Genomic DNA, 55,661 nt, shown 5'->3' with positions numbered 1-55,661 from the left:
GGTCTGGAGCATCTCCAGGCGGCCGCCGTCCGCCTCGGCCAGGTCCCGGGCGACCGCGAGGCCGATGCCCGTCGAGTTGCGGCCGCTGATGGTGCGCTCGAAGATCCGCGCGCCGAGGTCGGCGGGGACGCCCGGCCCCTCGTCGGTGATCTCGATGACCGTCTGGGTGCCCGTGACGCGGGTCCGCAGGGCGACGGTGCCGCCGCCGTGCATGAGCGAGTTCTCGATGAGCGCGGCGAGGACCTGCGCGACCGCCCCCGGAGTGCCCACGGCCCGCAGATGCCGCTTGCCCGAGCTGACGATGGCGCGGCCCGCGCTGCGGTAGGCCGGGCGCCACTCCTCAAGCTGCTGCTTGATGACCTCGTCCAGGTCGAAGGAGACGGCGGAGCCGGTGCGCGGGTCACGTGAGTTCGTGAGCAGCCGCTGCACGACGTCGGTGAGGCGCTCGACCTGCGCGAGCGCGATCGTGGCCTCCTCCTTCACCGTGTCCAGGTCCTCGGTGACGGTGATCTCCTCCAGGCGCATGGAGAGGGCCGTCAGAGGCGTACGCAGCTGGTGCGAGGCATCAGCCGCGAGCCTGCGCTCGGCGGTCAGCATCCGGGCGATCCGCTCCGCGCTGCCGTCCAGGACGTCCGCGACGCGGTCGAGCTCCGGCACCCCGTAGCGCTTGTGGCGGGGCCTCGGGTCGCCCGAGCCGAGGCGCTCGGCGGTCTCCGCGAGGTCGGTGAGCGGCGAGGCCAGGCGGTTGGCCTGGCGTACGGCGAGGAGTACGGCGGCGATGATCGCGAGCAGGGCCACGGCGCCGATGATCAGCAGGGTGCGGCCGACCTCCTGGGTGACCCTGGTGCGCGGCTCCTCGACGGTGACCTTCTCGCCCTCCTCGCCCTTGGCCGTGTCGTGGATGACGTCGCCGGTGGGGCGGCTGCCGATCTCGATGGGGGCGCGGCCGGGGATCTCGATGAGGGCGTAGCGGTCGGTGTCGACCGCGGCCACGTCCCGCAGGATCTCGGCGCTGATCCGCTCGTCGCTGATGAGCCTGCTGTCGACGATGCTGGCCAGGCGGTACGCCTCGCTCGTCACTCGCTCCTGGGCGCTGCTGCTGATCGTCCTCGTCTCGACGATCACCAGACTCACGCCGAACACCGCGATGACCACGAGGACGACGGCGAGGGTGCTGTTGATCAGTCTGCGGCGCATTCACTCAGTGTCGCCGATCGAAGCCGCCCTCAGGGGCGCGGGGAACTGCGCGAGCAACCCAAGAAGACCCGCACCCGCGAGGCGCCCGACGTGGGCAGACGCGTCTGCGGGTCCGTCGTGGCTGGCCGCGCAGTTCCCCGCGCCCCTGACGGGGCCGACCTCAGCTTTTTTCGAAGCGGAAGCCGACGCCCCGCACAGTGGCGATGTACCGCGGGTTCGCCGCGTCGTCGCCCAGCTTCTTGCGCAGCCAGGAGATGTGCATGTCCAGGGTCTTGGTGGACGACCACCACGTCGTGTCCCAGACCTCGCGCATCAGCTGGTCCCGGGTGACCACCCGGCCCGCGTCCCGGACCAGGACCCGGAGCAGGTCGAACTCCTTGGCCGTGAGCTGGAGCTCCTCCTCGCCCATCCAGGCGCGGTGCGACTCGACGTCGATCCGCACGCCGTGCGTGGCGGGAGCCTGCTGCGGTTCGGCCGCGCCGCGCCGGAGCAGGGCCCGGACCCGGGCGAGCAGTTCGGCGAGGCGGAAGGGCTTGGTGACGTAGTCGTCGGCGCCCGCGTCGAGGCCGACGACGGTGTCCACCTCGTCGGCGCGGGCGGTCAGGATGAGGATCGGCGCCGTGTGCCCCTCCGCACGGAGGCGGCGGGCCACCTCCAGGCCGTCCATGCCGGGCAGCCCCAGGTCGAGTACGACGAGGTCGACGCTGCTCTGCAGCCCGGCGTCGAGGGCGGTCGGGCCGTCCTCACGCACTTCGACCTCGTACCCCTCCCTGCGCAGGGCACGGGCCAGCGGCTCCGAGATGGACGCGTCGTCCTCGGCGAGCAGTACACGGGTCATGGGGTGATGGTAGTCCGCACCGGAGGACCGTCGTGGGGTGATCGCCCGCTGACGGTCGACCCCTGCGGCTATGGGGTGCGATCCTGAGGATCACCTTTAAATGTGGGCCGCTGGTTCCGCCGTAACCTGTGATCCATCTCTCAAGTCCTTCCATATGCCGCACTGTCGTGGCGTATGGTGACCCAACGCCTGATGCACTATGCAAGGACCTTTGGCCCACTGTGCGGCCTTAGGTCTCTTTTATGTGCGGGCCGGCTTCTGCCAGCCTTGAAAGGAATGACCTGTGGTCGGGCCCTGCGCGTGAAGATGCGCCCAGGGCGTGGATCTCGGAGTCGCCGTACCAGCGCCTTCCTCGAAACGGATCGCGATTCTCCCCCCGGGCGTGGGGGTGTGGACGGTACGACCCCGGTGCCGACCGCCCCCCACCGGGCGCGCACACGCTCTTGCCGCGCGTCCCGAACTCACGAGGATCGACCCATGGCGTCCAGCCTGACGAAGGACTCCGCCGGTACCCCTGGCTCCGAGAAGACCTTCTTCGGCCACCCCCGCGGACTGGCCACACTCTTCATGACCGAGATGTGGGAGCGCTTCTCCTACTACGGCATGCGCGCTCTGCTCGTGCTCTACCTGGTCTCCGGCGGCGCAGACGCGGCCACCGGCAGCCAGGGCGGCGGCCTCGCCTACACCGCGGCGGCCGCCACGGCCATCTACTCCGTCTACGTGGCCATGGTCTACCTCATGGCCATGCCCGGCGGCTGGATCGGCGACCGCGTCTGGGGCGCCCGCAAGACCGTGGCGATCGCGAGCATCGTGATCGTCGCCGGTCACCTGTGCCTGGCCCTGCCGAGCTCGGCGATGTTCTTCGTCGGTCTGGCCCTGGTCGCGGTCGGCTCGGGTCTGCTGAAGGCCAACATCTCGACGATGGTCGGCCAGCTCTACAGCGACCCGAAGGACCTCCGCCGCGACGGTGGCTTCACCATCTTCTACATGGGCATCAACCTCGGTGCCTTCGCGGCGCCCTTCGCCATCGGCATTCTCGGCGAGAAGGTCAACTGGCACCTGGGCTTCGGCCTGGCCGCGGTCGGCATGGCGCTCGGCGCGATCCAGTTCATGGTCGGCTCCCGCCACCTGTCCGCGGAGAGCAGCAAGGTCCCGAACCCGCTGTCCGCCGAGGAGAAGCGCGGCGTCATCGTCAAGACGCTGGGAGCCGTCGCCGTGATCGCGGCGTTCTACCTCCTGGTGGCCTTCACCGACGTCTACCGGCTCACCCTCAACTGGGCGCTGCTCCCGATCACCGTGGCCGGTCTGCTGATCCCGATCGCGGTGCTTGTCAAGATCAAGCGGGACAAGGAGCTCAACACCGAAGAGCAGACCAAGATGACGGCGTTCATCTGGTTCTTCGTGGCCGCCGCGATCTTCTGGATGATCTTCGACCAGGGCGCGTCGACGCTGTCCCTCTTCGGTGACTCCCACACCTCCCGGGACATCTTCGGCTGGGAGATGCCGAACACCCTGTTCCAGTCGCTGAACCCGGGCTTCATCATGCTGCTCGCCCCGGTCTTCGCCGCCCTGTGGATCAAGATGGCCCGCAGCAACCGCGAGCCCAGCACCATCGTGAAGTTCTCCTTCGCCCTGGTGATGGCCGGCGCCTCGTTCTTCGTGTTCCTCGTCCCGATGGGCATGGCCACGGGCGACACGAAGGTCACCATGTGGTGGCTGGTGCTGATCTTCCTGATGCACACGGTCGCCGAGCTGTGCCTGTCCCCGGTGGGTCTCTCCCTGACCACGAAGATGGCGCCCGCGAAGTACGCCTCCCAGATGATGGGTGTCTTCTTCCTCGCCGTCACCGCCGGTGACAGCGTGACCGGCATGCTCGCCATCGCCGGTGTCGACCTCAACGGCCGGGGCATGGTCGCCCTGGAGGCCGCGGCCGCGGTGCTCGCCGGCGTCTCGGTCTACATGGCCCGCAAGAAGGTCAGCGCGCTCATGGGCGACGTGCGCTGACCCGCACCTCCCCACGCTCGAACTGAGGGCCGCCGCACCACCCGGTGCGGCGGCCTTTGGTGTTTCTGCGGGTCCCTGGCCGCGGGACAGTGCAGCATCTGGCCATGCGACGTACGTTGCCGACCTTCGCCCTGTGTGTGGCGTTGCTGTCGTCCAGTGCCGCCGTCGAGGCCGCACCCAGACCATTGCCGGGCCGGACCTTCTCGTACGGGGAGCACCCGCGGCAGAACATCACCGTGTACGGCGACCGGTCCGGGCACCCCGCCCTGATGATCCTGCACGGCGGATCCTGGGTGCGGGACACCGACTGGAGCCGGCGGGCGCGGTGGTTCGCGGACCGCGGGTTCACCGTGTACGACACCGACTACCGGCTCGCCTCCGACGCCGCCTGGCCCGCGCAGCGCGACGACGTGCTCGCGGCCCTGCGGTGGATCAAGCGGCGCGGCGGTGGCACACCCGTGGTGCTCGGGTCCTCCGCCGGCGGGCATCTCGCCGTCAGTGCCGGGGCGTACGGCGCCGGACGCAAGCGGATGCGGGGCGTGGTGGCGCTCTCCCCCGTGGCCTCGCCCTTCCGCGCCTGGCAGGACGGCGGGATGCTCGCCGCCTCGCCACCGCAGCGCAAGCTACGGCTGACGGCGGAGCTGCTCGCGGGGTGCGTGCCGGACCGGGCCTCCGGGCGGTGCTGGAACAAGTGGGTCGACCTGAGGGCCAAGTCGCACGCCTCCGGCAAGGACGACGCGCCCATGTACCTCACGCACTCGGCGGCGGACTTCGTGCCGGTCGCCCACTCGACGGACCTCGCGCACGCGCAGAGGTCTGCGGGCCTGCGGGACGTTGCGGTGCGCATTGAGCCGGGCACCGCGCACGGGGGCGAGCTCCTGAGGGACCCGGCGGTCGCGCAGACCGTGCTGCGGTGGCTGCGGCAGCGCGTTTGAGGGGGGCGCCCACTTCAGGGGCGCGGGGAACTGCGCGAGCGGCCCACGGCGACTCGCACCCGCCGGACGGACCGCCGTAGGCAGACGCGTCTGCGAAGTCCGGACCGTTGGCCACCGCGGGTCGTCTTTGGCTGGTCGCGCAGTTCCCCGCGCCCCTTCGGGCGCTATCGCAAGCCGCTCCTCCGCCTCGGGAGGAACGTGAAGACCGCGCCGCCAAGGAGGATCACCGTGCCCGCGACCAGGCCGAGCGCGCGCAGGGCGCCGTTGTCGTCCGCGCCGGTCTCGGCGAGGCCGCCGCCGGACGCCGAGCCGCCCCCGGTGGCCGCACCGCCCCCGGTGTCGGAGCCCCCGGCAGACCCTGAACCGCCGGCCGCGCCACCTGGCTGCGCCGCCGTGTCGATCTCCAGGGAGACCTCCGCCTTGGACGGCGTGCAAGTCGTCGTCGTACCGAGCGCCTTGACCGTGAGAACACCCGGCGAGAGCGTCGACTTGCCGTCGGCTCCCGGCTTGTACGTGCCGGTCAGGTCAGGGATGGTCATCGGGTCGCCGGACTTGATGGGCTCCTTGTTGGTGGGGCCCTCGACATGCACCGTGCCCTTGTCCGCGCCGCCCAGCTTGACCTCCATCGACGGCTTCACCGAGTCCGCGGGGATGTCGGCGGGGCTGTCCATGACGGACTTCTTGAACTCGACGGTGAGGCCGTAATTCCCGCCGTCCTTCTTGGCGTTGATCTGGACGGGGGACGTGGCGTCCTTGTCGCCGATGGGCGTCTTGCACTTGTAGGGGGTCTGGACCTCCTTGCCGGGGAAGTCGGTCTTGCCCCCGTCGTCGCCACCGCCACCGGTGTCGCCGCCACCCGTATCGCCGCCGGACGTGGACCCGCCCGCCGTGGACCCGCCCGACGTACTGCCACCGGAAGTGCTGCCGCCCGAGGCCGTGCCGCCGCCCGAACCGCCGCCGCCCTCCGTCACCTTGATGGTCGCGCCCGCCTTGACCTCTTCCTTCGGCGTGCACTTGGTGTCGGTCGACATCGGCTTGCTGACGTTGATGTTGTACGCGCCCGGGGTGAGCGTGACGTCGCCCGCCTTGGTCAGCTTCAGCTTGCCCTTCATGTCGGACAGGACCATCGGGCTGTTCTTCTTGATCGGCGGATTGACCCGCTCGCCCGCCACCGCCAGGTCACCGGTCTGGCCGCCGCCCAGCTTGATGGTGCCGGACGGCTTCACCGTGTCCTTCTCCAGGTCGAGGACGTCCGGGTTCTTGGACGCGGCCTGCGTCGTCTTCCATACGACCTCGACCTCGTCGCCCACCTTCGCGGTGGCCGGCGCGGTGATCTCGACCTTCGTGGTGCCCTGCACGGGTGGAAGGCCCGAGATCGACGGGGGTATGCACTCCGTCTTGTACGCCACCTCGGCCGCCTGCGCGGGACCCGCGCCCAGCAGGATGCCCGCCCCGCCGAGCAGCAGCGAGACCGAGGCCGCGCCCGCTCTCCGTCGTGTGCTGATCACGTGTTTCCCTTCGTCGTCGGGCTGTTCTCTGACGGTGCGGAGAGCTGTCCGGCTGCGGGTGCGGTCCCGGCGCCGGGGTCTGTGTCAGGGGTGAACCACGGGAGGGTGCCCGTGTTCGTGGCGGTGTCGGTGCCCTTGCCGGGCTCACGGGACGGTTTCGTACGTGGCGTACGGGCCGCCTCGTCCGCCGCGACCGCCCCCTGGGGCAGCCGCAACTTCGGTAGCCGGTCGGTGAGTTCGGCGATCCTGCCGGTGCGGTGGCGTCCGGCCGGGCGGGAGCCGCGGCCGCCCCGGCGGCGGCCCGGGTTGAGCTTGTCCACCACCGCCATGCCGATGCGGAAGACGGCGGCCGGCACGACGACGCAGAGCAGGATCCAGAAGACGGTGACGCCCCACGGGCGGCCGACGCCCCAGGGCTGCTCGGCGAGAACCTTGCCACCGAACTTCAGGGAGACGAGGTAATCGCCGTGCGCCCCGGCCGAGAGCTCGACCGGCAACTTGATCTGGGCCTTCTTGCCCGGGGCTATGGTGCCGCGCCACTGCTGTTCCTCCCACTGCGGGGCGAACACGCCGTGGGAGGTGCCCACTTGGAAGACCGGGTCCTTGACCGGGGCCGCGCCGACGTTGCCCACGGTGAAGACGAACTTGCGGGACGGCGGGGCACCGAACCAGGTCAGTACGCCGCTGGAGCCTTCCAGCTGGGTGTCGGTGAGGACGGACAGCTTGCCGCCGCCCTGCTGCTCGGGCAGGGGCTTCACGGGGTGGCCCGCGACCTTGAAGGCGGCGTCCGCCTGCGCCTTGTCCCCCGTCACCGTGGCCACGTGGACCACGCAGGGGCAGGGCTTGGGGGGCTCGGCCACGGGGAGCTTCTTGCTGAAGGCGCCCTTGCCGTCCGTGGTGACGGCGCGGCCCGAGTCGTTGGCGCAGGAGTTCGTGCCGCCGGGCACGCCCTTGCCCGGGGTGGACTGGCCGCAGATCAGCATCATCAGCAGGGCGTTCTTTCGCCACCCCTCGCCCTTGACGGTGATGTCGCCGCCCTTGCCCGCCTCGGCCTTGGAGAGGGTGACGGTCGGCTTCTCGGCGGCGGTGGCCCCCGCCGCCGGGAGCAGCGAGAAGGCCAGGGCCGCCAGCACGGCGGCCCCGGCGATGTACCGCTTGACTGCCCACAACGCGGGCCGCTCGACGTTCACAGTTGCTCGCCCCTTCCCGTGCCCGCTCCCGCCAACTCCGGTTCCGTACCGCTCTGTTCAGGCTCGTCCCGTGGCGGGTCCCCGATGGCCCTGCGTCTGCGTACGAACCAGACGCCCGCCGCCACGAGCCCGAGCACCCCGGCCCCTGCCCCCGCCACCGCTCCCCACGGCACGAAGCGGGCCGATGCCGTCGCCTTGTCGTGGGCTCCGCCCGCCGCCGTCACCGTGAGCGCGACCTCGACGGAGTCGAGCGCGGGGGCGTCCGTCCACGGTTCCGTCAGGGTGACCCTGCGGCCGGGCAGGAGTTCCACCGGAAGCGTGCGGGGCCCCCGGTCGAGCAGCGGGCCGAAGAGACCCTCCGCGTGGACCTTGAGCCTGGGGGTCAGGACCGTGTTGCCGCGGTTGACGACGTCGTACGAGATGCGCTCGCCCTCGGCCTTCACGCGCTCGACCGTGAGCGCGGACAGCGTCGGACCGCTCACCCGCAGATGCACGCGGACCCCGGCGTCCCGGCCGCCCTCAGGGCCGCCCTCACGGCCGCTCTCCCGCGCGACGATCGCCCCGGGGTGGTCGCCCGGCACCGCGCTCTCGGGGACGCTCACGCTGAACGGCACCTCGGCGCGGGTGCGCGGCGGCACCTTCACCTTGCGCTCGGCGAACGTGATCCAGGAGCCGGTGTCCTTCGGCCTGCCCCGCTCCAGCGTGAACGCGCCGCCCTTGGTGTTGTCCGCGTCCGCGCCGCTCAGCTCCACCGTGCGCGGCTTCGACCCCGGATTGGTGACCGTCACCGTGTCCTCCAGGACGGAGCCGGGCGTGCCCTCCACGTAGAAGTAGGGCCGCCCGTCCTTCGCCGGCCGTGTCCCTCCTCCCGCGGAGGGCGCGACGGACCACGCTCCGGAGTCGTCGGCGAACACCGGAGTCGCCGGTGCCACGCCCGTCACCAGTAAGGCCACGACCACGGTGAGAGCACGGGCAACGGACAGCAGCGACGGCATCGGCGGCTCCTGGATCTTCGTACGCTCGGCACGCGCCGAACGCGTCGTACGCGGCGGTCGGACGGGGCGCGCGCGGTCACCGCGTCCCCGCGACGCCGCACACCGCGCCTAGCGCGACCGGGCCGCCTGGTTCCTGCGGGTCAGCCAGAGCGCGCCTGCCGCGCCCGCGAGCAGCACCGTGCCGCCGAGGGTGCCGAGCGCGATCGCGGAGTCCGCGGGTCCGGTCTGCGGGAGCTCCTCGCCGCCCGAGGGGGCGCTGGCCGAACCGCCCGAGCCGCTGTCGTCACTGGATCCGCCGGAGCCGCCGCCCGTCGTTCCTCCGCCGCCGGAGCCCTTCACGTCCAGCGAGAGCGAGGGCTTGGGGCTGTTGGACGGCGTGCACGTCGTCGTCGTGCCGAGCGCCTTGATGGTCAGGACATCCGCGGTGAAGGTGACCTTGCCGCTCTTCTTCGGCGTGTACGTCCCCGACAGGTCGCTGATCTTGATGGGGGTGTTGGCGGGGATCGCCTTGTCGTTGGGCGCCCCGGACACCGGCACCGTGCCGCTCTCCGCTCCGCCCAGTTTGATGAGCGCGCTCGGCTTCATCGCGCCCTTGCCAAGCTCCACGGGGCTGGACGAGACGCCCTTCTGGAAGGACATGGTGAGTTTGTAGCCGCTGCCGCTCTTGACGCTCTTGATATCGATCGGCGAGACCGCGCCCTTGTTCCCGATGGGCGTCTTGCACTGGTAGTTGACGTCCTGGACCTCGGCCTGCGCGGCGGGGGCGGCCATCAGCACCGCCGAGCCGCCGGCCAAGGCCGTGGCAAGCGCGAGCGCGGCCCTTCGTTTCTGGTACGACACCTCGAGTTCCCCTCATGCCGGTCGTGGCGTGCCGCGGTGCGGATTTACTGACGGCACATCAGATTGGGCGCTCAAGGTACGCCCGGGGCCTTGCCGAGGGAAGACAAAGAACGCGCCGGATCTTCAGTGATCCGGCGCGCGTACGAACCGTGGGTAACCCAAGGGGGAGCTGAGCGGGCCCTACACGGGCGCGCTCAGCTCGGCCCACACCGTCTTGCCCGACACCCCGGGGGTGCGGACGACCCCCCAGTCCAGGCAGAGCCGCTGGACTATGAACATCCCGTGCCCGCCGGGCCTGCCGACGCGGTGCGGGGTACGGGGCGCGGGCTGACCGGCGCCGCGGTCGGACACCTCTATCCGCAGCACCTTGCTGTCGGAGGAGATCCAGAGCTCGTCGGGGCCCTCGGCGTGCAGGCAGGCGTTGGTCACCAGCTCGGACACGACGAGGAGGACGTCCTCAGCGGCCGCCCGCTGATCGGCGCCCGCCGCGGGCAGCCAGCCCCACGCCTGCAACGCCTGGCGCGCGAAGTCGCGGGCGAGGGGCACGATGCCGCTGGCGCCGTCCAGGCTCAGCCTGCGGACCTGGCGCCCCTGACGGCCGGTGGCAGCCGGGGCGGCCTGGTCCGCGGGAGCGGCCGCGGCAACGGCCTCGTACTCCGGGCCGCGGTCGCCCGGCGAGCAAGGCCGGGTGGTGCTCATCAGCGCTTCACCTCACCGACAAGAGGACTCTGGACAAGGAACTGGACAAGTAGCGGGGCTCCAAGAGGGATCATCGGCTGCTCGGCCGTTCCTGCTGTTGATTTGGCAACGTTTGATTCACGGACCGCTGTCGACGGATCCAGGGTGTCTCCTGCCCGGCCGAACCGTGAGAACACCCACTTATTCGACGCGACCCGTGTGACGCTGGTAACGCGATGATCACACAGAGACAACTGACGCGTAACTCTTGAGTACGCTCCGTCAGCGGGCCGCCCGGTCAGTCGGCCAGCGCCGCCGCGAGCGTGTCGTGAACAGTGAAGACCGCGTCGGCTCCGGTGATCTCGAAGACCCGGGCCACCACCGGCAGCATCCCTGCCAGATGCACCCCACCTCCCGCGGCCTCGGCCTTGAGCCGGGCCCCCAGTAGGACATTGAGTCCGGTGGAGTCCATGAACTCCAGTCGCGAACAGTCGACGACCAGTCGCGAGAAGCCGTCGTCGAGGCAGGCCTCAAGTGGCTCACGCAACAAATCGGCGGTGTGGTGATCCAACTCACCCGCCGGAGTCACGACGACGCTCGGGCCCTCGGCCCGGACTTCGACCAGAAGTCGGCCCCGATGCGCGCTACCGACTGTCCCGCGGTCCATTCCGTCACTCACTTCCGACCGTCGTGGCTGTTGATGACGCCCCTGAACATTACGCCTTCCACACGCCCTCGGGTACCCGAACATCCCCCCGAATTCGGACATTTAGCCACACAACGCACTTGCGACCGGCCTGTGGAAACGGGTAGGGGTAGAAGAGACAGTAATCAACACGGACGGCTTTGGAGGCGCCGCACACCGCAGTGCACGTATTGGCATCGGCAGCCATATGCCGAGAACGATGGAGGACACCATGTCACCCCGGCTCGACGAATCGCGCACTGACCGAGCGACGTCGACACTCTCACCTCACCGTATCGAGACCGAGATCCCGGGTCCCCGCACGGAATCCGCGCCCGAAGGACTTCCGGCCCTGACGGCCGTGGCGGAGGCCGTGACGGAGGCCGTGACGGAGACGGAAGCCCTCGAAGGGCTCTCCGATCTGCCCGAGATCCCGCCGTTCGACGAGGTGGGCCCGCTGGATGCGAGGGCCCTGTCCAAGACCCTCTTCGAACGCCTCGAGTCGCTCGAGGAAGGCACGCACGAGTACGCGTACGTCCGCAACACCCTCGTCGAACTCAACCTCGCCCTGGTCAAGTTCGCCGCCTCCCGGTTCCGCTCCCGCAGCGAGCCCATGGAGGACATCATCCAGGTCGGCACCATCGGCCTGATCAAGGCGATCGACCGCTTCGAGCTCAGCCGAGGCGTCGAGTTCCCCACCTTCGCGATGCCGACCATCGTCGGCGAGATCAAGCGCTTCTTCCGCGACACGAGTTGGTCGGTGCGCGTCCCGCGCCGCCTTCAGGAACTCCGACTGGACCTCGCCAAGGCGGGCGACGAACTCGCCCAGCAATTCGATCGCGCCCCCACGGTGGGCGAGCTCGCCGAGCGCCTGGGCATCTCCAACGACGAGGTCGTCGAAGGCATGGCGGCGTCCAACGCCTACACGGCGAGCTCGCTGGACGCCCAGCCCGAGGAGGACGACTCCGAGGGCGCGCTGGCCGACCGGATCGGTTACGAGGACCACGGACTCGAAGGCATCGAGTACGTCGAGTCGTTGAAGCCGCTGATCGCCGAACTGCCGCCGCGCGACCGGAAGATCCTCTCGCTCCGCTTCGTCGCCAACATGACGCAGTCGGAGATAGGCGAGGAGCTGGGCATCTCGCAGATGCACGTCTCGCGACTGCTGTCGCGCACTCTCGTCAAGCTCCGCAAGGGATTGACCGTCGAGGAGTGAGGGGGCTCGCCGCTCGGCGTTCGTGCCGGTTCCTGGACCGCCGCTTCGCGACGGACGACTCCCACCCACCCACCCGTTTACCCCGCGTCTTGGGGTAGGCGGGTGGGTTGCTCTTGTTCTGGTCTCAAGGTGCGCCTTCTGGTCTCAAGGTGCGCTCAGTGCCGCCGCCACCGCCGCCTCCGCGTGCAGCCTCGTCGTCGGGAAGACCGGCACCGGGCTGTGCTCCTGCCCGACGAGCAGCTCGATCTCGGTGCAGCCGAGAATCACTCCCTCGGCTCCTTCCCGTACGAGATCGCCGATGACCCTCTGGTACCCAGCGCGAGACTCCTCACGCACCACCCCGAGGCACAACTCCTCGTAGATCACCCGGTGCACGAGCGCGCGCCCCTCCGCGTCCGGGATCAGGACATCGAGCCCGCGCGCCGCGAGCCGCTCCCGGTAGAAGTCCTGCTCCATGGTGAACGCGGTCCCGAGCAGCCCCACGCGCCGTACGCCGCCCCGCAGCACCGCGTCGGCGGTCGCGTCCGCGAGATGCAGGAGCGGCACGGAGAGGGCCTCCTGGACCTGTTCAGCGACCTTGTGCATGGTGTTGGTGCAGATCAGCACGAGGCCGGCACCGGCCGCCTCGACCCCCTTGGCGGCACGGGCGAGCACCTCGCCCGCCTGCTCCCACTCCCCCGCGACCTGCAACTCCTCGATCTCGGCGAAGTCGACGGAGTACAGCACGCAACGGGCGGAGTGCAGCCCGCCGAGACGCTCCCGTACGAGTTCGTTGAGCAGCCGGTAGTACTCGGCGCTGGACTCCCAGCTCATGCCGCCGATGAGGCCGATGGTCTTCATGGAGCCAGGGTCGCAGGCAGTGGCACGGGACGCCGCTGACGTCGCAGGAGACGGCGCAGCACCTATCCCTCCCCCAACTCGCACCAGACGGTCTTGCTGTCCGGCCCCTGCTCCACGCCCCAGCGCAGCGAGACCGCGTCGAGCAGGGCCAGGCCGCGGCCCGTCTCGTCGTCGCTGCCCGCCTGCCTGAGCAGGGGCCAGGCGCACGGGTCGGGGTCGGTGACCGCCACCCGGATCCGGCCGGGGGCTCCGGTGAGGCGGACGGTTACGGGGGTTCCCTCGCCGAGGTGCCGGATCACGTTGCTGAGCAGTTCGCTGACGCAGAGCTGTACGTCGGGGTGGGGGCCGTAGGGGTGCCTGCTGAGGGTGTGACGGAGTTCGGGCACCGCCTTGGGGACGGCGAGCAGGGCGAGTTCGAAGTCCGGGGCGGGGTCTCTCATGGGGGGTACGCCTTCCGTGCGCTCTGTGACGATGTGCTCACACAGTGGCGTCGGAGCGGCGTAGCGTGACAGGGGTTTGGGTTGCGCAGGGCAACCGGCAAATGGCGGTGGTGAGTTGTGCCTCCTCGTAAGGATCCCGACGCGTCGGCGAATGTTCCAGCCTTCTATGGCGCCGAGTTGCGCTTCAAAAGAGAGGCCGCGGGCCTCACCCTCGAACAGCTGGCCGACGGCAGCTATCGGGGCATCTCCTTCCTCAGCCAGATCGAGCGCGGCGAGCGGCGCATGCCGCGCGATCTGGCCCAGCACGTCGACGAGAAACTCCGGACGGACGGCTTTTTCCAACGCCGTTGTGAAGATGCGCGCAAGGCCCGCCAGGGCGGTCACGCCGAGTACTTCGCGGATGTCGCGGAGATGGAGCGGTATGCGGAGTCCATCGAGGACTGGGCTCCGATGATTGTCCCTGGGCTGCTGCAGACACGGGCGTACGCAGAGAGAGTGGTGCGGATCAGCCTGCCCTGGCTGCGGCCGGGCACCGTAGAGAAGCAGGTCACCGCGCGTATGGAGCGCGCGTCGCTATGGGAGCGGGAAGAGCCTCCGGCCTTCTGGGCGATTCTGCATGAGTCCTTGATCCGCAGGCCGCTTCTGCCGCCGGGGCAGATGTCGAACCTGCTGGAGCACATCCTCACGGTGATCCAGTCCGCGCAGGGCGTTCTGCAAATCCTTCCGGGAACGTCGACGGCCCACCCCTTCATGATGGGCATGACCAGGACCATGACCTTCCCGGATGCTCCCCCCGTGGTGTACACGGAGGGCCTCCACAGCGGCCAACTCATCGACTATCCAAGCCTCGTGAAGGACTACCGCAAGTCGTACGATCTGCTCAGGGCCGCCGCACTGTCACCCGAGGCGTCCCTGGCCATGATCGAGGCAGCGGCAGAGGACTACCGAAATGGCAAGCAGCCAGATTGACTTGAGCTCGGCGCATTGGCGCAAGAGCAGCTACAGCAACGGCTCGGGCGGCGAGTGCGTCGAAGTCGCCGACGGCTTCCCTGGCATCGTGCCCGTCCGGGACTCCAAGGTCACGGACGGTCCGACCCTCACGCTCCCCGCTACCGCTTGGGTCCCCTTCGTCACCGCCCTGGCGAAGGGCGAATTGGCCCTCTAAGGGGGGCGCAGTGATTACCCGTTGCAGGAAAGTCCCGGCCCGCACCACGGCGCACGGCGCATCAGCGGGACTTTCCTGCAACGGCCAGCTTCAGGACCTCCGGGATTACGGTGAACGTCGCGTCCATGTGGGCCACCAGGGCCGTTCGGTCCTGGCTTCCGCCGGGGGTGGACCACTCCGTCAGCGCGGCGCGCCACGCCGAGAGCATCAGCTCCAGGAGGAGCCGCACCCGTAGCGGATCCGGGGCCGGGCCCGTGCCGAGGCCGGCGACTGTCAGGGTGACCACCTCCTCGGTCACCTCCGCGCAGTGGCGCAGGCTGTGCGCGTTCAGCGCGGGCGTCGCGTCGGCCAAGGCGCGGCTCGACAGGAAGCGCCGCTCCCAGTCCTCCTCCATGCCCGCCACGGCCGCGTACAGCGAACGCTCGAAGACGGCGAGCAGGGGCTGATCGGTGAACGGACGCTCCTTGATGTCGTCGACGTAGGCCCGCCAGAGCTCCCGCTCCGGGGCGAGCGCGACGTCCTCCTTCGAGGCGAACGTACGGAAGAAAGTGCGCTTGGAGACCTCGACGGCCTCCACCAGCTCGTCGAGTGTGGCCGCGGCGAAGCCCTTCTCCGTGAAGAGTTCGAGCGCCGTCTCGACGAGCGCACGCCGCGTACGCAGCTTCTTGCGCTCCCGAAGGGGCAGTTCGCTCAGGCTGCCATCGCCCTTGGTCGTCTCCGTGGCCATGAACGCCATCCTAGACGCGTCGCCCCCTGGACGCCTTTGCCCCTTGATGGCTTTTGCCACTCAGTGGCATTATGCGCTGCATGCGAGCACTCACGATCGATCACTCCGCTCCCGGCCACCTCTCCCTGCGCGAGGTCCCCGACCCGGAGCCCGCGCCTCACCAGGCGCTTGTCCGCGTCCACTCGTTCTCCGTCAACCACGGGGAAGCCGCCCACGTCGTCCCGAGCGCCCCGGACGGGGCCGTTCCGGGATGGGATGCCGCCGGGGTCGTCGTGCGGGCCGCCGCTGACGGGTCGGGGCCCACCGCCGGAACGTCTGTCGTCACGCTCGGGCCCGAGGGCGCGTGGGCCGAACTGCGGGCCGTCGATACGCAGTTGATGGGGCGGGTACCCGCGGGCGCCGACCTCGGCGCGGCCGGGGCGCTGCCGGTTGCCGCCGGGTCGGCTCTGCGGGGACTGCGGAGGCTGGGGCCGATTCTGGGGCGCCGGGTGCTCGTGACGGGGGCGAGCGGTGGCGTCGGCCGGTTCGCGGTGCAGCTCGCGGCGCGTGGGGGCGCGCACGTCGTGGCGGCGACCAGCGACCCGGCCAACGCCGAGGCACTCACCCGCCTGGGCGCCCACGAGATCGTGCCGAGCGATGAACTGAAGCTCGCGGCTCCGGTGCACGGTGTGATCGATGTGGTGGGCGGTCCCCAACTCGTCGACGCCTACGGCGCGTTGGCTCCCCGCGGGACGCTGGTCGCCATGGGGCACAGCTCAGGTGCCGGGGAGAACTTCCCGTTCGGCGCACTCTTCGGGGACGGCGGTCGCCACGACCGCTCGCTCACCACGTTCTTCCTGATGGACGACGCGGACGGCCTCGCCGCCGACCTCGAATGGCTCGCCTCGCTCGTCGCGCGCGGCGAACTCGACCCGCAGATCGGGTGGCGCGGGGACTGGGGCCGCACCGAGGACGCCCTGGCCGCGCTGCTCGCCCGCGAGGTCGCGGGCAAGGCGGTCCTGGACGTCCCCCAGTAGTGCCGCAGTAGTTCCCCAGTAGCGCCTCCTTTCAGAGCCGGACGCCCCGCTGCCACACCTCGCTGACCAGCGGAACCCCCGGCCGGTACGCCAGGTGGACATGGCTCGGGGCGTCGAGCAGGGCCAGGTCGGCGCGGGCCCCTTCGCGTACGAAACCGACGTCCGTGCGGCGCAGGGCCGCCGCGCCGCCCGCCGTTGCCGACCAGATGGCCTCGTCCGGGGTCATGCCCATGTCCCGTACGGCGAGGGCGATGCAGAAGGGGACGGAGGAAGTGAAAGAGCTGCCCGGGTTGCAGTCCGTGGAAAGGGCGACGGTTGCGCCCGCGTCGAGGATGCGGCGGGCGTCGGGCCACTCGGCTCGGGTGGAGAACTCGGCGCCGGGGAGGAGGGTGGCCACCGTGTTGCTGTTCGCGAGGGCGTCCACGTCCGCGTCCGTGAGGTGCGTGCAGTGGTCCGCCGATGCCGCGTCCAGTTCCACGGCGAGCTGTACGCCGGGGCCGTACGAGAGCTGGTTCGCGTGGATGCGGGGGTGGAGGCCGCGTGCCTTGCCCGCCGTGAGGATCGCGCGGGCCTGGTCGCCGTCGAAGGCGCCCTTCTCGCAGAAGACGTCGATCCAGCGGGCGTGGGGGGCGCAGGCCTCCAGCATGGGGCCCGTGACCAGGTCGACGTAGGCCGCCGGGTCCTCGGCGTAGTCGGGGGAGACGATGTGGGCGCCCATGAACGTGACTTCGTCCGTGTGGCGGGCCGCGATCTTCAGTGCGCGGGCCTCGTCCTCGGTGTTGAGGCCGTAGCCCGACTTCGTCTCGAAGGTGGTGGTGCCCTGGCGGAGGGCCTCGCGGAGGTAGTGCGTGAGGTTCGCTTCGAGCGTCGTGTCGGTGGCGGCTCGGGTTGCGGCGACCGTGGTGCGGATGCCGCCGGCGGAGTAGGCGCGGCCCGACATGCGGGCGTTGAACTCCTGGGTGCGGTCGCCTGCGAAGACAAGGTGGGAGTGGGAGTCGACGAAGCCGGGGATGGCCGCGCGGCCCTGTGCGTCGTGGGTCTCGTCCGCTGCGGGGGCCTTGGCGGCGGGGCCTACCCAGGCGATGGTCCCGGTCTCGCCGTCCAGGACGACGGCGGCGTTCGTGAGGAGGCCGAGGGGGGTTCCGTCCCCCTGGGAGGGGTCGTTCGTGACGAGGCTGGCGATGTTGGTGATGAGGGTGGTGGGCATGAGGGCTCCGTGGTGGGCTGAGGTTTTGACGGGTTCCTTTTCCCCAACCCCGCCCCTTCCCGAAAACCCGCTCTGGCGCGGGGGCCTTGGTGACCGTCATCACCGGCTCCGCCGAGCTCGTCCTCAAACGCCGGACAGGCTGGAATTTTCAGCTGCGGGGCAATCGGGCGGGCGGGCGGGAAAAGCTCGTTCGGTGCGGGCGAGACTGCCGGGTGATCGGGTGGGTGGGTGGGAGAGGCTCGTTCGGGGCGGGCGAAGCTGCCGGGTGATCCGGTGGTTGGGCGGGAAGCTCCGCGGCGGTGCAGGACCGCCGGCTCAATCTCGCAGCGCCGCGATCGCCTCCGTCAGGGCTGACGGGACGTCGGGGATCGAGGCATGGACCCCGTCCCGTACGACGTGGCGGCCCCCCACCACCGTGTGCCGCACGTCCGCCGACGTCGCCGCGAACACCGCCGTCTCCGCCGCGAGGCGCGGCAGCGGGCCCGCCGTGCGGACCGAGTCCAGGGCCACGGTGGCGAAGTCGGCCAGCGCCCCCGCCTCGATCACGCCCGCGTCCGCCCAGCCCAGCGCCGCATGCCCGTCCGCCGAAGCCGCCCGCAGCAGCGCCGCCGCCGTCCAGTGGCCCCGCGTGTGCGAGCGCAGGCGCTCGTTCAGTTCCATCGCCCGCGCCTCTTCGAGGATGTCGATCACCGCGTGGCTGTCGCTGCCCAGGGACAGCGGGCTGCCCGCCTGCTGGAGGCGTACCGCCGGGCCGATGCCGTCCGCCAGGTCCCGCTCCGTCGTGGGGCACATGCACGTGCCCGTCCCAGTACGGCCGAGCAGGGCGATGTCCTCGTCCGTGAGGTGCGTGTTGTGCACGCCCGTCGTGCGGGGCCCCAGCACCCCGTGGTCCGCCAAGAGGCGCGTAGGCGTGCGTCCGTGCACCGCCTGGCACGCCTCGTTCTCCGCCGTCTGCTCGGAGAGGTGTACGTGCAGCGGTGCCCGACGAGCTGAAGCCCACTCCGCCACCACGCCCAACTGCCGCGCGGGCACCGCCCGTACGGAGTGGATCGCCGCGCCCACGCGTGCGTGCTCGCGGTCCTTCAGGGCCGACGCCCTCTCCGCCCACGCCTCCGTCGTACCGTCGGAGAAGCGCAGCTGGTGGCGGTTCGGGGGCTCGCCCCGTGACTCCGTCAGGAGCCCGGACGCCACGTACGCCGTGTCCAGGAGGGTGATGCGGATGCCCGCTTCCGACGCCGCCTCGATCAGCGCCTCGCCCATCGCGTTCGGGTCGGCATAAGCGACACCGCCCGGCGCGTGGTGCAAGTAGTGGAACTCGCCGACCGCGGTGATGCCCGCGAGGGCCATCTCCGCGTACACCGCGCGGGCCAGCGCGTGGTACGTCTCGGGCGTCAGCCGGTCCGCCACCGAGTACATGACCTCGCGCCACGTCCAGAACGTGCCGGAGCCGACCTGGACCGTGCCGCGCAGGGCACGGTGGAAGGCGTGCGAGTGGGCGTTCGCCAGGCCGGGGAGCGTCAGGCCGCGCAGCACCGTCGCGCCGGGCGGCGGCGCTTCGACGCCCTTGCGGACGGCCGTGATCCGGTCGCCCGTCACATCGACCGCGACCCCCGGCTCGACATTCGTGTCCAGCCAGGCATGCTCAAGCCAGTAAGTCTCCGTCGTCACCTGCACGCCAGCCCTTCCAGTACGTCGGCCAGTGCGGTCACCCCGGCCACGCAGTCGTCCTCGGCGGCGAACTCGGCCGGGGAGTGCGAGATGCCCGTGGGGTTCCGTACGAACAGCATGGCGGTGGGGATCGACTCGGACAAAATACCCGCGTCGTGTCCGGCGCCCGTTCCCAGGACGGGGACGCTCCTGCCCGTGCCGCCGCTGAGGATCGTGCCCAGTTCGTCCCGCAGGGCGTGCTCGAACTCGACCACCGGCGTGAAGGACTCACGTACGACGTCGAGGTCGATGCCGTGCCGGTCCGCGTACTCACGGGCCGCCTTCTCGATGCCCGTCACGACCGTGTCGAGGGTGGACTGGTCGGCCGCACGGGAGTCCAGCCAGCCCCGCACCAGGGACGGGATCGCGTTGACGCCGTTCGGCTCCACCGAGATCTTGCCGAACGTGGCCACCGCGCCCGCCAGTTCGGCTTCCCTGCGTGCGGCGAGGACCGTCTCCGCGTACGTGAGCATCGGGTCGCGGCGGTCCACCAGGCGGGTCGTGCCCGCGTGGTTGGCCTCGCCCCTGAAGTCGAAGCGCCAGCGGCCGTGCGGCCAGATGGCGGACGCGATGCCCACCGGGTCGCCGGAGAGGTCGAGGGCGCGGCCCTGCTCCACGTGGAGCTCCACGAACGCCCCGACGCGGGCGAGGCGTTCGGGGTCGGGGCCGATGGCCGCAGGGTCGTACCCCGCCGCCTCCATCGCCTGCGGCAGCGTGATCCCGTCCGCATCCGTCAGCTCGTACGCCTTCTCGCGCGTGAGCTTCCCCGCGGTCAGGCGTGAGCCCACGCAGGCCAGGCCGAAGCGGGCGCCCTCTTCGTCGCCGAAGTTGGTGATGGCGAGGGGCCTGGTGAACTGCACGCGCCTGGAGCGGAGTTCGTCCAGCGCCGCGAAGGCGGAGACGACCCCGAGCGGGCCGTCGAAGGCGCCGCCGTCCGGGACGGAGTCCAGGTGGGAGCCGGTGACGACCGCGTCACCGCGGGACGGGTCGCCGAGCCAGGCCCACTGGTTGCCGTTGCGGTCCAGTTCGTAGGTCAGGCCCCGGCTTTCCGCCTGGGCCTTGAACCAGGCTCGGCAGTCGGTGTCCGCGCCGGTCCAGGCGTAACGGCGGTAGCCGCCGGAGTCGCCGTTCCGCCCGATAGGGCGCAACTCCCGCCACATCTCCTGGAAGGACGGGGCCTGTCCGGTGGGCTGTGCGGGCGCGTTCCCGTCCGCGGGTGCGCCTGTGCCCACCCGTGCCGCCCCAGCGGCACGACTGCCCACAGGCTGGGCGGCCTGATCGCTCACGCCTCGCCACCCTCGCGCATCGGGATCCGTACGCCCTTGGCGTCGGCGACCGACTCCGCGATGTCGTAGCCCGCGTCCACGTGCCGGATGACGCCCATTCCGGGGTCGTTGGTCAGGACGCGGCGGATCTTCTCGCCCGCCAGCTCCGTGCCGTCGGCGACCGAGACCTGGCCCGCGTGGAGGGAGCGGCCCATGCCGACGCCGCCGCCGTGGTGGATGGAGACCCAGGAGGCGCCCGACGCGACGTTCACCATGGCGTTCAGGAGCGGCCAGTCGGCGATCGCGTCCGAGCCGTCCAGCATGGCTTCCGTCTCGCGGTACGGGGATGCCACCGAGCCGCAGTCGAGGTGGTCGCGGCCGATCGCGAGCGGGGCGGCGAGGGTGCCGTTGCCGACCATGTCGTTGAACATGTCGCCGGCCTTGTCGCGCTCGCCCTGACCGAGCCAGCAGATGCGCGCCGGGAGGCCCTGGAAGTGGACCCGCTCCCCCGCCATCTTGATCCAGCGGTGCAGGGACTCGTTCTCCGGGAAGAGGTCGAGGAGCGCCTTGTCCGTCTTGTGGATGTCCGAGGCCTCACCCGAGAGCGCCGCCCAGCGGAACGGGCCCTTGCCCTCGCAGAAGAGGGGGCGGATGTAGGCGGGGACGAAGCCAGGGAATGCGAACGCGCGGTCGTAGCCCGCGAGTTGGGCCTCGCCACGGATGGAGTTCCCGTAGTCGAAGACCTCCGCGCCCGCGTCCATGAAGCCGACCATCGCCTCGACGTGCTTGGCCATGGACTCACGCGCGCGGGTGGTGAAGCCCGCCGGGTCCTTGGCCGCGTACGACGCCATGTCGTCGAAGTCGACGCCGGTCGGGAGGTACGCGAGCGGGTCGTGGGCCGAGGTCTGGTCGGTGACGATGTCGATGGGGGCGCCCTCGGCGAGCATGCGCGGCAGCAGGTCGGCGGCGTTGCCGAGCAGGCCGATGGAGAGGGGCTTGCGCTGGTCGCGCGCCTCGACCGCGAGCTGGAGCGCGTGCTCCAGCGAGTCGGCCTTCACGTCCAGGTACCGGTGCTCGATGCGGCGCTCGATGGCGCGCGGGTCGACGTCGATACAGATCGCGACGCCGTCGTTCATGGTGACGGCGAGCGGCTGGGCGCCGCCCATGCCGCCGAGGCCGGCGGTGAGGGTGATCGTGCCGGCGAGGGTCCCGTTGAACTTCTTGGCGGCGACGGCGGCGAAGGTCTCGTACGTGCCCTGGAGGATGCCCTGCGTGCCGATGTAGATCCAGGAGCCGGCCGTCATCTGGCCGTACATCGTGAGGCCGAGGGCCTCAAGGCGGCGGAACTCCTCCCAGTTCGCCCAGTCGCCCACGAGGTTTGAGTTGGCGATCAGGACGCGCGGGGCCCACTCGTGGGTCTGCATGACGCCGACGGGGCGGCCGGACTGGACGAGCATCGTCTCGTCCTGCTTGAGGGTCTTGAGCGTGCGCACCATCGCGTCGAAGGAGCGCCAGTCGCGGGCGGCCTTGCCGGTGCCGCCGTAGACGACGAGCTTGTCGGGGTGCTCGGCGACCTCGGGGTCGAGGTTGTTCTGCAGCATGCGGAGGGCGGCTTCCTGCTGCCATCCCAGGGCGCTCAGTTCCGTACCGCGCGGTGCCCGTACGGGGCGGGGTCCTGACATGGCGATGCCTCCTCGCGTAAAGCTCTGCTGGTGGTCTGCTCGTGGTGCGCTGCTGTGACCTTGTTATTCACATCCTGCGATGTTGAATAGAGCTAGTCAATACATGGAGAGGGCAGCGATACCGCGTCGCGGATGATTGGCTGGAACGCATGAGCGATCAGGGCATGGAGACCGCACACGCATCCGACGCGGGCCAAGAGGCACCCACTGACCCGGCCGCACGGCGTGACCAGGCCGTCCGCGCCGCCGTGGAACAGGGCCTCCTCGACCCCGCGTCCCCCCTCGTCGGCCTCCTTGACGTCACCGGCATCCGCACGTCAGCCGCCGCCCTGCGCGCCGCCTTCGAGGCGGTCACACCGCCCGGCACGCCCGTCCTGCACGCCTTCGCGGTGAAGGCGTCGCCCCTGGTCCCGGTCCTGCGGCTGCTTCGCGACGCGGGCATCGGCGCCGAGGTGGCGAGCCCCGGCGAGCTGGCCCTGGCGCGGGCCGCCGGGGTGCCGCCCACGCACACCGTCCTGGACTCTCCCGCGAAGACCCCCGCCGAGCTGCGCGAGGCCCTCGCACTCGGCATCGCAGTGAACGCGGACAACCCGCAGGAACTCGCCCGCATCGACGCGATGACGCGGTCGGCGCCCACCGTCTCCCCCATCGGCCTGCGCGTGAACCCGCAGATCGGCGGCGGCTCCATCGGCGCCCTTTCCACCGCGACCGCGACCTCCAAGTTCGGCGTCGCGCTGCACGACGAGGGCGCACGCGAGTGGATCGTCCAGGCGTATCTCGACCGCCCGTGGATGACGCGGCTGCACGCCCACTCGGGGTCACAGGGAATGCCCCTGGAACTGATGGTGCGGGGTGTGTCGGCGACGTACGAACTGGCCGAGGAGATCAACGAACGGGCCGGCCGGCAGCAGATCGACACCATCGACATCGGCGGCGGCCTGCCCGTCAACTTCGGCTCGGACGAGGAGACCCCGACGCACGCGCAGTACGCGCGCCGCCTGAAGTCCCGCGTGCCGGGGCTGCTCGACGGGCGCTACGGCCTGGTCACCGAGTTCGGCCGCTCGCTGCTCGCCAAGCACGGCACGATCCTGGCCCGCGTCGAGTACGCCAAGTCGGCCGGCTCACGGCCCGTCGCGGTGACGCACGCGGGCGTCCAGGTGGCGGCGCGCACGGTGTACGCGCCCGCGACCTGGCCGCTGCGGATCGCCGCGTACGACGCGAAGGGCCGCCCCAAGAGCGGCCCGCCCGTCGGCCAGGACATCGCGGGCCCCGCCTGCTTCGCGGGCGACCTGCTCGCCGAGAACCGCCCGCTGCCGCTGCTCGAACAGGGCGACTATGCGGCGGTGCTCGACACGGGCGCGTATTACTTCGCGCACCACTACTCGTACAACAGCCTGGCCCGGCCCGGCATTTACGGCTTCTCCGGGGGCCCGGGCGAAGAGGTCACCTTCGCCACCGTGCGGGAGCCGCAGACCCTGGAGGAGATCGTCGCCGAGTCGGGAGGCGGACAGCGGGACGCGCTGCGCGACCTCTGAGGTTGCTCAACTCCCGCATTCCTGAGGTACTTCCGGGGCAGATGCTCCCTCCAGGCACACCCTCGGGGGAGATGATCCTGTGACGACGTCCGGCACACCCGCCACCACGCCACCACCCGCCGAAGAACCCGCGCTGCACCGCGCGATCGGCCCCAAGCTCCTGATCCTCTTCGTGATCGGCGACATCCTCGGCACCGGCATCTACGCCACCACCGGCAAGGTCGCGGGGAAGGTCGGCGGCGCACTGTGGCTGCCGTTCGCGATCGGCTTCGTCGTGGCGATCCTGACGGCGGCGTCGTACGTGGAGCTGGTCGGCAAGTATCCGAAGGCGGCGGGCGCCGCCCTCTACACGCAGAAGGCCTTCAAGGTCCCCTTCCTCACCTTCATCGTCGCGTTCATGGTGATGGCATCGGGGCTCTCGTCGGCGAGCGCGGCGGCGCGCGCCTTCAGCGGCGACTACCTGAGCGAGCTGACGAGCGACGCGCTCCCGCCGACGCTGATCGCGATCCTCTTCATCCTCGCGCTCGCGGCGCTGAACCTGCGGGGCGTCGCCGAGTCGGTGAAGACGAACGTGGTCCTCACGCTCGTCGAGCTGACGGGCCTGGTCATCATCCTCGCGATCGGCGCGTACGCGGTCCTGAGCGGGGACGGGGATCCCGGGCGCCTCACAGACTTCGAATCCCCGGGAGGCGGCACGGGCTACGCGCTGCTCACCGGCATCCTCGGGGCGACCGCGCTCGGCTTCTTCGCGTTCGTCGGGTTCGAGGACTCGGTGAACATGGCCGAGGAGACGAAGGATCCGACGCGTACGTTCCCGCGGGCGATCTTCATCGGTGTCGCGGTGACGGGCACGATCTACGTCCTGGTGGCGCTGGTGTCGTCGCTGCTCGTGGACTACAAGGTGCTTGAGGGATCGAGCGGTCCACTTCTTGAGGTCGTGAAGGCGGGCGGCATCGACTTCCCGCACAAACTCTTCGCGCTGATCGCCCTGTTCGCGGTCACCAACTCGGCGCTGATCAACATCATGATGGCCTCGCGGCTCTGTTACGGCATGGCCAACGAGCGCATCCTGCCGCGCGCGATGGGCCGGGTCCTGTCCCGCCGCAAGACACCGTGGGTGGGCATCGTCTTCGTCTCGCTCCTGGCCGTCGGCCTGGTGTCGACGGGCGAGATCGAGGGCCTCGGCGACACGACGGCGTTCCTGCTGCTGTGCGTGTTCGCGGTGGTCAACGTGGCGGTCCTGGTCCTGCGCAGGGACAGGGTCGACCACGAGCACTTCCGTACGCCGACGGTGCTGCCGGTCCTTGGTGCGATCACCGCCCTGATCCTGGCGAGCCCGCTGGCGGACCGGCCTGCGGAGGTCTACATCCGGGCGGGCATCCTCGTCGCCATCGGGGTCGGTCTCTGGGCGGTCAACAGGGTGGTGATGAAGGCGCGGGGCGAGGACTGAGTGCTGCCGGCTGCCAGGGCGGGCTTTGGTGCCCCGGCGGCCCCTACTCCACGAACAACCCCCGCTCCGCCGCCCCCGCATCAAACTCCTCAAGCCGCGCCTGCGCGTCCGGAAGCCCGTCGCACATCGCCTCCAGGAGCACCCGCCCCAGCAGCATCGGCGCGCACGCCGTGTCGAAGGCGAGGCCCGTTCCGACCGCCGCCGGGAGGAGGAGGTCGGAGTGCGCCGCTACAGGGGCGAACGCCGAGTCCGCCACCGTCACCACGGAGAGGCCCGCCCCCTGGGCGTGGGCGAGGGCGTCCACCACCTCCCGCGGGTGCCTCGGCAGCGCGAAGCACAGGAGCGCCGTCGCGCCCGCCCGCACCGCCGCGTCGATCCGGTCGGCCAGCATCGTGCCGCCCTCGTCGAGGAGGCGTACGTCGGGGTGGACCTTCGCCGCGAAGTACGAGAAGCCGTACGCCTGGGACGCCGCGGCCCGCAGGCCGAGGACGGGGAGCGGGCGGGAGGAAGCGAGGAGCCGCCCGGCGCGCTCCACCGGAGCCGGGTCGGCGAGTACCTCCGCCAGGTGCCGGAGGTTCGCGATCTCCGCCTCGACCGCCTGCTGGTACTCGTTGAGGGAGGCCTCGCCCGCCTCCTCCGCGGGCGCGAGATCCCGCAGGTGCCTGCGCAGCGCCGGATATCCGTCGAAGCCGAGCGCCACCGCGAAACGGGTGACGGAAGGCTGGCTCACCCCGGCGAGCTCCGCCAGTTCGACGCTGGAGAGGAAGGGGACGTCCCCCGCCCGCCGCACCATGCAGTGCGCGATGCGCCGCTGCGTGGGCGTGAGCCGGTGGCCCTCGAAGAGCACTTGCAGCCGCACCGCAGGACTGTCACTCATACTGTTCCCCTCACAACGCCCTGACTCTCACCCAGGTTTGACCACAGCTCCGTGAACCGGTCGAGCAGCCCGGCCGCCGCCGTCACATCATCCGTCAACGGCCGGTCGGCCAGTTCCGCGTCCAGTACCGAGTCCGCGAGCTCGAAGGCCCGGCCGACGGGCAGCTCCGGGTCGAGTCGCATGTCCCGCTGCCTCAACGCCCTTATCGCCGCGACCAGTTCGCAGCCGACCACCAGGCGGTACGCCTCGCACGCACGCAGCGTCTGCCGCGCCGCGAGCGAGGCGAAACTGGCCTGCTCCTCCACGCCCCGGGAGAGCACCGCGTGGCCTAGGGAGGCGGGGGCGGAATAGGCCCGCAGGTCGCCGAGGGCCGCGCCGGCCGCGTACTCCAGGATCATCACGCCCGACGACGCCGGTTCGCCGTCCGCGAGGAAGGGGCGAAGGCGGGTGAAGCCCGGTTCGTTCAGCGTGGAGAGACGGGACGTCGAAAGGCGGGCCGCCTGGGTCATCGCGAGCCTGAAGTGGTCGAGGGACAGGGCGAGTTGGGCGAGGTAGAAGCCGCCGTGGTGGTACGCCGCCATGTCCTCCGCAGAGATCAGCGGGTTTTCCGCCGCCGCGTTGATCTCCACCGTGAGGACATCCTCAAGGGCGTCCGCCGCGTCGTGCGCGGGCCCGTGGATCTGCGGCACGCAGCGCAGGCCGTACGGGTCCTGGATCCGGCCGAGCGGTGGCGTGGGGCGGTCGGGCGCGCCGAGGATCCGCCGCATCCGTTCGGCGACCATGTACGAACCCGTGTGGCGCCGCGCCTCGTGCACGGGCAGCGCGTACGCCTCGTACGAACCGTCGACCGCCATCAGGGTCAGCGCCGCCACCACCTGCGTCGCCGCGATGAGGCCGCGCAGTTCGTGCAGGGCGAGCGCGGACTGCCCGAGGGTGAGGGCGTTGCTGCTGATCAGGGCGAGGGCGTCGTTGTTGTCGAGGGGCTGCGGCGCGGGGGCGGCGCCCGTTCCCTGCCAGGGGTGCTCGCCCGCGAGCGCGAGGCCCATCTGCGCGAGCGCAGCGATGTCGCCCGTGCCGACCGAGCCAAATTCGTTGACCTTCGGGTAGGCGCCCGTCTCCAGGGCCTCGCAGAGCGCGGTGACGACGGTGGGGCGCAGACCCGCGCCGCCCGCGAGCAGTTGGTTGGCGCGCACCGCGAGCATCGCGCGCACCTGCCGCGCGGGCAGTTCCTCGCCGATCGCCCCGGCGTGGCTGCGCAGCAGGCGCAGACCGTGGTCGGAGGCCGCCTCGGTGGGCACGGACTCATTCCGGTTGGCGCCCACTCCGGTGGAGCGGCCGTAGACGCGACCCCAGGACGCGATCTCCCGCGCGGCGTTCCACGAACTCTCCACGCGCTTCATCCCGTCCGTTCCAGGAACGGGCTTTGCGGTGGATTCGGCCATGCGTACGACATCTGCGACCATCAGTCCGCGGCCGTCCAGGACGACGACCGAGTCACTGTCGTCGGTCGCCCTGGCAGGTGTCCTGTCCGCGATGCGAGACGACATCACTCGTAAACCCTCCTCAACCGGACGCTCCGTCTTGCCCTGCGACCACTCGTTACCAGTGATTTACGCCGGGGCGTGGACAAGCTATTGACAATCTATTCAGTCAACGAGAACTCTGCATGACGATATACAGCCGGGCAAGGGACTCCTCATGATCCAATTCGATACGGTCCACAAGCGCTTCCCGAACGGCACAACCGCGGTCCACGACCTGACCCTTGAGATGCCGGAAGGGGGCGTGACCGTCCTCGTCGGATCTTCCGGTTGCGGCAAGACGACGACGCTCCGCATGATCAACCGAATGGTCGATCCGACCTCCGGGACGATCAGGGTGGGCGGCAAGGACGTCCTGGAGCAGGACGCCGCCGAGCTGCGCCGCTCCATCGGTTACGTGATCCAGCAGTCCGGGCTCTTCCCGCACCGCACCGTCCTGGACAACATCGCGACGGTGCCGCTGCTGCTCGGATGGGGGCGCAAGAAAGCGCGGGCGCGGGCGGCGGAGCTCCTGGAGACGGTCGGCCTCACCGCCGACGCCGGGAAGCGCTACCCGCACCAGCTCTCCGGAGGCCAGCAGCAGCGCGTCGGCGTGGCCCGCGCGCTGGCCGCCGACCCGCCGGTGCTCCTGATGGACGAGCCGTTCGGCGCGGTCGACCCCGTGGTGCGCACTCAGCTCCAGGACGAACTCCTGCGCCTCCAGCGGGAGTTGAACAAGACCATAGTCTTCGTCACGCACGACATCGACGAGGCGGTACGGCTCGGTGACCGCATAGCCGTCTTCCGCACCGGCGGCCACCTCGTGCAGTGCGCGAGCCCCGCCGAGCTCCTTGCCCGCCCCGCGGACGACTTCGTCGCGGACTTCCTGGGCGCGGAGCGCGGCCTGAAGCTGCTCTCCCTGACGACGCTCGCGGAAGTCCCGCAGGCCCCGGCCCCGGAGGGCGGCGCCTGGACGCTGCGACTCGACTCCGCGGGCGCACCGGTGGCCTGGCGGCACAAGGACGGCGACGCGGCGGACGTCCCCGTACGCCCGTTGCGCGACACGGACTCGCTGCTGTCCGCCCTCAACGAGTCCCTGTCCGCCCCGACCGGCCTCGTAACCCGGGTCGACGAGACGGGCACCCTGACCGGGGTGACGTCACGGGAGGACATCCACGACCGGGCGGGCGCGGCGCACGAGAGGGGTCGGGCAGTCTGCGGGCCGGTGGGGGCTGATCGCGCAGTTCCCCGCGCCCCTGACGGGGCGCCCCTGGAAGGGGCGCGGGGAACTGCGCGAGCAACCCAGGACAGCGGTCCCGACGGAGAACCCACGAAAACCACCCCTGCCCCCGCTACTGCAAAGCGCACCCCGTGACCATCGACTGGTCGTGGATAGCCGACCACACCGACGACCTCACCACCCTCACCCTCTCCCACCTCCAGGCCGCCCTCACCTCCGTACTCCTCGGCCTGCTCATCTCGCTCCCCCTGGCCGTCGTCGCCCACCGCGTGCGCCCCCTGCGCGGCCTGCTCCTCGGCCTGTCGAACGTCCTGTTCACCATCCCGTCCATCGCGATCTTCGTTCTGCTCCTGCCGGTCAGCGGGCTCACCCGCACCACCACCGTCATCGGCCTGACGATCTACACGCTCGTCGTGCTCCTGCGGAACACCGTCGAGGGCCTGGACTCCGTCCCCGCGAAGACGAAGGAAGCGGCCAAGGCCATGGGCACCCGCCCCCTTCGCACCCTCCTCACCGTCGAACTCCCCCTCGCGCTCCCGGTGATCATGGCGGGCGTACGGATCGCGACGGTCATGGCGATCTCCCTCGTCTCCGTGGCGACGTACATCGGCGACGGCGGTCTCGGTCAGCTCTTCACCGACGGGTTCCAGCGCAACTTCCCCACCCCCGTCATCGTCGGCGTCGCCTTGACCCTGCTCCTCGCGCTCGTCGCGGACGCGCTGCTCGTCACCCTCCAGTACGTCCTGACTCCCTGGACCCGCCGCAAGAGGAGCGCGTGACATGTACGAACTCTTCAAAGACCTCGGCGCCTGGCTGGTTAGCGGCGAGCAGTGGGCCGGGTCGGACGGCATCGGGCACCGCCTCGCCGAGCACCTCCAGTACTCACTGCTCGCCACCCTGATCGCCGCCGCGATCGCGCTGCCGGTCGGGCTGCTCATCGGGCACACGGGGCGCGGCGCCTTCGTCGCCATCAACCTCTCCAGCTTCGGACGCGCGCTGCCCACGGTCGGGCTCGTCGTCCTCGTCTTCCTGGCCAGCGGCCTGTCCATGTGGCCCGTCTACATCGCCCTCGTGGCGCTGGCCATCCCCTCCATCGTCACCAACACCTACGCGGGGATGACCGCCGTCGACCCGGAGGTACGGGACGCCGCGCGCGGCCAGGGCATGCGCTGGCACCAGGTCCTCTTCCAGGTCGAACTGCCCCTCGCACTCCCGCTGATCATGACCGGGCTGCGGCTCGCGCTCATCCAGGTCGTCGCGACGGCCACCATCGCCGCGTACGTCTCCTTCGGCGGGCTCGGCCGGTACGTCTTCGACGGGCTCGCCCAGCGCGACCTCGTCCAAGTGCTCGGCGGTGCCGTGCTCGTCGCGGTCGTCGCCGTCGTACTCGATCTCGCGCTCTCCGCACTGCAGCGCGCCCTCTTCCGCCACCGCCCCGCCAAGTCGGCCTAGGAGCACACCAGATGGCCCCCATGAACCGCAGGACACTCCTCGGCGGACTCTTCGCCGCAGCCTCCGTCCCCGCGCTCGCCGCGTGCAGCGGCGGCATCACCTCCCTCAACGGACAGGGCTCCGGCGGCTCCGGCGGTGGCTCCAGCAAGAACGGCGTCACCATCGGCACCGCCAACTTCACCGAAAACCAGGTACTCGGCTACCTCTACGCCGCCGCCCTCGAAGCGGAGGGCGTGAAGACGGAGGTCCGCCCCAACCTCGGCACCCGCGAGATCCTCATCCCCGCGCTCAAGGGCGGCGACATCGACCTCCTGCCCGAGTACCAGGGCGCACTCCTGCACTACCTCGACACCAAGGCGAAGGCCACCGAGGAGGGCGAGATGCAGAACGCCCTCGCCATGGCCCTGCCGCGCGGCCTCCAGATCCTCCCCTACGGCAAGGCCGAGGACTCCGACGCCTTCGTCGTCACGCGGGAGACCGCCGACAAGTACGGCCTCAAGACCCTCGGGGACCTCGCGAAGCACAACGGCAAGCTCGCCATCGGCGCGGCGCCCGAGGTCAAGAAGCGCACGGTGGGCTCGGTGGGCCTCAAGGACGTCTACGGAGTGGAGTTCAAGGAGTTCAAGTCCCTTGATTCCTCGGGTCCGTTGGTGAAGGGCGCCCTGAAGAAGGGCGATGTCGACGTGGCGAACCTCTTCACCACCGACACCGACATCATCGCCGAGAAGTGGGTCGTGCTCACCGACCCCAAGAACCTGATCCCCGGCCAGCACGTCGTCCCGCTCATCGCCGACCGCAAGGCCGACTCGACGGTGCGGGCGGCGCTCGGGCGCCTGGGCAACGCCCTGACGACCAAGGACCTCACCGAGCTGAACCGCCTGGTGGACAAGGACAAGAAGGACCCCGAGGACGTCGCGAACGACTGGGCGGCACGGCACGGGATCAGCAAGAAGTAGCTCACCCGCAGGGCAACGGCTCACCAGCAGCAGGGAGTTCACCGGATCATGGCAGACACTCTCGTGGAGCGGCGCTCCATCGACGTCGTCCCCGACGACGAACGGCACGGCACGGCGTTCAGCCAGTTCACCCTCTGGCTCGGCGCCAACCTCCAGATCACCGCGGTCGTCACCGGCGCCCTCGCCGTCGTCTTCGGCGGCGACGTGGTGTGGTCGGTGGTCGGCCTCCTGCTCGGTAATCTGCTCGGCGGCGCCGTGATGGCCCTGCACTCCGCGCAGGGGCCGAAGCTCGGCCTGCCCCAGATGATCCAGTCCCGCGCCCAGTTCGGGGTGCGGGGAGCCGTCGTACCGCTCCTGCTCGTCATCCTCATGTACGTCGGCTTCTTCGCCAGCGGCAGCGTCCTGGCCGGACAGGCCACGGCCCAGCTCACGCACACGAACGACACCACCGGCATCATCATCTTCGCGGTGGTCACGGCCGTGGTGGCGGCGGTCGGCTACCGCGTGATCCACGTCCTCGGCCGGGTGGCGAGCGTGATCTGCGCGCTGGCCTTCATCTACCTGGGCATCCGCCTCCTGGACCGCGTGGACCTGTCGGCGCTCCTGAACGACGCGCACTTCGACCTGCCGATGTTCCTGCTCGCGGTGTCGCTCTCGGCGTCCTGGCAGCTCGCCTTCGGTCCTTACGTCGCGGACTACTCGCGCTATCTGCCGCGTACGACGTCGGGGCGGGCCACCTTCTGGTGGACCCTGTCCGGCTCCGCGCTCGGCTCGCAGTGGTCGATGACGTTCGGCGTGCTGGTGGCGGCGAGCGCGGGAGAGGCGTTCCTCGCCAACCAGGTCGGATACGTGGTCGGCCTGGGCGGCACGGGCCTGATCGCGTCGTTCCTGTACTTCGTGATCGCCCTCGGCAAGCTGACCATCAACGTGCTCAACACCTACGGCGGCTTCATGTCGATGGTGACCAGCATCAGCGGATTCCGGGGCCAGAAGGTCCTCTCGCCGCGCGGCAGGGCGGCGTACATCGCACTGATCATGGTCGCGGGCACGGTGGTGGCGCTGCTCGGCAAGGACAGCTTCCTGACGTCCTTCAAGGACTTCCTTCTCTTCCTCCTGACGTTCTTCACGCCGTGGTCGGCGATCAACCTGGTCGACTACTACCTGATCTCCAAGGAGCGCTACGACATACCGGCGCTCTCCGATCCCCACGGCCGCTACGGAGCCTGGCGCTGGGACGCGCTGGGGGTCTACGGAGTGGGGCTGCTCGCCCAGCTGCCCTTCCTGGTGACGCACTTCTACACCGGCCCGCTGGTGGAGCCCCTTGGCGGCGCGGACATCTCGTGGATCGTGGGCCTGGTCGTCCCGGCGGCCCTGTACTGGCTGCTCGCCCGGCGCGACACGTCGCACATCCCCACGGAAAGGGGGGATAGCCCCACTGTCAGGGCCTCATCGGCTGCGTAACGTAAAGGGCTATGGAAGCCCGAGACGCCGAACTCAAGAAGGAACTCGACGCCACTCTGCATGCCCGCAGAGAGCTGGGCGAGGAGTACGAGTCCGCGCTGGTCGACTCCTTCCTCGGGAAGGTCGAGCAGCGCCTGGACGGCACGATCGACCGGAGGATGCGCCGGCACATGGCCGAGCAGCAGATGGTCGTAGCCCGCGGGTCCCGCGCGCCGAACAGCCCCGTGGACTCCTGGGGCGAGCGCTTCGGGTTCGGCATCGTCTCGCTGATCCTCGCGATCCCGCTCTCGGCGATCGGCGTGGTGAACGCGGACCTGCCGGGGCTGTTCGTCACCTGGGGCGGCATCGTCGGCGTGAACGCGGTGCATTCGATGCGGGGCATGAACTTCGGGCGCGGCAAGGACCGCGGCCGGAAGTCGGAGTGGGACGACTGAGGCCCGGGCCGCCGCGGGATTCTGCTGTCAGCAGGACCGGTGGCGCGCAGCCCGCCCCGGGGCGGACCGTTCCTCCATGACCACCTCTGTCGCGCACCTCAGTGACCTGCACCTCACCACCGGCCCGCTGGCCGCCGAGCCCGCGGCCGGCCTGCGCCGCGCGCTCGCCCGCGTCCTGGCGATCGAACCCCGGCCCACCTGCGTCGTGATCACCGGCGACCTCACGGAACACGGCCGCCCCGACGAGTACGAGCAGCTGCGCGAACTCATCGCGGGCTTCCCGCTGCCCCTGCACCTGACGACCGGCAACCACGACGATCCGGCGGCCCTGGTCAAGGCGTTCGGCGGCGAGCCGCAGCTCGGCGGCACGCACTCCACGCGGTACGCCGTCGAGTACGCCGACCTGACGCTGATCGCCCTGGACACGAACGTGCCCGGCGCCGGACACGGCCACCTCGGCGAGGCCCAACTCGCCTGGCTGGACGAGACGTTGGCGGCCCGCCCCGAGATACCCGCCCTGGTCTGCCTGCACCACCCGCCGGCGGACATCGGCATCCCGTACCTGGACGGCATGCGCCTCACGGACGGCGACGCCCTCGCGGAGGTCCTGGCCCGCCACCCCCACGTGGCCCGGGTCCTCGCGGGCCACGTCCACCGCCCGACCACCGGCGCCTACGCGGGCACGACCCTGTCGACCGCCCCGTCGACGTGGCTCCAGAGCTCCCTCGCCCTGAGCCCGGACCGCCCCATGGGCTACGCACCCGAGCCGACGGCGTTCCAGCTCCACCTGCGGACGGCCACGGGCTGGGTCACGCACACGGCGCAGGTGAGCCATGCGGCGGCGCGGATCCAGGGGTACTGATCCACTGATCCAGGGCGCCGAACCGTATACGAAGTTCATGCGCGGGGACCGCCGCACCCCCGGTTTCCCAGGGGGCGGGACGACGGCGGTCCCCGCGAGGGACTGCGGCCGGGTCAGGACCGGGCCGCGTCCAGGCGTTCAGAGGTCCGGGAGCCGCTCCGGAGTTCCTGTACGCCGACAACCACCAATGTGCCGGAGCCGTGTTAAGCGGGTGCTGCGCGAACGTGTCGCGCTCGTACCACTTCCGCGAAGTTCGCCCCACGGCTGACGGCACATCACGCGGCTACTGTCCCTGCTGCTCCGCCAGGAAGGCCAGCAGGTCCTGACGGCTCACCACACCGGTCGGCTTGCCCTCGACCAGGACGATCGCCGCGTCGGCCCCGCCGAGCACCGACATCAGGTCGGCGACCGGCTCTCCGGAGCCGACCTGCGGCAGCGGGTCCGACATGTGCTTCTCCAGCGGGTCCGAGAGCGAGGCGCGCTGCGTGAACAGGGCGTCCAGGAGCTCGCGTTCGACGACGGAGCCGATGACCTCGGCCGCCATCACGTCCGGGTGGCCCGCGCCCGGCTTGACGATGGGCATCTGCGAGACGCCGTACTCACGCAGTACGTCGATGGCCTCGCCGACCGTCTCCTCCGGGTGCATGTGGACGAGCGAGGGCAGTCGGCCACCCTCCTTGCGGCTCAGTACGTCACCGACGCGAGGCGCGTCGCCGGCCTGCTCCAGGAATCCGTAGTCGTTCATCCATTCATCGCTGAAGATCTTGCTCATGTAGCCACGGCCGGAGTCGGGCAGCAGCACGACCACGACGTCGTCGGGGCCGAGCCCCTCCGCGACCCGCAGCGCGGCCACCACGGCCATCCCGCAGGAGCCGCCGACGAGGAGTCCTTCCTCCTTCGCGAGCCGCCGCGTCATCTGGAAGGAGTCCTTGTCGGACACCGCGACGATCTCGTCGGTCACGTTCCGGTCGTACGCCGTCGGCCAGAAGTCCTCACCGACGCCCTCGACGAGGTAGGGCCGCCCGGAGCCGCCGGAGTACACGGAACCCTCGGGGTCGGCGCCGACGACCTTCACGCCCCCCTTGGAGATCTCCTTCAGATATCCGCCCGTCCCGGAGATGGTGCCGCCGGTCCCGATGCCGGCCACGAAATGGGTGATCTTCCCTTCCGTCTGCTCCCACAGCTCGGGGCCGGTGGAGTGGTAGTGGGAAAGGGGGTTGTTCGGGTTGCTGTACTGGTCGGGCTTCCAGGCGCCGGGGGTCTCTCGCACCAGGCGGTCGGAGACGTTGTAGTACGAGTCGGGGTGCTCGGGATCGACGGCCGTGGGGCAGACGACCACGTCGGCGCCGTACGCCCGCAGGACGTTGATCTTGTCGAGCGACACCTTGTCCGGGCAGACGAAGATGCACTTGTAGCCCTTCTGCTGGGCCACGATGGCGAGGCCGACCCCGGTGTTGCCGGAGGTCGGCTCGACGATGGTGCCGCCGGGCTTGAGCTCCCCGCTCTGCTCGGCCGCCTCGATCATGCGCAGCGCGATGCGGTCCTTCACGGAACCGCCGGGGTTGAAGTACTCGACCTTGGCCAGGACCGTCGCCTGAATGCCCGTGGTCACGTTGTTGAGCCTCACCAGCGGGGTGTTGCCGACGAGGCTGATCATCGAGTCGTGGAATTGCACCGTTGTCTCCGGGCTGCGATGTAGTGCGACGAATGGGTGCCGTCAGCGTAAGGCTCCCGTTCAGTCGTTCACCTCCTCGCGCGATTGGCCGACCGTCCTTACGGGGCAATGAGTTGATGTAGGGCGGTACGAGGAGGTGGCTGCAGGGCATGTCGAGGGCGAGGGTGGCGCGGCGGATCGCCGCGGGCGCGGCTTACGGCGGCGGAGGTATCGGGCTGCTCGGGGCGGCGACCGTGGGAGTGGTCCTCGCCGAGGTGCAGCTGGCGAAGCGGTCCGTCGGGAACAGCGGGGAGCATGCGGCTCCACCGCGGGCCGACGGGCGCTACGGCTGGGGGTACGCGGAGCGGCCGGACGCCGAGGAGCCCTTGCGGTTCGCGATGCTCGGCGATTCCACCGCCGCGGGGCAGGGGGTGTACCGGGCAAGGCAGACGCCCGCCGCGCTGCTCGCGGCGGGGCTCGCGGCGGTGGCCGAGCGGCCGGTGGAGCTGCGGAACGTGGCGCTGCCTGGTGCGCAGTCGGACGACCTGGACCGCCAGGTGACGCTGATCCTCTCCGACCTCGCGTCCTGGGTGCCGGACGTGTGCGTCGTGATGATCGGCGCGAACGACGTGACGCACCGGATGCCCGCGACGCGGTCCGTACGCCTGCTGGCGGCGGCGGTGCGGCGGCTGCGGACGGCGGGGGCGGAGGTGGTGGTCGGTACGTGCCCCGACCTGGGGACGGTCGAGAACGTCTACCAGCCCCTGCGCTGGATGGCGCGGCGGGTGTCGCGGCAGCTGGCTGCCGCGCAGACGATCGGGGTGGTCGAGCAGGGCGGGCGGACGGTGTCGCTCGGTGACCTGCTCGGCCCCGAGTTCCTTGCGAACCCTCGGGAGCTGTTCGGCCCCGACAACTACCACCCCTCCGCGGAGGGGTACGCGACCGCGGCGATGGCGGTGCTGCCGACGCTGTGCGCCGCGCTGGGGCTGTGGCCGGAGGAGGAGCGCCCCGACGTGTCGCGGCGCGAGGGCTTCCTGCCGGTGGCCCGAGCTGCCGCGCAGGCCGCGTCGGAGGGCGGCACGGAGGTCGCCGCCGCGATGCCCACGGGCCCCCGAGGCCCCTGGGCCCTCATCAAACGCCGGCGCCGCCGCCGCATCCACCACGCCCCGGACCCTTCACCGCTGCCGCGGTAGCCCTGCGGGGGGCGGGGCGATGGGGAAACGCCCGGGGGGGGCACTGCGGGTCGTCGCACACTGGCCCGGCGCTGCGCGCCGGATCTCTCCCGCCCACCCACCCGTTTACCCGGCGGCGCACCAGCCCCCAAGGCGCCCCGCCAGAACTGAGCAAGCGCTTAGAAAAATGCGTTCCGCATCACAGTCCCCGCCCGATGACCTATAGCGATACGTGCAGGTAACTTCCCAAGGAGTCCTGCCCCCTCGTCACTGGAGTGCCGTGATGCCCGAAGCCGTGATCGTCTCCGCCGCCCGCACCCCGATCGGCCGCGCCTTCAAGGGCTCCCTGAAGGATCTGCGGCCCGACGACCTGACCGCCACGATCATCGAGGCCGCCCTCGCCAAGGTCCCCGAGCTCGACCCGAAGCTCATCGACGACCTGATGCTCGGCTGTGGTCTGCCGGGTGGCGAGCAGGGGCACAACCTCGGCCGCATCGTCGCCGTACAGATGGGCATGGACCACCTGCCGGGCTGCACCATCACGCGGTACTGCTCGTCCTCCCTGCAGACCTCCCGTATGGCACTGCACGCCATCAAGGCCGGTGAGGGCGACGTCTTCATCTCCGCCGGTGTGGAGATGGTGTCCCGCAGCGTGAAGGGGTCGAGCGACGGGCTCCCGGACACCCACAACCCCCTCTTCGCCGACGCCGAGGCCCGCACCGAGGCGGTTTCGAAGTCCGAGGGCTCGAACTGGCACGACCCCCGCGAGGACGGCCTGATCCCGGACGCGTACATCGCGATGGGGCAGACCGCCGAGAACCTGGCCCGCGCCAAGGGCGTCACCCGTAAGGACATGGACGAGTTCGGCGTCCGGTCCCAGAACCTCGCCGAGGAAGCCATCAAGAACGGCTTCTGGGAGCGGGAGATCACCCCCGTCACCACCCCCGACGGCACCGTCGTCAGCAAGGACGACGGGCCCCGCGCCGGCGTCACCCTCGAAGGCGTCGAGGGCCTCAAGCCCGTCTTCCGCCCCGACGGCCTCGTCACCGCGGGCAACTGCTGCCCGCTCAACGACGGCGCCGCCGCCCTCGTGATCATGAGCGACACCAAGGCCCGCGAGCTCGGCCTGACCCCGCTCGCCCGCATCGTCTCCACCGGCGTCACCGGTCTCTCCCCCGAGATCATGGGCCTCGGCCCGGTCGAGGCCAGCAAGCAGGCCCTCTCCCGTGCCGGTCTCACCGTCGACGACATCGACCTCTTCGAGATCAACGAGGCCTTCGCCGCCCAGGTGATCCCCTCCTACCGCGACCTGAACATCCCGCTCGACAAGCTGAACGTGAACGGCGGCGCCATCGCGGTCGGCCACCCCTTCGGCATGACCGGCGCCCGCATCACCGGCACCCTCATCAACAGCCTCCAGTTCCACGACAAGCAGTTCGGTCTGGAGACGATGTGCGTCGGCGGCGGCCAGGGCATGGCCATGGTCATCGAGCGCCTCAGCTGACCCTCCAGGCCCTCCGGACGCCTGCGCATCCCCGCTCTCTCCATTGATTCGTGACTCAATCTCCCCCAGGATGTGACCTATCTCCTGGGGGAGATGCATATGCCCAGGTCAGAGTGCATCTATGGATAAACACCGGGCCGAAAGACCTGTCCAATTCGTGACGTAATGCACTGACAGGTGGATCGTGCAGGCTTCAAGCTGATGTAGGAAGTCGGGGGTCGACTTGAAACCGGGAGTACGTCAGTGAGCGCCATGCCTCTTGCCTTGCTGCTCTCCACGGCCGCTGCCACGGCCGTGGGTGCCGCCGCCCTGCACGCCGTGCACGGGCTTCGGAAGCAGATCACGACCCTGCGCACCGAGCTGGCCCAGAGCCGGCCGGCGACCGCGCACGCCGCCGTGCCCGCAGCCCGCACCACTCCGGACACCGACGAGATACGCACGGCTGTCGCCGAGGCCCTCGCCGAGGAACGGGAGCGCGAGCTGGCCGAGGCACGGGCCTTCTGGGCCGCCCAGGAAGCCCGTGACGCCTCGGACGCGCCCTCTCTGCTCAGCGGCCTGCCCGGCCTCTCCGACATGGCCGACGAGCTGTTCCTGCCCCGCCAGGCGGACTTCTCGGGCCTGGAGGCGGACAGCCTGGAGCCGGTCATCGAGCCGTACGGCGACCCGGCCGACGAGTTCGCGGCCGACTCCCCGGAGCTGGCCGCGGCCCGCCGCCGCCACCCCTCGCACCCGGACTTCGTGCCGGTCCAGTCCCCCGTCAACGGCGACCACGAGCGCACTGTCGCCTGTCTTGAGGAACTGGCCGACGCCCGCACGGCGCTCGCCGACGTCCGCCCCGGACCGCTCGGCACGCTGGACGTCTACGTCTTCGCGGACGGCACGACGCTCTGCATGACCCCGGGCCACCGCGAGACCGCGGAGCTGCTCGCCGACGCCCTGCGCGACGGCCACACCCCGGTCCTGCTCGGCGGCTCCGGAGTCTCCGGCGCCTACGCGCTCACGTTCGAGTGCGGCGCCGAGAACGTCTACATCCTCGCGGACCGCGTCATCGCGTCGGTCTGACCGCAGCGACCCCGGCGTCCGCCGGGGTCACCTGTCACACCCCGGCGCGCTTCTGCGCCTTCTCCACGAGCGTCAGCGCCTCCGCGAGCTGCCCCTCGTCGTCGAGCACAAGGGCCAGATCCCGCCCCGCGACCGTGATCTGGTCGGCGGCGGCGAACATCCCGGCGTCCGGCATCTCCCGCGGCTCCTCGTCCGGCGCCTCGATCCGCTGCGCCCACGCCGCCAGTTCCCTGGCCAGAGCGAGCGCCTCGGTCGCCGCCCCCCGCTGCAAGCGGCTCTGCGGGGCGGCCCGCAAGCGGTCGGCGAATTGGTCCACTGCGGCCGTCAAAGGCGTCGTATCAAGCACCCGGCGACCTTATGCGCCTGGGCGGGACTGTTGCCAACGCCCGAACGCTCAGGCACGGTGGCGTGAAGGACGGAACACATCGCGACGCGTCCGGAGGCGCCGATGTCCCAAGTCTTCTCCGAGGAGACCCACCGCAACCTCATCGCCCGAATCCCCCACTGCACCGGTCGTGAGATCTCCGACTGGATCCGCGCCGTGGACGAAGGCCCTTCTCTCTTCCGCTTCGAGGAGAAGGTCAGCTGGCTCCGCGCGGAGCACAACCTGGCTTATGGGCACGCCAAGGCAATCATTCACGAGTACGACTTGCGGCGGGCCGCCCGCAAGCTGCTCTGACTCCCCTGTCCCCCTCACACACAACGGCGAAGGGCCCCGCGGAACATACGTTCCGCGGGGCCCTTCGCCGTTGCTTCAGCCGGGAGTCAGCCGCGTCAGTCGTTGCCCTGCAAGATGGCGATCAGACGCAGGAACTCGAGGTAGATCCAGACGAGCGTCATCGTCAGACCGAACGCCGCGAGCCAGGCCTCTTCCTTCGGCGCGCCGTACGCGATGCCGTCCTCGACCTGCTTGAAGTCCAGGGCCAGGAAGCACGCGCCGAGCAGGATGCCGACGATGCCGAAGACGATGCCGAGGCCGCCGCTGCGGAAGCCGAGGCCGTCGCCGCCACCGAAGACCGCGAACAGCAGGTTCACCGCGGTAAGGAGCAGGAAGCCCATCGCCGCGGCCATCACGAAGCCGTAGAAGCGACGGTTGACGCGGATCCAGCCGGCCTTGTAGGCGACGAGGACACCGACGAAGACGGCCATCGTGCCGAGCACGGCCTGCATGGCCGCGCCGTCCGCGATGCGGTTGTCGACGATGCTGGAGACGACGCCGAGGAAGACACCTTCCAGAGCGGCGTACGTCAGGATCAGCGCCGGCGAGGCCTTGCGCTTGAAGGCCTGCACCAGGCCGAGCACCATCGCGACGAGGCCTGCGCCGATCGCGATGCCGAACGACTTGCTGATGTTGGCGTCGTCCACCGGCAGCAGCGCCCATGCGAGCGCTGCCGTGACCAGGAGCGTGCCGAGTGTGGTGGCCGTACGCATGACGACGTCGTCCATCGTCATACGGCCGGCGGTGGTTACGGGCGCCTGGGGGGCGCCGTGCTGCAGGTCCTGCTGGGCGTACGGGTTCGCCGCGTACGGATTGGTGGGGGCCTGCTGGCCCGCACCCGCGTACGGGTTGCCCTGCTGGGTCTGCGTCCCGACGGCGGGTCCCCCGGCCTGCGGCTGCGTGCCGAAGCCCGCGTAGCCGTTGTCGCGGCTGAACCCCCGTCGCGAGAAGACCGGGTTGCTGCTCCTCATTTCACTCCTCCATGGCCACCGTGCGTGGCTTTGGGTCAAGAGTAATGCGTAGGCAAAAGGAAGACCCTAGTGCTTGGGGAGGATCTTTCCCTCCTTGTGACCAAGAACGTTCGGCCCGGTGCTCTCTGTTCCCGGTGGGACGGGCGATACACCCTCGTCGGCCGGGGTGCGGCCGCTGCGCCGGACGAGTGGCACCAGCGAGATCGCGACGGCTCCGAGCACGGCGGCCACGGCGAAGGTGGTGAATCCGAGGGACGCGTTTCCGCCGGAGACGACGGCGCCTCCCAGCCAGGGTCCGACGACCGCGCCGGTGCGCCCGACACCGGTGATCCAGCCGAGCCCGGTGGCGCGCTGGGCGGGCGTGTAGACGGAAGGGGCGGAGGCGTAGACCATCACCTGCGCCGAGAAGAGCCAGATGCCGGTGACGAAGACGATCGCGTAGGCGACGCCCAGGGGCAGCTCGGCCCTGAGGAGGAAGGTTCCGCAGGCGGTGAGCAGGAACCAGATCGCGGAGATCCGCACGGCGCCGAACCTGTCGGCGGCCCGTCCCGCGACGAGCATGCCGACGATGCCGCCCGCGTTGATCACCATGAGGAAGGTGACCGAGGAGGACAGGGAGTAGCCGGAGGCACGCATCAGCTCGGGCAGCCAGGTGGAGACCCCGTAGACGAGGAGCAGACCGGCGAAGGACGCGAGCCACAGGAGCGGGGTCGCCAGGCGCTGGCCCGGCGTGAAGAGCGAGGCGACGGCGGCGAAGCGGCCCTTGGCGCCCGCCGCGGGGGCTTCGGCGAGCGTCGGGGACGGCAGCGAGTAGCGGGCGGCGACGGCCTCGGCCTCGCTCGCGCGGCCCTTGGCGAGCAGCACGCCGGGCGATTCGGGCAGCCACTTGAGTACGAGGGGGATGGCGACGGCCGCGGGGATCACGCCCGCCCAGAAGACGACGCGCCAGCCGTGGTCGGGCCCGAGCCAGAGCCCGAGACCCGTGGCCGCCATGCCGCCCGCGTGGTACGAGGTCATCATCAGGCCGGTGGCGAGCGCGGCCCTGCGCGGCGGCGCGAACTCGGCGACGATCGCGAGGCTGATCGGCATGAGGCCGCCGAGCCCGAGCCCGGCGATGAACCGGCCGCCTCCGAAGACGGCGGCGGTGGGCGCGAGCGCGCAGACCGCGGAGCCCAGTGAGAACAGCGCGACGCTGCCCGTGACCATCGGCTTGCGGCCGATCCAGTCGGTGAGCGTGCCGCAGCCGAGGGCGCCGATCAGCATGCCGAAGGTGGTCCAGGAGCCGATGGTGCCGGCGGTCGACGTGGTGAAGCCGAAGCCCTTGTCGTCGATGAGGTGCGGCATCACGGCGCCGTAGATGTTGACGTCCATGCCGTCGAAGAAGACGACGAGCCAGCACAGGGCTATGACGGGGGCGACGGATCTGAAGGTCCGCTGGGGCGCGGCACCTTGGGGAGCGGTCACGGGGCTCTCACTTCTTTGTGGGACCTGGTGGGGACGGGGGTTTCCAGGGGTTCGGCGGCGCGGGATCAGTCGAGCGGGAATCCCGTGTAGCTCTCGGCGAGGTCGGTCTCGGCCGGGCGTGCGGTGGTGATGCGGTCCAGCTGAGCGAGCTGGATGCGGTCGTCGAAGGGGGTGGCTTCGGGGGCGCGGTGCAGCATCGTGGTCATGGCGTACGAGAAGCGCTCGGCCTGCCAGACGCGGCGCAGGCAGGTCTCCGAGTACGCCTCCAGGCGGGCGTCGGAGCCGGTCTCGCGGTACTCGACGAGCGCGCGGGCGAAGGTGACGACGTCGCCGACAGCGAGGTTGAGGCCCTTGGCGCCGGTGGGCGGGACGATGTGGGCGGCGTCCCCGGCGAGGAAGACCCGCCCGTGCCTCATCGGTTCGTGGACGTAACTGCGCATCGGGGTCACGGACTTGGAGGTGATGGGTCCGCGCTTGAGCGTCCAGGAGGGGTCGTCGGTCTCCAGGCGGCGGTCGAGCTCGTCCCAGATCGCCTCGTCGCCCCAGTCGGCGGCGTCCGTGCCCGCGGGGACCTGGAGATAGGCGCGGGTGACGGTCGGCGAGCGCATCGACAGGAGGGCGAAGCCGCGGTCGTGGCGGGCGTAGACGAGCTCGTCGTGCGAGGGCGGTACGTCGGCGAGGATGCCGAGCCACCCGAAGGGGTACGTCCGCTCGAAGACCCGGGAGACATCGGCGGGCACGGCCTTGCGGGCCACACCCCAGGAGCCGTCGCAGCCGACCACGTAGTCGCACTCCAGGACGTCCTCACGGCCCTGGTGGCGGAAGCGGATGCACGGGTTCTCGCTCTCCGCGCCCTCGACGGCGAGCGCCTCCGCCTCGAAGAGCAGCGGGCCCCCGGCGGCGAGCTGGAGGGCTATGAGGTCCTTGCAGACCTCGGTCTGGGCGTAGACCATCACGGACCTGCCGCCGGTCAGGGCGGGGAAGTCGACGCGGTGCCTGCGGCGGTCGAAGCGCAGCTCGATGCCGTCGTGCCCGATGCCCTCGCGGTCCATGCGGGCGGCGGCGCCCGCCTCGCGCAGGACGTCGACGGTGCCCTGCTCCAGGATCCCGGCGCGCTGGCGCTGTTCGACGTAGGCGCGGTCCCGGGTCTCCAGGACGACGGAATCGATGCCGGCGTTGTGCAGCAGGCGGGCGAGGAGCAGGCCCGCCGGTCCGGCTCCGATGATTCCGACGGTGGTGCGCATCGGCCGACCCCTCCACTTGTTCGTCTGGTGAACTTTTATTCATAATGTGCTGACGGGAGTCTCCGACCGGACCCAGCGGCTGTCAACGGTTCTGTGGCATCCGTTTCCACCGGTGTTCCGACCGTGCGAGGAGCGGCGCCATGCCAGAAGAGTCCGTACGCCCCCTGGAGCGCGGCCTCGCGGTGCTTCGCGCCCTCGCGGTCGCCGAACAGGTCAGGGCGGGCGACCTCGTGCGCGCGACCGGCCTCGCCCGCTCGACGGTGGACCGGGTCGTGGCGACCCTGGCCCGCCTCGGTTACGTACGCGAGCACGGCCAGGAACTCCACCTCACGCCCCGCCTGATGGAGCTCGGCAACGCCTATCTCGCGGCCAGCGGGCTGAGCGGCGAGGTCGCGGCGCGCACCGCCCGGCTCGCGGACGAGCTCGACGAGTCGGTGTCCCTGGCGGTGCCGGACGGCGACGGCGTCCGCTTCGTGACGCAGGCCGCGCGGCGCCGCGCGATGTCGGTGGCCTTCCGCATCGGCGATCTGCTCCCGGCCGAACGGTGCGCGCCGGGCGCGCTGTTCGCCGCCGAGTGGGACGAGGCGGCGTGGGCGGCGTGGCGGGCCCGCGTGGCCGCCGATCCCGAGGGGCACGCCTTTCCCGCGCTGCCGCCGGGCCCCGCGCCCCTGCCCCCGGACCTCACCGGCCGCGTGGAGCGCTCGCGCGCGACGGGCTGGGCCCTCGACGACCAGCTGATCGAGCCGGGCCTGATCGCGGCGGCGGTCCCGGTGCGCGACGCGGCGGGCCGCCCGCGGTACGCCCTGTCCGCGGTGAGCCACACCAGCAGGCACACGGCACAGGGCCTCGCGGAGCTCGTGCTGCCACGGCTGCGGGAGGAGGCCGCGCACCTGGAGTCCCTGCCGCCCGCGCCATCGCCGTACGGAGAAGCGGAGTTGACGCCCGGTCAGCCGGTGGACGCGGTGGGCGCAGTGGATGCGGTCGACGCGAAAGCCGAACTCGGCCCCGGCTTCCTCCAGTCCCTCGCCCGCGGCCTCGCCGTCCTGCGCGCCCTGGGCCGGGCCGGCGGCGACGGCCTCCCGCTCACCGCCATCGCCGCCGCCACCGGCCTGCCACGGGCCACCGCACGCCGCTGCCTGCACACCCTGGAGCTGGAGGGGTACGCGGCGCACGACGGCCGCCTCTACCGTCCGCTCCCCCGCATCATGGAGCTCGGTTACGCGCGCCTCTCGCGCCTCGGCTTCGCCGACATCGCCGATCCGCATCTGCGCCAACTGACGGGCCGGGTCCACCAGTCGGCATCGGTGACGGTGCTCGACGGGACGGACATCCTGTACGTGGCGCGGGCTGCGACGGTGCGCGTCATGAGCGTCTACATCACGCTCGGCACGCGTTTCCCCGCCTACCCCACCGCCATGGGCCGGGTCCTGCTCGCCGGGCTCCCTCAGGAGGACCGTGCGCGCCTCCTGAAGGCCGAACCGCCCCGCCCCCTCACCCGGCGCACCGTCACCGCCCCAGAGGACCTGAACCGCATCCTGGACCGTGCCGCCGCCGACGGCTACGCCACCGCGGACGAGGAACTGGAGGAGGGCCTGCGCTCGGTCGCCGTACCGCTCAAGGACGCGGAGGGACGCGTCGTCGCCGCCCTGAACGTGGCCCAGCACGCGGGCACCGCCCCGCTGGAGAAGACCGTCGGGGCGCTGCTTCCCGCACTGCGCGAGACGGCGGCGGCGATCGAGGCGGACCTGCACACGGCGGCCCGCTTCAACGGCGCGCTGATGCCTTGGCGGACGTAACCGCCGACTTCTTGGCGGAGGTGCCCGGAGCCGGACTTGAACCGGCACGCCCGCTAGGGGCAGCGAGGTTTAAGCTCGCCGTGTCTGCATTCCACCATCCGGGCAGGCCATGGGCTCCGCATCAAGTGATTCGACCCTATCGGGAGGCGTCCCTCGAACAGCGGAACAACAGCCCGATGTTGTCTTATTTTATTGACGTCTGAGGGTGCATCAGCCACCGGTACGGCCCATCGGTACATGCCGCAGGCCCTTCCACCGCTGTGCGGCCTCCGTGACGGAATGACGGAATTTCACCGCCTGCGTGGCGCCCGCGGGTCACTGAGGGGTGGTACCCGTCTCAGGGACCGGGGTCATCCCCAGGTATGACACGGGCGCCCGGGGTCCGACTGGAGAGGGCCCCCGGAACCGGAACAGCGGCTGACTACATGGCGCGGATCCGCAAGGACGATGGAGTACGTCCCCACTCGTCGTCCCGACAGGAGCACAACCCCGTGACCACCACCCCCTTCGCCGCCCGCACCACCGCGGTGGCCGCACGCGCCACGGATCTCTCCAAGGTGTACGGACAGGGCGAGACCCAGGTGGTCGCCCTGGACCATGTCTCCGTCGACTTCCGGCAGGGCGAGTTCACCGCGATCATGGGCCCGTCGGGCTCCGGCAAGTCGACCCTGATGCACTGCGTCGCGGGGCTCGACAGCTTCAGCGGCGGCTCCGTGCGGATCGGCGAGACCGAGCTGTCCACCCTCAAGGACAAGCAGCTCACCAAGCTCCGCCGGGACAAGATCGGCTTCATCTTCCAGGCCTTCAACCTGCTGCCGACGCTGACGGCCCTGGAGAACATCACGCTGCCGATGGACATCGCGGGCCGCAAGCCCGACAAGCAGTGGCTCGAGCAGGTCATCTCGATGGTCGGCCTGGCCGGACGGCTCAGCCACCGGCCCACGGAGCTCTCCGGCGGCCAGCAGCAGCGCGTCGCCGTGGCCCGTGCGCTCGCCTCGCAGCCGGACATCATCTTCGGTGATGAGCCCACGGGAAACCTGGACTCCCGCTCGGGTGCGGAGGTCCTCGGCTTCCTGCGGAACTCCGTACGAGAGCTGGGGCAGACGGTCGTCATGGTCACCCACGACCCGGTGGCCGCGGCGTACGCGGATCGCGTCATCTTCCTCGCCGACGGGCGGATCGTCGACGAGATGCTCTCGCCGACCGCCGAGGGCGTGCTTGACCGGATGAAGGACTTCGACGCGAAGGGGCGGACCAGCTGACCGACCACGCGTCCGCGTCTCGTCCCGCCTTCTCTTCCACCAGGACTCACACCCATGTTCCGTACCGCCCTGCGCAACGTGCTCGCGCACAAGGCCAGGCTGTTGATGACCGTGCTCGCCGTCATGCTCGGCGTCGCCTTCGTCTCCGGCACCCTCGTCTTCACCGACACCTTCGGCAACGCCTACAAGAACAAGTCGGCGAAGAGCTTCGACCACGTCTCCGTCGCCATCCAGCAGTTCGGCGGCGCCGAGGACGAGACCAAGCAGAAGCCGCGCCTGACCGACTCCCTCCTGAAGGAGGCGGGCGGCCTGCCCGGCGCCGACTCCGCGATCGCCGGCGTCTCCGGCTTCACCGCGCTCGCCGACAAGGACGGCAAGCTCGTCGGCGGCGAGTGGGGCACCTCCGGCGCCAACTACTTCCCGGGCAAGGACGGCAAGGACCCGCGCTACGACTTCACCAAGGGCGCCGCCCCGAAGTCCGCCGGTGACATCGCCCTCGACTCCCGTACCGCCGAGCGCACCGGCTACAAGATCGGCGACACCGTCCGCTACTCCACCGACGGACCGGTGAAGAAGGCGAAGGTCAGCGGCGTCTTCGACACCGAGGACGGCAGCGTCCTCGCGGGCGGCAGCCTGGTGGTGTTCGACAACGACACCGCGCGGAAGGTCCTCGGCAAGACCGAGTACGACGAGATCGACGTGAGGGCCGCCGCGGGCACCTCCGAGACGGCGCTGAAGAGCTCCATCGAGAAGATCCTGCCGAAGGACACGGACGCCGTCACCGGCGCCGAGCTCAAGTCCGACCAGGACCGCATGATCGAGCAGCAGACCAGCTCGATGAGCCAGGTCCTGCTGATCTTCGCCGGCATCGCGCTCTTCGTCGGCATCTTCATCATCGCCAACACCTTCACCATGCTGGTCGCCCAGCGCACCAAGGAACTGGCCCTGATGCGCGCCGTCGGCGCCTCGCGCCGTCAGGTGACGCGCTCCGTGCTCATCGAGGCGTTCCTGGTGGGCCTGGTGGCCGCCGTGACCGGCTTCGCGCTCGGCATCGGCGTGGCCGTGGGCCTGGAGTCCCTGATGAACTCCGCGGGCGCCTCGCTGCCCGACGGACCGCTCGTCATCGCCCCGCTCACGATCGTCGTCGCCCTGATCATCGGTGTGGTCGTGACCATGCTGGCCGCCTGGCTGCCGGGCCGCCGCGCCGCGAAGATCCCGCCGGTCGCCGCGATGAACAGCGTCCACGCGACGCCGACCACGCGTGGTCTGATCGTCCGCAACTCCATCGGCTCGGTCATCGTCGCCATCGGCACGGTCATGATGTTCATGGACGACAACTACGTGATGTCCGGCGGCGCCGCGACCATCCTGGTCGGCGTCATCGTCCTCACGCCGCTCCTGTCGCGGCCCTTCATCGCCGCGTCGGCCCCGCTCCTGAAGCCGTTCGGCGTCCCGGGCAAGCTGTCCCGGCTCAACTCGCTGCGCAACCCGCGCCGTACGGCATCCACCGCCGCGGCCCTGATGATCGGCCTGACCCTCATCACGGCGATGACGGTGGTCGCGACCTCCATGAGCAGCGCCATCAACAAGATGGCCGCGGGCTCCCTGAAGGCCGACTACACCGTCTCCATGGCGAACTACCAGCCGCTGACCCCCGAGGTCCGCGAGAAGCTGGACAAGCTCCCCGACGTCGAGGCGAGCAGCCCGCTGCGCACCGCCTACGGCGAGCTCGACGGCTCGTACGGCCAGGTCACCGGCGTCGACGAGAAGGACTTCGGCAAGGTGGCGAGCCTGGACTTCACCAGCGGCTCGCTCGCTGGTCTGAAGGGCGACTCCACGCTGGTGGACAAGAAGACCGCGGACAAGAAGGGCCTCAAGACCGGCGACACCGTCCCGGTGACGTTCGACGACGACAAGACGGTCAAGCTGAAGATCGCCGGCATCTACGAGCAGAACGAGATGATCAACGGCTTGTTCACACCGCTCGCCGTGGTCGACCCGCACATGTCCAAGATCACCGACCAGCAGGTCCTGGTGAAGATGGCGGGCGGCACCTCCGACAAGGCCGAGGACGCCATCGTCAAGGCCCTCGGCGACAACCCGGCCCTGAAGATCCAGGACAAGGACGCGATCAGCAACGAGATCGGTGGCGCGATCAACATGATGCTGAACATGCTCTACGGCCTCCTGGCGATGGCCATCCTGATCGCGGTGCTCGGTGTCATCAACACCCTGGCCATGTCGGTCTTCGAGCGGAAGCACGAGATCGGCATGTTGCGGGCCATCGGCCTCGACCGCGCGAAGGTCAAGCAGATGGTGCGCCTGGAGGCGGTCATCATCTCCCTGTTCGGCGCGGTGCTCGGCGTCGGCCTCGGCCTCTTCATGGGCTGGGTCGCGGGCAACAGCATCTCCGGCACGGTGAAGACGTACTCCATGGAGATCCCGCTCGGCCGTATCGCGATCTTCCTCTGCATCGCGGGCCTGGTCGGCGTCCTCGCGGCGATGTGGCCGGCCCGCAGCGCGGCCAAGCTGAACCCGCTGATGGCGATCAAGGCCGAGTAGCACCGGCCGGTACGTGAACGAGTGGGGCCCCGGGCGATCGCCGCCCGGGGCCCCACTCGCGTACGCCCTACCGCCAGACGCGGGCCCGCAGCGGCATCCCGGAGGTGCCTGCCTCCGGGGTCTTCACCGCGAGGACCTGGTTGACGCCGATGCGGTTGCGCTCGAAGGCGAGCGCGGACGCCGCCATGTAGAGGCGCCAGATGCGGGCGCGGCCCGGTGAGGTGAGCCGCTGACCCTCCTTCCAGTGGGCCTCCAGGTTGGCGACCCAGCGGCGCAGGGTGAGGGCGTAGTGCTCGCGGATCGCCTCCACGTCGCGCACCTCGAACCCGGCGCGCTCCAGCTGCCCGACGGTGGATCCCACGGGGGCGAGCTCGCCGCCGGGGAAGACATAGGCGTCGATGAAGTCGTCCACCTCGTACGTCGACTCGTCGGTCTGCGGGCGGCGCGCGATCTGGTGGTTGAGGAGCCTGCCGCCCGGCTTGAGGAGGGCGTGCAGATCGCGTGCGTACTCCAAGTACCGCTCGGCGCCGACGTGTTCGGCCATGCCGATGGAGGAGATGGCGTCGTACGGACCGTCGCGCACGTCGCGGTAGTCCTGGACACGGATCTCGACTTTGTCGGTCAGCCCCTCCTCCGCGATGCGCTTCCTGGCGTACGCGGCCTGCTCCTGGGAGAGCGTGACGCCGACGACGGTGACGCCGTGCTCGCGCGCCGCGTGGATCGCCATGGAGCCCCAGCCGCAGCCGACGTCGAGGAGCCGCATGCCGGGCTTCAGGGCGAGCTTGCGGGCGATGAGCTCCAGCTTGCCGCGCTGGGCTTCCTCAAGGGTGGAGCCTTCGGACTCCCAGTAGGCGCACGAGTAGACCATCGAGGGGCCGAGCACCAGCTCGTAGAAGTCGTTGCCCACGTCGTAGTGGTGGCTGATGGCCTGCCGGTCGCTGCCCTTGGTGTGCAGATGGAGGGTGCGCCGCCTGCGCATCTCCTCCGGCGGCGGGGCCGGCGGCAGGAACGGCGCGGCGAGGCCGACCAGGGTGCGGGCAGCGGCGCGGAACTCCGGGTCGCGCAGGGACTCCCTGAGGTTCTTGGCGTCCTCGCCCCGCTCCCAGATGAACTCGGCGAGCCGGTCGAGCGCGGCGTACAGATCGCCGTCGACGTCCAGGTCACCGGCCACCCAGGCGCGGGCGAGGCCCAGCTCGCCCGGCTTCCACATCAGGCGGCGCAGGGCGCGGCGGTTGCGTACGACGAGGGTGGGGGCACCCGGCGGGCCTGCCTCCGAACCGTCCCAGGCACGAATGCGTACGGGGAGCGGGGCTCCCAGCAGTTGTTCGGCGAGGCTCTTCAGCCGCAGTGCGGCATCTGGCATGGTGCACACCTCCGTGATTGGGGATATCCCGGATAGGTTCAACACCACGTAAACACCAACGGGGCGCTTGCGCAGTCCCGTTGCCGCGTCACGGATCGGCAAAATACATGTAGACGCCATGTAAACAGCCCTGGAAAACCCGAAGGGGCCGCCCGCACCACGGATGGCGGGCGGCCCCTTCGGGTCTTTTCAGCGACCGGAGGTCAGGAGGCCTTGGCCTTCTCGCCGTCCTTGGAGGCCTCGACGGCCGGAGCCTCGGCCTTGGCCGCGGCGGGCTTCGGCGCGGGCTTGGCGGCCTCGTAGAACTCCTCGCGCGGCGTCTCCATGGCACCCAGCGAGACGACCTCACGCTTGAGGAAGACCGCGAGGGTCCAGTCCGCGAAGACGCGGATCTTGCGGTTGAACGTCGGCATCGCCATGCCGTGGTACGCGCGGTGCATGTACCAGGCGAGACGGCCCTTGAGCTTGATCTTCATCTTGCCCATGACGATCATCGCGACGCCCTTGTGCAGGCCGAGACCGGCGACCGCACCCTTGTTGGCGTGGCTGTACTCCTTCTGCGGGAAGCCCCGCATGCCGGAGATCACGTTGTCGCCGAGGACCTTGGCCTGACGCAGCGCGTGCTGGGCGTTCGGCGGGCACCAGGCGTTCTCGTTGCCGGCCTTGCGGCCGACCATGTCCGGCACCTGGGCGTTGTCGCCCGCGGCCCAGATGTAGTCGGTGCCCTGGACCTGGAGGGTCGTCTGGGTGTCGACGTGGCCACGGGGGCCGAGCGGCAGACCGAAGCGGGCGAGCGCCGGGTTGGGCTTGACGCCCGCGGTCCACACGATGGTGCTGGAGTCGACTTCGAGGCCGTTGTTGAGCACCACGTGGCCGTCCACGCAGGAGTCCATGCCGGTCTTGAGGTAGACCTCGACACCGCGGCCCTCGAGGTGCTCCTTGCCGTACTGGCCGAGCTTCGGGCCGACCTCGGGGAGGATCTTGTCCGCGACATCGACGAGCACGAAGCGCATGTCCTCGCGCTTCACGTTGTTGTAGTACTTGGCCGCGTCACGGGCCATGTCCTCGACCTCACCGATGGTCTCCGCACCCGCGAAGCCACCGCCGACGAAGACGAAGGTCAGCGCCTTGCGGCGGACGTCCTCGTCCGTCGTGGAGTCAGCCTTGTCCAGCTGCTCGAGGACGTGGTTGCGCAGGCCGATGGCCTCCTCGATGCCCTTCATGCCGATGCCCTGCTCGGCGAGGCCGGGGATCGGGAAGGTGCGGGAGACCGCGCCCATCGCGATGACCAGGTAGTCGAAAGGCAGCTCGTACGCCTCGCCCACGAGGGGGGCGATCGTCGCGACCTTGCGGTCCTGATCGATGGTGGTGACCCGGCCGGTCAGAACTTCCGCCTTGGGCAGCACGCGTCGCAGCGGGACGACGACGTGCCGAGGCGAAATGCTGCCGGCGGCGGCTTCGGGGAGGAAGGGCTGGTAGGTCATGTACGACCGGGGGTCGACGACCGTGACGGTCGCCTCTCCGTAGCGCATCTTCTTGAGAATGCGCCGAGCTGCGTACAGGCCTACGTACCCACCGCCTACTACGAGGATCCTGGGACGCTCCGTGGTGCTCATGCCATCGAGTATCCACCTGCCCGGCGGGGGTCGCTCGTGCGCCCCTTCACAAGCATGGGTACACCCTCTGCTACACTTCGCCGCCCACGTGACGCAGGCCATAGCACCCCAGGGGAACCACGGGACGACCCGAGACGTTGGGCACCCCTTGTGAGCTGCCGCTCTGGCCCCCGGGACACAGTGGACCACCCGGCAGATCCACCCTCCGGGCCCCCTCCCGAACCTTCACTGTCGTGGGTCGCGAGGCCCTCTGGGGTCACTTTTAGGGGTCCAGAACGCCTGAACATCGTCCAACTGAGCCGATTTCCTTGTGAAGAACTTCACGAAGTTTCCCGACGGCATGTCGCCGACGGGCCTTCGGAGCCCCTCACCAGCCGCTCGGACGCTACATGACACGCTCAGGCGATCAACCCAGCCGGTGCCACCCTCATTGCCGGTGTACACGCTAGCGCGTACACTCTGTTTATGGATGAGAGCGCTGTGACCGTGCGCGAAGCCCGCGCGCACCTTGCGGACCACATCAACCGTGCGGAACAGGGCGCCGCCACGATAATCACGCGCAACGGCGCCGCCGTGGCTGCTCTCGTACCCATCGCGGACTTCAACGCGCTGGAAGAAGCGGCGGACGAACTCCTCGCACGCGAGGCCGAATCGGTCTTGGCCGAAGGCGGCCCGACCGTGACCATGGCCGAGCTGCTGGCCGACCTCTTCAGCGAGCGGGGCGAAGGCGCGGCGTGAAGTACGCGTTCCGGTTCACCACGGCAGCACAGCGGCAGCTCCGGTCGATCGACCGGCCTGCCGCCATGCGCATCCTCGCCGCGCTGACCGCACTCGGCGACGACCCGTACCGCGAGGACGCCGACATCAAGAAGCTGACCGGCCCGTCCGGTCTCTACCGCCTCAGGGTCGGCAGCTATCGGGTCGCCTACCAGGTCCTGGAAGGCGAGCTCGTCATCCTCGTCGTCAAAGTCGGCGACCGTCGCGACGTCTACCGCAACATCTGAGTGCCTGCACCGACCCGCGCTGACGTCCTACCGCAGCTCCTCCGCCGCGTGCCATGCGATGCCGTCGAGGATGTCGTGCTCGCTGACGACGACCTCCCTGGCGCCGGTCCTCTCCATGATCGACAGGAGTACGAGCGCACCCGCCACGATGACGTCCACGCGCCCCGGATGCATGACCGGGATCGCGGCCCGCTCGTCGTGCGTGGACCGGCTCAGGCGGCCGGCGATCTCGCTTACCTGCTCGTAGGAGACCCGGGAGTGGTGGATCGCCGCGGAGTCGTACTCATCGAGGCCGAGCGCGATGGCGGCCACGGTGGTCACCGAGCCCGCGAGGCCGACCAGGGTGCGGGCCTCGCCGATCGGCACCGTCCGCTCCGCCAGGTCGAGCGCCGCCCCGATGTCGGCCCGGACGGCGTCGAGTTCGGCGGGCGCGGGCGGGTCGGTGCGGATGTGCCGCTCCGTCAGGCGCACGCAGCCGACGTCGACGGAGCGTGCGGCGCGGACGTGGTCCTCGCCGACGACGAACTCCGTGGAGCCGCCGCCGATGTCGACGACCAGGTAGGGCTTGGCGAGGTGGTCGCTTCCCGCCAGCTCCTTCGTCGCTCCCGTGAAGGAGAACTCGGCCTCCTGGTCACCGCTGATGACCTCCGGCTCGACGCCGAGGATGTCCAGGACCCCTCGTACGAAGTCGTCGCGGTTCTCGGCGTCGCGGGACGCGGAGGTCGCCACGAAGCGGAGGCGTTCGGCGCCGTGGCGCTTGATGACCTCGGCGTACTCGCGGCACGCCGCGAAGGTGCGCTCCAGGGCCTCCGGAGCCAGGCGGCCCGTCTTGTCGACGCCTTGCCCGAGGCGGACGATGGTCATCCTGCGGTCCAGGTCGACCAGTTCACCGGTCGCGGGGTCGGCATCCGCCACGAGCAGGCGGATCGAGTTCGTGCCGCAGTCGATGGCTGCCACGCGGGTCACTCTGGGGGCTCCTCAGTTGAATCGGTACTCGGCGGCTTCGGCGTTGTGCCCACCCGTTCCGCCCTGCGGAACGCCTGCCCACAACGGGCACGGCCGGCCTACTCCTCCGGCAGGCTCACGCACGCTCCCTTGCGCCACCACTCCGGCAGCATCGCGAGCGCCTCGTCGCCCAGTGGGTTCACGCCGGGGCCCGCGGCCAGGGAGTGGCCGACCAGGACGTGCAGGCACTTCACGCGGTCCGGCATGCCGCCCGCGCTCGGGAAGCCCTCCAGGACCTCGATGGCGTCACGGCGCGCGATGTAGTCCTCGTGCGCCGCGCGGTATGCGGCGGCGAGCTCGGGGTCCGTCTTCAGGCGCTCCGACATCTCCTTCATGACGCCGTTGGCCTCAAGGGTGCCGATCGCGGAAGCGGCCCGTGGGCACGTCAGGTAGTACGTCGTCGGGAACGGCGTCCCGTCCGGAAGGCGCGGCGCCGTCTCGACGACGTCCGGCTGCCCGCACGGGCAGCGGTGGGCGATGGCCCGCAGGCCGCGCGGCGGACGGCCGAGCTGCTGCTTGAAGGCCTCGACGTCGGCGTCGGTGGGCTCGGTGCGCGGGGTGGTCGGCGGGGGCGTTTCCATGCCTGTCTTTCGATCGGTTCCGTAGAGGTGCTGCTGAATTCAGTCGTCGGCGGCCGGGCTGTCGGCCTTGTCGACGCCGTCCCAGACGTTCGAGTACCAGGGCCTGGCGGCGGCCCCCTGGTCGGTGCGCTGCTGCTTCGCCGCCTCGGGGTCGACCACCGTGTAGCCGGTCTCACCCGGCATCACATAGTGCAGCCGGTCCCGGATGCGCTGCTCCGCGTACGCGTCGTCCCGCCAGCGGGCCTTCTCGTCGCGCAGCTTCTCGACGTTCTCGCGGCGCTCGGCCTGCTCCTTGCGCTGGTCGGCGATCTCCGCGCGCTGGGAGACGTACTGCCTTATCGGGTAGGCGAGCGCGACGACCAGCGAGCACAGCACGAGCGCAAGGAGCGCGGCGCGTCCCGTGAGCCGGGAGCGGCGCGCCTGGCGCTTGGTCTGGGAGCGGTAGACACGCTCCGCGGTCTGCTCGCCGAGCAGTCGCAGCCTGGTCGCGGTGGAGAACCGGTCGCGGTCCTTCACGGCCATGTGTGCCGCCTCCCCGATACGTACGTACGTCCCCGCACACGGTACGGGACCGAGTACGGGGACGTAGGTAACTACGAGGTGGCTACGCCTCAGCCCTTGAAGCGCGGGAAGGCGCTGCGGCCTGCGTACACCGCGGCGTCGTCGAGGATCTCCTCGATGCGAAGCAGCTGGTTGTACTTGGCGACGCGCTCGGAGCGGGCCGGGGCGCCGGTCTTGATCTGGCCGCAGTTGGTGGCGAC

At 70.4% G+C, this 55,661-nt stretch carries 52 protein-coding genes and 1 tRNA gene (2 of these 53 only partly in view); 24 read left to right on the top strand and 29 right to left on the bottom strand.

Features of this window, described 5'->3' with window-relative positions; translation table 11 throughout:
* Window positions 1-1,197, bottom strand: partial view of an ATP-binding protein gene (locus ACWGI2_RS30655; RefSeq protein ID WP_453400250.1) — the 5' portion only. 81 nt of this gene lie to the left of the window's left edge; the window shows 1,197 of its 1,278 coding nt (coding positions 1-1,197); the start codon lies at window positions 1,195-1,197; its stop codon lies off the left edge, out of view.
* Window positions 1,198-1,357: 160 nt separating this feature from the next.
* The gene (locus ACWGI2_RS30650; RefSeq protein WP_160505424.1) at window positions 1,358-2,035 is read right to left on the bottom strand and encodes a response regulator transcription factor; all 678 of its coding nucleotides are present in this window, start codon (window positions 2,033-2,035) and stop codon (window positions 1,358-1,360) included.
* 477 nt (window positions 2,036-2,512) lie between these two features.
* Between ACWGI2_RS30650 and ACWGI2_RS30645 the strand changes: the two genes are divergently transcribed.
* Both ACWGI2_RS30645 and ACWGI2_RS30640 read left to right on the top strand, forming a co-directional pair.
* Window positions 2,513-4,039, top strand: a complete 1,527-nt coding sequence (locus ACWGI2_RS30645; RefSeq protein WP_453698833.1) for a peptide MFS transporter — start codon at window positions 2,513-2,515, stop codon at window positions 4,037-4,039.
* 104 nt (window positions 4,040-4,143) lie between these two features.
* Window positions 4,144-4,974 carry an alpha/beta hydrolase gene (locus tag ACWGI2_RS30640; RefSeq protein WP_453698832.1) on the top strand — a complete coding sequence of 277 codons (831 nt, stop codon included), beginning with the start codon at window positions 4,144-4,146 and terminating at the stop codon, window positions 4,972-4,974.
* 164 nt (window positions 4,975-5,138) lie between these two features.
* Here the strand turns inward: ACWGI2_RS30640 and ACWGI2_RS30635 are convergent, their stop codons facing one another.
* From ACWGI2_RS30635 to ACWGI2_RS30610, 6 genes are all read right to left on the bottom strand, one after another.
* Window positions 5,139-6,479 carry a hypothetical protein gene (locus ACWGI2_RS30635; protein WP_453698908.1) on the bottom strand — a complete coding sequence of 447 codons (1,341 nt, stop codon included), beginning with the start codon at window positions 6,477-6,479 and terminating at the stop codon, window positions 5,139-5,141.
* Window positions 6,479-7,672, bottom strand: coding sequence for a hypothetical protein (locus ACWGI2_RS30630; protein ID WP_453698830.1), 1,194 nt, complete (start codon window positions 7,670-7,672; stop codon window positions 6,479-6,481). The genes ACWGI2_RS30635 and ACWGI2_RS30630 overlap by 1 nt, the downstream gene beginning before the upstream one ends.
* Window positions 7,669-8,667, bottom strand: coding sequence for a WxL protein peptidoglycan domain-containing protein (locus ACWGI2_RS30625; protein WP_453698828.1), 999 nt, complete (start codon window positions 8,665-8,667; stop codon window positions 7,669-7,671). The genes ACWGI2_RS30630 and ACWGI2_RS30625 overlap by 4 nt, the downstream gene beginning before the upstream one ends.
* A gap of 108 nt (window positions 8,668-8,775) precedes the next feature.
* Window positions 8,776-9,507: an LPXTG cell wall anchor domain-containing protein gene (locus ACWGI2_RS30620; protein WP_453698827.1), complete on the bottom strand. Its 732-nt coding sequence runs from the start codon at window positions 9,505-9,507 to the stop codon at window positions 8,776-8,778.
* Window positions 9,508-9,687: 180 nt separating this feature from the next.
* Complete coding sequence (locus ACWGI2_RS30615; RefSeq protein ID WP_453698825.1) at window positions 9,688-10,206, bottom strand: ATP-binding protein; 519 nt, start codon at window positions 10,204-10,206, stop codon at window positions 9,688-9,690.
* 277 nt (window positions 10,207-10,483) lie between these two features.
* Window positions 10,484-10,852 carry an STAS domain-containing protein gene (locus tag ACWGI2_RS30610; protein WP_453400243.1) on the bottom strand — a complete coding sequence of 123 codons (369 nt, stop codon included), beginning with the start codon at window positions 10,850-10,852 and terminating at the stop codon, window positions 10,484-10,486.
* A gap of 238 nt (window positions 10,853-11,090) precedes the next feature.
* On the opposite strand from ACWGI2_RS30610, the gene ACWGI2_RS30605 reads away from it, so the two are divergent.
* Entirely contained in the window at window positions 11,091-12,086 is a 996-nt protein-coding gene (locus ACWGI2_RS30605; protein WP_453698823.1) for an RNA polymerase sigma factor SigF, read from the top strand.
* 144 nt (window positions 12,087-12,230) lie between these two features.
* Here the strand turns inward: ACWGI2_RS30605 and ACWGI2_RS30600 are convergent, their stop codons facing one another.
* A complete protein-coding gene (locus tag ACWGI2_RS30600; protein WP_453698822.1) occupies window positions 12,231-12,926 on the bottom strand; it encodes an aspartate/glutamate racemase family protein in 696 nt (231 codons plus the stop codon).
* Window positions 12,927-12,988: 62 nt separating this feature from the next.
* Window positions 12,989-13,366, bottom strand: coding sequence for an ATP-binding protein (locus tag ACWGI2_RS30595; RefSeq protein ID WP_453698820.1), 378 nt, complete (start codon window positions 13,364-13,366; stop codon window positions 12,989-12,991).
* A gap of 117 nt (window positions 13,367-13,483) precedes the next feature.
* Here ACWGI2_RS30595 and ACWGI2_RS30590 point away from each other — a divergent pair, with 117 nt between their 5' ends.
* Entirely contained in the window at window positions 13,484-14,335 is an 852-nt protein-coding gene (locus ACWGI2_RS30590) for a helix-turn-helix domain-containing protein (RefSeq protein WP_453698818.1), read from the top strand.
* 1 nt (window position 14,336) lies between these two features.
* Window positions 14,337-14,531 carry a DUF397 domain-containing protein gene (locus ACWGI2_RS30585; RefSeq protein WP_453698816.1) on the top strand — a complete coding sequence of 65 codons (195 nt, stop codon included), beginning with the start codon at window positions 14,337-14,339 and terminating at the stop codon, window positions 14,529-14,531.
* Window positions 14,532-14,592: 61 nt separating this feature from the next.
* On the opposite strand, the gene ACWGI2_RS30580 is transcribed toward ACWGI2_RS30585, so the two are convergent.
* The gene (locus ACWGI2_RS30580) at window positions 14,593-15,258 is read right to left on the bottom strand and encodes a TetR/AcrR family transcriptional regulator (protein WP_453698814.1); all 666 of its coding nucleotides are present in this window, start codon (window positions 15,256-15,258) and stop codon (window positions 14,593-14,595) included.
* A gap of 80 nt (window positions 15,259-15,338) precedes the next feature.
* Between ACWGI2_RS30580 and ACWGI2_RS30575 the strand changes: the two genes are divergently transcribed.
* A complete protein-coding gene (locus ACWGI2_RS30575; RefSeq protein WP_453698813.1) occupies window positions 15,339-16,274 on the top strand; it encodes a zinc-binding dehydrogenase in 936 nt (311 codons plus the stop codon).
* Window positions 16,275-16,305: 31 nt separating this feature from the next.
* Here ACWGI2_RS30575 and hutI read toward each other — a convergent pair whose 3' ends face one another.
* The 4 genes from hutI to hutU form a co-directional block, all read right to left on the bottom strand.
* Window positions 16,306-17,481 carry an imidazolonepropionase gene (gene hutI, locus ACWGI2_RS30570; protein WP_453400235.1) on the bottom strand — a complete coding sequence of 392 codons (1,176 nt, stop codon included), beginning with the start codon at window positions 17,479-17,481 and terminating at the stop codon, window positions 16,306-16,308.
* 315 nt (window positions 17,482-17,796) lie between these two features.
* On the bottom strand, window positions 17,797-19,149 hold the full coding sequence (locus ACWGI2_RS30565) for a formimidoylglutamate deiminase (protein ID WP_453698811.1): 1,353 nt from the start codon (window positions 19,147-19,149) through the stop codon (window positions 17,797-17,799).
* Complete coding sequence (locus ACWGI2_RS30560; protein ID WP_453698906.1) at window positions 19,146-20,348, bottom strand: allantoate amidohydrolase; 1,203 nt, start codon at window positions 20,346-20,348, stop codon at window positions 19,146-19,148. Before ACWGI2_RS30560 ends, ACWGI2_RS30565 begins: the two co-directional genes overlap by 4 nt.
* Window positions 20,349-20,470: 122 nt before the next feature.
* Window positions 20,471-22,135 carry a urocanate hydratase gene (gene hutU, locus ACWGI2_RS30555; protein ID WP_453698810.1) on the bottom strand — a complete coding sequence of 555 codons (1,665 nt, stop codon included), beginning with the start codon at window positions 22,133-22,135 and terminating at the stop codon, window positions 20,471-20,473.
* Between the two features lie 149 nt (window positions 22,136-22,284).
* Here hutU and ACWGI2_RS30550 point away from each other — a divergent pair, with 149 nt between their 5' ends.
* Window positions 22,285-23,670 (top strand): diaminopimelate decarboxylase, encoded by a 1,386-nt coding sequence (locus ACWGI2_RS30550; RefSeq protein ID WP_453698809.1) that lies wholly within the window; start codon window positions 22,285-22,287, stop codon window positions 23,668-23,670.
* A gap of 79 nt (window positions 23,671-23,749) precedes the next feature.
* Window positions 23,750-25,120 carry an APC family permease gene (locus ACWGI2_RS30545; protein WP_453698808.1) on the top strand — a complete coding sequence of 457 codons (1,371 nt, stop codon included), beginning with the start codon at window positions 23,750-23,752 and terminating at the stop codon, window positions 25,118-25,120.
* Window positions 25,121-25,163: 43 nt separating this feature from the next.
* Here ACWGI2_RS30545 and ACWGI2_RS30540 read toward each other — a convergent pair whose 3' ends face one another.
* Together ACWGI2_RS30540 and ACWGI2_RS30535 are read right to left on the bottom strand one after the other, a co-directional pair.
* Window positions 25,164-25,997: a MurR/RpiR family transcriptional regulator gene (locus ACWGI2_RS30540; protein ID WP_453698806.1), complete on the bottom strand. Its 834-nt coding sequence runs from the start codon at window positions 25,995-25,997 to the stop codon at window positions 25,164-25,166.
* Entirely contained in the window at window positions 25,994-27,544 is a 1,551-nt protein-coding gene (locus ACWGI2_RS30535; RefSeq protein WP_453400229.1) for an aromatic amino acid ammonia-lyase, read from the bottom strand. Before ACWGI2_RS30535 ends, ACWGI2_RS30540 begins: the two co-directional genes overlap by 4 nt.
* A gap of 151 nt (window positions 27,545-27,695) precedes the next feature.
* Here ACWGI2_RS30535 and ACWGI2_RS30530 point away from each other — a divergent pair, with 151 nt between their 5' ends.
* The 7 genes from ACWGI2_RS30530 to ACWGI2_RS30500 all read left to right on the top strand — a co-directional run bounded on the left by ACWGI2_RS30530 (window position 27,696) and on the right by ACWGI2_RS30500 (window position 33,922).
* On the top strand, window positions 27,696-28,892 hold the full coding sequence (locus tag ACWGI2_RS30530; RefSeq protein ID WP_453698804.1) for an ABC transporter ATP-binding protein: 1,197 nt from the start codon (window positions 27,696-27,698) through the stop codon (window positions 28,890-28,892).
* Window positions 28,889-29,536: an ABC transporter permease gene (locus ACWGI2_RS30525; protein WP_453400227.1), complete on the top strand. Its 648-nt coding sequence runs from the start codon at window positions 28,889-28,891 to the stop codon at window positions 29,534-29,536. Before ACWGI2_RS30530 ends, ACWGI2_RS30525 begins: the two co-directional genes overlap by 4 nt.
* A gap of 1 nt (window position 29,537) precedes the next feature.
* Window positions 29,538-30,209, top strand: a complete 672-nt coding sequence (locus tag ACWGI2_RS30520; RefSeq protein ID WP_453400226.1) for an ABC transporter permease — start codon at window positions 29,538-29,540, stop codon at window positions 30,207-30,209.
* A gap of 20 nt (window positions 30,210-30,229) precedes the next feature.
* The gene (locus tag ACWGI2_RS30515; protein WP_453698904.1) at window positions 30,230-31,165 is read left to right on the top strand and encodes an ABC transporter substrate-binding protein; all 936 of its coding nucleotides are present in this window, start codon (window positions 30,230-30,232) and stop codon (window positions 31,163-31,165) included.
* 48 nt (window positions 31,166-31,213) lie between these two features.
* Window positions 31,214-32,626 carry a purine-cytosine permease family protein gene (locus tag ACWGI2_RS30510; RefSeq protein WP_453698803.1) on the top strand — a complete coding sequence of 471 codons (1,413 nt, stop codon included), beginning with the start codon at window positions 31,214-31,216 and terminating at the stop codon, window positions 32,624-32,626.
* A gap of 11 nt (window positions 32,627-32,637) precedes the next feature.
* Complete coding sequence (locus ACWGI2_RS30505) at window positions 32,638-33,060, top strand: hypothetical protein (protein ID WP_453400224.1); 423 nt, start codon at window positions 32,638-32,640, stop codon at window positions 33,058-33,060.
* 76 nt (window positions 33,061-33,136) lie between these two features.
* Entirely contained in the window at window positions 33,137-33,922 is a 786-nt protein-coding gene (locus tag ACWGI2_RS30500; RefSeq protein WP_453698802.1) for a phosphodiesterase, read from the top strand.
* Between the two features lie 283 nt (window positions 33,923-34,205).
* On the opposite strand, the gene ACWGI2_RS30495 is transcribed toward ACWGI2_RS30500, so the two are convergent.
* Entirely contained in the window at window positions 34,206-35,597 is a 1,392-nt protein-coding gene (locus ACWGI2_RS30495) for a cystathionine beta-synthase (protein ID WP_453698801.1), read from the bottom strand.
* A gap of 149 nt (window positions 35,598-35,746) precedes the next feature.
* Between ACWGI2_RS30495 and ACWGI2_RS30490 the strand changes: the two genes are divergently transcribed.
* The 3 genes from ACWGI2_RS30490 (at window position 35,747) to ACWGI2_RS30480 (ending at window position 39,314) form a co-directional block, all read left to right on the top strand.
* The gene (locus tag ACWGI2_RS30490; RefSeq protein ID WP_453400221.1) at window positions 35,747-36,769 is read left to right on the top strand and encodes an SGNH/GDSL hydrolase family protein; all 1,023 of its coding nucleotides are present in this window, start codon (window positions 35,747-35,749) and stop codon (window positions 36,767-36,769) included.
* Between the two features lie 262 nt (window positions 36,770-37,031).
* On the top strand, window positions 37,032-38,252 hold the full coding sequence (locus ACWGI2_RS30485) for an acetyl-CoA C-acetyltransferase (RefSeq protein ID WP_453400220.1): 1,221 nt from the start codon (window positions 37,032-37,034) through the stop codon (window positions 38,250-38,252).
* A gap of 252 nt (window positions 38,253-38,504) precedes the next feature.
* A complete protein-coding gene (locus ACWGI2_RS30480; RefSeq protein WP_453400311.1) occupies window positions 38,505-39,314 on the top strand; it encodes a hypothetical protein in 810 nt (269 codons plus the stop codon).
* 34 nt (window positions 39,315-39,348) lie between these two features.
* Here the strand turns inward: ACWGI2_RS30480 and ACWGI2_RS30475 are convergent, their stop codons facing one another.
* Window positions 39,349-39,660, bottom strand: coding sequence for a hypothetical protein (locus tag ACWGI2_RS30475; RefSeq protein ID WP_453400219.1), 312 nt, complete (start codon window positions 39,658-39,660; stop codon window positions 39,349-39,351).
* 102 nt (window positions 39,661-39,762) lie between these two features.
* Between ACWGI2_RS30475 and ACWGI2_RS30470 the strand changes: the two genes are divergently transcribed.
* Entirely contained in the window at window positions 39,763-39,993 is a 231-nt protein-coding gene (locus tag ACWGI2_RS30470) for a DUF4287 domain-containing protein (protein WP_361832622.1), read from the top strand.
* A gap of 95 nt (window positions 39,994-40,088) precedes the next feature.
* On the opposite strand, the gene ACWGI2_RS30465 is transcribed toward ACWGI2_RS30470, so the two are convergent.
* The 3 genes from ACWGI2_RS30465 to ACWGI2_RS30455 all read right to left on the bottom strand — a co-directional run bounded on the left by ACWGI2_RS30465 (window position 40,089) and on the right by ACWGI2_RS30455 (window position 43,711).
* Window positions 40,089-41,003 carry a Bax inhibitor-1/YccA family protein gene (locus ACWGI2_RS30465; RefSeq protein ID WP_160505451.1) on the bottom strand — a complete coding sequence of 305 codons (915 nt, stop codon included), beginning with the start codon at window positions 41,001-41,003 and terminating at the stop codon, window positions 40,089-40,091.
* Window positions 41,004-41,069: 66 nt separating this feature from the next.
* The gene (locus ACWGI2_RS30460) at window positions 41,070-42,467 is read right to left on the bottom strand and encodes an MFS transporter (protein WP_453698800.1); all 1,398 of its coding nucleotides are present in this window, start codon (window positions 42,465-42,467) and stop codon (window positions 41,070-41,072) included.
* 65 nt (window positions 42,468-42,532) lie between these two features.
* Window positions 42,533-43,711, bottom strand: coding sequence for a 4-hydroxybenzoate 3-monooxygenase (locus ACWGI2_RS30455; RefSeq protein ID WP_453698798.1), 1,179 nt, complete (start codon window positions 43,709-43,711; stop codon window positions 42,533-42,535).
* Window positions 43,712-43,851: 140 nt separating this feature from the next.
* Between ACWGI2_RS30455 and ACWGI2_RS30450 the strand changes: the two genes are divergently transcribed.
* Window positions 43,852-45,507, top strand: coding sequence for an IclR family transcriptional regulator domain-containing protein (locus ACWGI2_RS30450; RefSeq protein ID WP_453698797.1), 1,656 nt, complete (start codon window positions 43,852-43,854; stop codon window positions 45,505-45,507).
* 21 nt (window positions 45,508-45,528) lie between these two features.
* On the opposite strand, the gene ACWGI2_RS30445 is transcribed toward ACWGI2_RS30450, so the two are convergent.
* A tRNA-Leu gene (locus tag ACWGI2_RS30445) sits at window positions 45,529-45,611 on the bottom strand.
* A gap of 387 nt (window positions 45,612-45,998) precedes the next feature.
* Between ACWGI2_RS30445 and ACWGI2_RS30440 the strand changes: the two genes are divergently transcribed.
* Window positions 45,999-46,769 (top strand): ABC transporter ATP-binding protein, encoded by a 771-nt coding sequence (locus ACWGI2_RS30440; RefSeq protein WP_453698796.1) that lies wholly within the window; start codon window positions 45,999-46,001, stop codon window positions 46,767-46,769.
* A gap of 54 nt (window positions 46,770-46,823) precedes the next feature.
* Window positions 46,824-49,331, top strand: a complete 2,508-nt coding sequence (locus ACWGI2_RS30435; protein ID WP_453698794.1) for an ABC transporter permease — start codon at window positions 46,824-46,826, stop codon at window positions 49,329-49,331.
* Window positions 49,332-49,398: 67 nt separating this feature from the next.
* Here the strand turns inward: ACWGI2_RS30435 and ACWGI2_RS30430 are convergent, their stop codons facing one another.
* On the bottom strand, window positions 49,399-50,694 hold the full coding sequence (locus tag ACWGI2_RS30430) for a class I SAM-dependent methyltransferase (RefSeq protein WP_453698792.1): 1,296 nt from the start codon (window positions 50,692-50,694) through the stop codon (window positions 49,399-49,401).
* A 203-nt stretch (window positions 50,695-50,897) separates the two neighbouring features.
* Complete coding sequence (locus tag ACWGI2_RS30425) at window positions 50,898-52,310, bottom strand: NAD(P)/FAD-dependent oxidoreductase (protein ID WP_453400212.1); 1,413 nt, start codon at window positions 52,308-52,310, stop codon at window positions 50,898-50,900.
* 465 nt (window positions 52,311-52,775) lie between these two features.
* Between ACWGI2_RS30425 and ACWGI2_RS30420 the strand changes: the two genes are divergently transcribed.
* Both ACWGI2_RS30420 and ACWGI2_RS30415 read left to right on the top strand, forming a co-directional pair.
* The gene (locus ACWGI2_RS30420; RefSeq protein ID WP_453698791.1) at window positions 52,776-53,048 is read left to right on the top strand and encodes a type II toxin-antitoxin system Phd/YefM family antitoxin; all 273 of its coding nucleotides are present in this window, start codon (window positions 52,776-52,778) and stop codon (window positions 53,046-53,048) included.
* Window positions 53,045-53,314 carry a type II toxin-antitoxin system RelE family toxin gene (locus ACWGI2_RS30415; RefSeq protein ID WP_453400210.1) on the top strand — a complete coding sequence of 90 codons (270 nt, stop codon included), beginning with the start codon at window positions 53,045-53,047 and terminating at the stop codon, window positions 53,312-53,314. Before ACWGI2_RS30420 ends, ACWGI2_RS30415 begins: the two co-directional genes overlap by 4 nt.
* 27 nt (window positions 53,315-53,341) lie before the next feature.
* Here the strand turns inward: ACWGI2_RS30415 and ACWGI2_RS30410 are convergent, their stop codons facing one another.
* The 4 genes from ACWGI2_RS30410 to eno all read right to left on the bottom strand — a co-directional run.
* Window positions 53,342-54,280: a Ppx/GppA phosphatase family protein gene (locus ACWGI2_RS30410; RefSeq protein ID WP_453698790.1), complete on the bottom strand. Its 939-nt coding sequence runs from the start codon at window positions 54,278-54,280 to the stop codon at window positions 53,342-53,344.
* 98 nt (window positions 54,281-54,378) lie between these two features.
* A complete protein-coding gene (locus ACWGI2_RS30405) occupies window positions 54,379-54,900 on the bottom strand; it encodes a DUF501 domain-containing protein (protein WP_453400208.1) in 522 nt (173 codons plus the stop codon).
* Between the two features lie 39 nt (window positions 54,901-54,939).
* Window positions 54,940-55,422 (bottom strand): FtsB family cell division protein, encoded by a 483-nt coding sequence (locus ACWGI2_RS30400; RefSeq protein ID WP_453400207.1) that lies wholly within the window; start codon window positions 55,420-55,422, stop codon window positions 54,940-54,942.
* 89 nt (window positions 55,423-55,511) lie between these two features.
* Window positions 55,512-55,661: the final stretch of a phosphopyruvate hydratase gene (gene eno / locus ACWGI2_RS30395; RefSeq protein ID WP_453400206.1), read on the bottom strand. Its footprint extends 1,131 nt past the window's final position; the window shows 150 of its 1,281 coding nt (coding positions 1,132-1,281); the start codon falls outside the window, past its right edge — the gene reads right to left on this strand; the stop codon is at window positions 55,512-55,514.

The sequence above is a fragment of the Streptomyces sp. NPDC054866 genome (genome assembly GCF_053610745.1).
This window is presented reverse-complemented; position numbering and strand designations above follow the sequence as displayed.

What these genes read in the sequence shown, in the direction of transcription:
- ACWGI2_RS30650 (WP_160505424.1), bottom strand. Translation starts at nt 2,035, where the DNA reads ATGACCCGTGTACTGCTCGCCGAGGACGACGCGTCCATCTCGGAGCCG.
- ACWGI2_RS30645 (WP_453698833.1), top strand. Translation starts at nt 2,513, where the DNA reads ATGGCGTCCAGCCTGACGAAGGACTCCGCCGGTACCCCTGGCTCCGAG.
- ACWGI2_RS30640 (WP_453698832.1), top strand. Translation starts at nt 4,144, where the DNA reads ATGCGACGTACGTTGCCGACCTTCGCCCTGTGTGTGGCGTTGCTGTCG.
- ACWGI2_RS30625 (WP_453698828.1), bottom strand. Translation starts at nt 8,667, where the DNA reads ATGCCGTCGCTGCTGTCCGTTGCCCGTGCTCTCACCGTGGTCGTGGCC.
- ACWGI2_RS30615 (WP_453698825.1), bottom strand. Translation starts at nt 10,206, where the DNA reads ATGAGCACCACCCGGCCTTGCTCGCCGGGCGACCGCGGCCCGGAGTAC.
- ACWGI2_RS30610 (WP_453400243.1), bottom strand. Translation starts at nt 10,852, where the DNA reads ATGGACCGCGGGACAGTCGGTAGCGCGCATCGGGGCCGACTTCTGGTC.
- ACWGI2_RS30605 (WP_453698823.1), top strand. Translation starts at nt 11,091, where the DNA reads ATGGAGGACACCATGTCACCCCGGCTCGACGAATCGCGCACTGACCGA.
- ACWGI2_RS30600 (WP_453698822.1), bottom strand. Translation starts at nt 12,926, where the DNA reads ATGAAGACCATCGGCCTCATCGGCGGCATGAGCTGGGAGTCCAGCGCC.
- ACWGI2_RS30595 (WP_453698820.1), bottom strand. Translation starts at nt 13,366, where the DNA reads ATGAGAGACCCCGCCCCGGACTTCGAACTCGCCCTGCTCGCCGTCCCC.
- ACWGI2_RS30580 (WP_453698814.1), bottom strand. Translation starts at nt 15,258, where the DNA reads ATGGCCACGGAGACGACCAAGGGCGATGGCAGCCTGAGCGAACTGCCC.
- ACWGI2_RS30575 (WP_453698813.1), top strand. Translation starts at nt 15,339, where the DNA reads ATGCGAGCACTCACGATCGATCACTCCGCTCCCGGCCACCTCTCCCTG.
- hutI (WP_453400235.1), bottom strand. Translation starts at nt 17,481, where the DNA reads ATGCCCACCACCCTCATCACCAACATCGCCAGCCTCGTCACGAACGAC.
- ACWGI2_RS30560 (WP_453698906.1), bottom strand. Translation starts at nt 20,348, where the DNA reads ATGTGGCGGGAGTTGCGCCCTATCGGGCGGAACGGCGACTCCGGCGGC.
- hutU (WP_453698810.1), bottom strand. Translation starts at nt 22,135, where the DNA reads ATGTCAGGACCCCGCCCCGTACGGGCACCGCGCGGTACGGAACTGAGC.
- ACWGI2_RS30550 (WP_453698809.1), top strand. Translation starts at nt 22,285, where the DNA reads ATGAGCGATCAGGGCATGGAGACCGCACACGCATCCGACGCGGGCCAA.
- ACWGI2_RS30540 (WP_453698806.1), bottom strand. Translation starts at nt 25,997, where the DNA reads ATGAGTGACAGTCCTGCGGTGCGGCTGCAAGTGCTCTTCGAGGGCCAC.
- ACWGI2_RS30535 (WP_453400229.1), bottom strand. Translation starts at nt 27,544, where the DNA reads ATGTCGTCTCGCATCGCGGACAGGACACCTGCCAGGGCGACCGACGAC.
- ACWGI2_RS30530 (WP_453698804.1), top strand. Translation starts at nt 27,696, where the DNA reads ATGATCCAATTCGATACGGTCCACAAGCGCTTCCCGAACGGCACAACC.
- ACWGI2_RS30520 (WP_453400226.1), top strand. Translation starts at nt 29,538, where the DNA reads ATGTACGAACTCTTCAAAGACCTCGGCGCCTGGCTGGTTAGCGGCGAG.
- ACWGI2_RS30515 (WP_453698904.1), top strand. Translation starts at nt 30,230, where the DNA reads ATGAACCGCAGGACACTCCTCGGCGGACTCTTCGCCGCAGCCTCCGTC.
- ACWGI2_RS30510 (WP_453698803.1), top strand. Translation starts at nt 31,214, where the DNA reads ATGGCAGACACTCTCGTGGAGCGGCGCTCCATCGACGTCGTCCCCGAC.
- ACWGI2_RS30505 (WP_453400224.1), top strand. Translation starts at nt 32,638, where the DNA reads ATGGAAGCCCGAGACGCCGAACTCAAGAAGGAACTCGACGCCACTCTG.
- ACWGI2_RS30500 (WP_453698802.1), top strand. Translation starts at nt 33,137, where the DNA reads ATGACCACCTCTGTCGCGCACCTCAGTGACCTGCACCTCACCACCGGC.
- ACWGI2_RS30490 (WP_453400221.1), top strand. Translation starts at nt 35,747, where the DNA reads ATGTCGAGGGCGAGGGTGGCGCGGCGGATCGCCGCGGGCGCGGCTTAC.
- ACWGI2_RS30485 (WP_453400220.1), top strand. Translation starts at nt 37,032, where the DNA reads ATGCCCGAAGCCGTGATCGTCTCCGCCGCCCGCACCCCGATCGGCCGC.
- ACWGI2_RS30480 (WP_453400311.1), top strand. Translation starts at nt 38,505, where the DNA reads ATGCCTCTTGCCTTGCTGCTCTCCACGGCCGCTGCCACGGCCGTGGGT.
- ACWGI2_RS30470 (WP_361832622.1), top strand. Translation starts at nt 39,763, where the DNA reads ATGTCCCAAGTCTTCTCCGAGGAGACCCACCGCAACCTCATCGCCCGA.
- ACWGI2_RS30465 (WP_160505451.1), bottom strand. Translation starts at nt 41,003, where the DNA reads ATGAGGAGCAGCAACCCGGTCTTCTCGCGACGGGGGTTCAGCCGCGAC.
- ACWGI2_RS30455 (WP_453698798.1), bottom strand. Translation starts at nt 43,711, where the DNA reads ATGCGCACCACCGTCGGAATCATCGGAGCCGGACCGGCGGGCCTGCTC.
- ACWGI2_RS30450 (WP_453698797.1), top strand. Translation starts at nt 43,852, where the DNA reads ATGCCAGAAGAGTCCGTACGCCCCCTGGAGCGCGGCCTCGCGGTGCTT.
- ACWGI2_RS30435 (WP_453698794.1), top strand. Translation starts at nt 46,824, where the DNA reads ATGTTCCGTACCGCCCTGCGCAACGTGCTCGCGCACAAGGCCAGGCTG.
- ACWGI2_RS30430 (WP_453698792.1), bottom strand. Translation starts at nt 50,694, where the DNA reads ATGCCAGATGCCGCACTGCGGCTGAAGAGCCTCGCCGAACAACTGCTG.
- ACWGI2_RS30425 (WP_453400212.1), bottom strand. Translation starts at nt 52,310, where the DNA reads ATGAGCACCACGGAGCGTCCCAGGATCCTCGTAGTAGGCGGTGGGTAC.
- ACWGI2_RS30420 (WP_453698791.1), top strand. Translation starts at nt 52,776, where the DNA reads ATGGATGAGAGCGCTGTGACCGTGCGCGAAGCCCGCGCGCACCTTGCG.
- ACWGI2_RS30405 (WP_453400208.1), bottom strand. Translation starts at nt 54,900, where the DNA reads ATGGAAACGCCCCCGCCGACCACCCCGCGCACCGAGCCCACCGACGCC.
- ACWGI2_RS30400 (WP_453400207.1), bottom strand. Translation starts at nt 55,422, where the DNA reads ATGGCCGTGAAGGACCGCGACCGGTTCTCCACCGCGACCAGGCTGCGA.